Raw genomic sequence first — 57,671 nt, forward strand, 5'->3', positions numbered from 1 at the left:
CATTGGTGTAGCAATATCACTCATTATTGCCGGTGCGCTCCTAGAGATACGGCACATTCGCAGACGTAACATATAACCTGTTAATGTAATTTTACAGCGTCGTCGCCAACTACGTTGGCCAAGGCTTCATGGAACCCTTCACTGTACTTAATTTTCTGAGAAAGACGTATAGGACGTTTTTTATCACCCACCACCAGAACGGTTTCTGTATTACCCAGGTGTTGTTCTAGAATCACTTTGATATCTCGCAGCACATCGTCTGTATGATGAGTTTGCAAACGAATGTAAAGACGTTTTGTCTTGGGGAGGGGTGTATCTATTGGTGGACGTGACTGGGTTTTTTTAGGTTTACCAAGCGACGTTTTTACACCAGTCGGCTGATATGCTTTAGCCTCGTCCAAACTAAGTAACATAAATGTATCTGCAATTAATTTTGGCTCAGCCATAGCATTGCCTGCTTTGTCTTTACTGTTCACTCGCCCTTTAACAAGTACAACTTTATCTTTCACTATACTTGCACTATTTGCTTCTAGTACTCGCGGAAACACAACAACTTCTATTTGATCGCCAACAATATCTTCTACTTGTACAAAAGCCATCGCTTGTCCATTTTTGGTAGTTATTTGACGAAGATCACTAATACTGCCTCCAATAGTTGCCGTCTTACCATCATCATCTATCCGTATCGTGGCGAGTGGCACCGCTTTTTCGGTCAATATTACGTCGTATGATTCAAGCGGGTGACTAGATAAATATAGCCCAAGAAGTTCACGTTCCCATTGCAAATATTCATGGGTCTGATACAGCCCAGTTGATACAATTTCTACCTCTGGCTTTACTTTTGCTATCTCACCAGCGCCAAACAGATCAACCTGCCCATCAAGCGCTTCTTTACTCAATTTTGATGATACCGCTACAATTGAGTCTATACTTTCTAGCAGCGCACTTCGATCACCAAACCGATCTAGTGCACCACTTTTTATGAGACTTTCTAGCACTTTTTTATTAATTTGACGGGCATTAGTGTGTTCGAGAAAATCCGCTAATTCATTAAACTGACCGTGAGTTTCTCTTGCAACAATTATATTTTCTACTGCATTGTGCCCGACGTTTTTTATGGCATCCATGCCAAAGCGTATAGAAGGTGCTTCATCTTGCTTGTGAGGTACTACCGAAAACTCATGAAACGATTCGTTAACATCTGGAGGCAAGACGGTAATACCCATATGTTTACATTCGGTAATTTCAATTGCCAATCGATCTATATCATCGTAATCGCTGGTCATGAGTGCCGCCATGAAAGCTGCTGGGTAGTGTGCTTTTAAATAAGCCGTCCAGTATGCAATTAGTGCGTAGCATGCGGAGTGAGATTTATTGAAAGCATAATCAGCAAATCCCATTAAATCATCCCAGAACTTTTCCATTACATCTTTGGGTACGCCGCTATGTTCAACACCACCATCTATAAACTTTTGCTGCATCTTGAGCATAACTTCGCGTATTTTTTTGCCAATCGCTTTTCGTAACGTATCAGCTTCACCGCCACTAAAGCCACAGACTTCTTTACTAATCTGCATGACCTGCTCTTGATAAACAAGTGTGCCGTAGGTAGATGACAAAGCGTTTTCGAACTTTTTATGTGGCACGCTGACTGCTTCTTTACCGTTTTTTCGCCGGACAAACATATCTACGAGGCCTGCTTTTAAAGGTCCTGGGCGATACAAGGCGCACATGGCAATAATATCGTTAAATTCTGTGGGCTTCAGCTCTTTTAAGTATCGTTTCATACCAGCCGATTCTAGCTGGAACACGCCGGTGGTGTCTCCTTTGCCTAGTAACTCATATGTTTTTTTGTCGTCTAACGGTAAGGTATTTATATCTATTGTTACTCCGTAGACTTTTCTAATGATTCTTAGAGCATTTTTAATAGTCGTTAAATTAGAAAGCCCCAAAAAATCCATTTTTAGTAGGCCAAGCTCTTCAATAATACCCATTGGATATTGTGTAGATACAACCCCTTTCTGAGCCATTTCTAGTGGTACATAGGACACAATATCGTTTGGTGCAATCACTACACCGGCAGCGTGCACGCCGTGGCTTCTAATGGTGCCTTCTAGGCGCACCGCCATGTCGTACACTTCTTTTGCCTGTGGGTTAGAAGTGTATTCTTTTTTTAAGTCGTTGTTTTCTTTGATTGAAGTAGCCAGTGGCAAGTGACGGCCTTGTTGTGGTGGAGGCACTAGTTTTGCCATACGGTCGGCGTCGGCATAGGGTACTTGTAAAACACGTGCTACGTCGCGGACAGCTGCCCTCGCTGCCATGCGTCCATATGTCACGATATTTGCTACTCTGTCATCACCATATTTAGCAACGCAATATTCAATTACTTCTCCGCGGCGATTATCTTGAATGTCAATATCTATATCTGGCATACTAATGCGATCAGGGTTTAAGAATCGCTCAAATAGCAAATCGTTTTTAATAGGATCCAGATCTGTGATATGCAAGGCGTATGCAATAATTGAGCCAGCTGCCGAACCTCTGCCAGGTCCAAACATAATGCCTTGTTTTTTGCCCCAGGCGACAAAATCCCAAATTATTAAGAAATAGCCATTAAATCCCATGGAATCAATAACATCTAGCTCATATTCGGCTCGCGAAATTACCTCTTTCGGCAGTTGATTTTTAGCTTCTTTATGGGAAGGCTTTTTGGGTGCGTATCTCTCGGCGAGACCTTTATAAACAAGCTCATGTAAATATGATTTTTCAGTGTACTTTTTTGGCACTGGGAACTGAGGAATAAGAATATTACCTAGTTCAATTTCTATATCGCAGCGTTCAGCGACTGCTTTTGTATTGGTAATAACCTCTGGATAGTCTTTCCCCCACCTCTGAATTATTTCTGATGGTTTTTCTACGTGTAAAGGAAAATCTTTAAGTGACATCCTTTTCTCTTCGCTCACGTATGAACCTGTACCAACGCAGAGCAGTACTTCGTGTGCATCTTGATCTTCGTGTTTTAGGTAATGCGCGTCACAAGTTACAACGACTGGTATGTCTAGCTCTTTGGCAAGATCAAGAATTTTTGTATTAATATCCTCTTGTTCTTTGTTGGTGAGGGGATTATCAGGGTGGCCGTGGTCTTGAATTTCTAAATAATATCTATCACCAAAAGTTTTTTTATACCACAATGCTACTTCTTTTGCCTGCTTACGTTGCCCATTTTTTAGGGCATTGGCTACTTCACCACTCATACACGCACTCAAGGCGATTACACCTTCATTATACTTTTCTAACAAATCATGATCTATCCGAGGATGATAGTAAAAGCCTTCTAAGTTCGCAATAGTAGAAAGCCGCATTATATTTTTATACCCAGTGTTGTTCATGGCGAGCAGCACCAAATGATATCGCTGTTTATCTTTTGCTGGGTCTTTGTCAGTGTGTTTGCGCATAGCAACGTATGTCTCTATGCCTATGATTGGTTTTATACCCTTTGCTTTGGCTTCCTTGTAAAATTCTACCGATCCACTTAAAGTGCCATGATCTGTTTTAGCTATCGCTTCCATACCCTGTTCTTTTGCAAAATCAAGCAATGGTCCTAATTGTGTAAGACCATCTAATAAACTAAATTGCGTATGATTGTGCAAATGCACATAGTCACTAGGACGAAGCGTAGCGATAACAGCACCCCTCACCGTTATGTAATGATTTATCTCTAATTATTATAAAAGGGCCCGTGCAATATGTCACGGACCCTAGTAAATTACACTACAGTCTTATCTAAGATTTTTTTAAATAATCTATGAGATGTTGCTTTGCTTCGCTCGCTTCGGTGAGAGCCTTGTGCAAATCTTTATCTTGCGCTTCGCCTTGTTTAACAGCCTGCAAGACATCTTTAGCTTTCGTCTGTGCGACTTTTGCTTTCCCTACTAGTTCATGAACTTCTTTTTTACCCTTGTCAGAATAATATTTTGCTTTTTGGGTAGCTTCTTCTATTACTACATTAAGTTCATCACGGGCTGCTTGTAATCGCTTGCCAGCTTCTGCCGCGTACTTATCGGCTTTATCTTTAATATCCTTGCGTGTTTCTTTACCACTTTTAGGAGCGGTGAGTATACCCGTTACGTACCCTGCAACTGCTCCAACTACGACAGCAGTAACTACGTTTTTGCCACTTGCTTTTGCCATGACTTAGTCCCCTTTCGATTGCTTATATTGTGAAACGACTTTCGTAACCATAGACATGACAGCAGTAGGCAGTGCAAACTGTCTTATCTTATCAGAAAAGCTGTCTATGTTGGTTACTATAGATTCGGCATGTTCGGTAATGACATCTATGCGTTTTAATACACGCACCATCAATACCCCTACGACAATAGCTATAATCAAAAATATTGCGAGTGTGATTGAAAGTATAATGACTAAAATTTCAAATGCATCCATATACTATATTTTACACACATTACTTGTTAAGTCGAGCGACCAAATAATCTCTAAACTCTTTTCCAAGCGTTTTATCTGCGAGGGCGTGATCTACAATTGCCCTTAAGTAGCTGGCTTTGTCACCTGCGTCGTGATAAATACCTTCTATGAATTTACCATATACCTTACCCTGTTGGGCAAGCTCATTAATACTATCGGCAAGTACTATTTCTCCGCTGTGTCCAACGTTTTCTTGTGCTACCACTGGCAGAATATCAGGAGTTAGTAAATAGCCACTCACTGCCGCAAATCTTGATGGTGCTGCATGTGGGCCAGGCTTTTCTACGAGCCTTTTTACTTGGGCATAGCCCTTTGATTGCTCGCCAACTATATCTGCGATACCGTATTTACTGGTATCTGCATCATTGACAGTAATAAGCGAGATGACAGACGCTCCTGTGGCTTCATATACCTTTAGCAGCTGAGTAGCTTGTGGTATTTTGCTTCTAAAAAAATCGTCGGCAAAAAACATAAAAAATGGTTCATCGTCATCAAGTAAATGGGATGCATTTAAAAGCGGCCGAGCGTTCCCTTTTGGCGTTCCCTTTTGGCGCACATAAATAAAATTTGCTAACTCTGCAATTTTTTTAATTTCGTCAGCCTGTTTAATTTTACCTTTATGGCGGAGCTCGTTTTCAAGCTCATCGCTTCTATCAAAATGGTCTTCGATCGCTCGTTTTGTACTACCTGTCACAATAATTATATCTGTTACACCAGATGCTACCAGCTGTTCTACGATTATTTGTATGACTGGCTTGTCTATGATGGGAAGCATTTCTTTTGGCATTGCTTTGGTTTGCGGTAAGAAACGTGTCCCCAAGCCTGCAGCCGCAATAATAGCTTTGGTTGGCTTTTTCATGTTACTTTACTCCGAGTTGCTTTTTAATCAGCTGCTGCACAATTGCTGGGTTGGCTTTGCCAGCACTCGCTTTCATTACTTGGCCCACCAAAAAGCCTATTGCCTTAAGTTCGCCATTTCGTACATCTAGTGCAGCTTTTTGGTTCTCTGCGAGCACTCGTTCAACAACTAATACGAGCTCTCCTTCGTCAGACACTTGCAACAAATCATGTTTTTTAGCAACTTCCATAGGTTCTGTATTGGTTGTAATCATCTCTGTTAGTATGCCCTTAGCGGCACTGCTGCTCACTTTGTTGTCATTTTGCATAGAAGCCAATGCAACAAGCAGGGGTACAGCCGATTGCACTTGTAGCCATGTCATTTTATTGTCTGCCACGAGCTTGGTTATTTCGCCGACACACCAGTGGGCAATAGTTTTCGCTGTGAGTGTATCGTGCTGCTCAATTGTCACTCGAACAATATTGGCAATGATTGGTAATTCTATAATGGTTGAAATTTGTGTCGTATCTAAACCAAGTTCACCAAATTGTTCGCGGAGTGCAGCAGGTAGTAACGGCATAGTTTGAGCTTCATAGCTAATTGCCTCTTGGCTGACTGTAATGGGTGGAATATCAGGATCAGGAAAATACCTATAGTCATGTGCATCTTCTTTGCTCCGCTGAGATACCGTTTGTTGTGTATCATCATCCCATCCACGTGTTTCTTGTACAATAGACTGGCCTTTTTCTAGTAAGCGTATTTGCCGTTTTATTTCGTACTCAACTGCTTTTTCTACACTCTTAAAACTATTTAAGTTTTTCGTTTCACTTCTGGTGCCTAATTTTTTTGGATCAGTGCTAACACTTACGTTCACATCAAAACGCATGTTGCCATGATATAGGTCTACATCGGAAACATCAGCGTATTTCATCAGAAGATACAATTCATGCACATACGCACGAGCTTCCTCAGCAGAATGCATATCAGGTGCCGATACAATTTCTAGTAGTGGGGTACCTGCGCGATTAAGATCTACCAGACTGTAGGTTTCGCCAGTTGGATGGCTGCTTTTACCTGCATCTTCTTCTAAGTGTGCCCGCTCGATACCTACCGTGACATACGAGCCATCTAGCATTGGCGCTTCTACCGTGCCGTCTACTACTATAGGTCGTTCATATTGTGTAATTTGATAACCTTTTGGCAAATCTGGGTAAAAATAATGTTTTCTGTCAAAGTGACTGGTTGGCGAAATAGTAGCGCGTAGAGCTAAGCCTGCCCTAATAGACAACGGTATCACTGCTGCATTTAGTACCGGTAATGTACCCGGCATACCAATACACAAAGGGCTAATGAGTGTATTAGGCGAAGCCTCACGGGCATCGTTGTCTACACCAGCAAATAGCTTCGTCTTTGTTTTTAATTGCACATGACACTCTATCCCTATCGTAGGATAGTAGCGATTTTGTACGAGGTATTTCTTGTCCATGTTACCAAACCCCTAAGTCTTTAAATGTCTTGTGGTATGCACTTAATGCAGACTTCACTTGCTTTTCACTCGGCTCAAATGCGGTTTCGTGTACAATTTTGTTTCGTAACTTATGTGCTGTCCATATATCATCACGGTGCCGTAGTGCATTTTTGCCAGCTATCAGCCTTTCTGCCATTGTTTCACCTTTGTAACCCAGGCCTTTTAAAGCTTCATCTAGGAGCTTGTCGGCATGCACAATACTTAATGGCCGAGATTTAGCATCTTTACTTAAAGCAACAATATCATTCCATTCATTAATAAAATGCGCTTTATCTATCCCCTTTGTGCTGGGTTTTGCCACCAGGTTTAAAAGCACGAGTATCACTACAGCGACGACAATAATGCCAATAATTACACCAATGCTCATAGTAATTTCTCCGTTGCCTGGGCAATTCCGAGCAGTTGCCGATCGTGCAGTTGTGGTGCCATAAACTGAATACCAATTGGTAATTTATTCACCTCTCCAGCCGGGATACTAATCGCCGGAATACCAACAAGGTTGGCTGCCACAGTCATAATGTCTGCTAAATACATCTGCAATGGGTCACCTACATTTTGGCCAAGCTTAAAAGCGGTAAAAGGTGCTGTTGGGCCAACCAAAAAATCTACAGATGTAAATACTTCTGCAAATTCATTAATGAGTTTGGTGCGAACAGTTTGAGCACGTTTGTAATATGCATCGTAGTAGCCACTTGAAAGCACGTAGGTACCAATCATTATTCGCCGCTTATTTTCTGCTTCAAAACCACGCTCTCTGGCAATTTCATATGATTCTTCTAAATCCTGTGCGTCTGATGCAGCTAAACCATAGCGCTGGCCATCATAACGGCTCAAATTACTACTCACTTCTGCCGGAACAATAATGTAATAACACGCTAGAGCAAGATCAATAGAAGGTAGTGATACCTGTTTGATCTCTGCACCAGCAGATTCTAGTTTTTTTATAGTAGCGAGTGTCGCATTTTTAATATCCGAATCTATACCGTCAGCATAAAATTCTTTAATTACACCGATCTTTTTACCCTTGAGTGAACTGTCTAGCTTAGTGTAACTTGTGGTGTCTCGCTGTATTGTTGTACCATCAAGCGGGTCACGTCCGCTCATGACGTCGAGTACCAGTGCTGCATCCTCGCTTGTTCTTGTAAGAGGACCAATGACGTCAGTAGAACTTGCCATTGCTACCACACCAAATCTAGACACCAACCCATAGGTAGGTTTTAAACCAACAATTCCACAAAAACTAGCTGGCAGACGTATAGAGCCACCTGTATCTGTACCTAGTGCAAAGGGGGCAATGTTGAGCGCAACCGCAGCACCAGAACCACCGCTAGACCCACCGGGCACCCGGCTCGTGTCTATAGGGTTTTTGGTTGGACCAAACGCGCTGTTTTCTGTGCTAGAACCATGCGCAAATGCATCAAGGTTAGCTTTGGCAATAACTATTGCGCCTGCGGCTTCTAGCTTTTGTATCGCTGTAGCCTGAAACGGTGCTTCAAACGGTTCTAGTATGTGGCTCGCTGCAGTCGTTGGTGTACCAAGCGTTAAAAAATTATCTTTTGCCACAAACGGTATACCCGCAAGATCGCCAACAGATTTACCTGCTTTTATGTCTGCATCTATTTGGCTGGCACGCTTCAACGCCCGTTCTTCTGGTATAGATAAAATAGCATTGTAGTCTTTAGTAGCCTTGGCTCTTTTAATAGCCTCTGTAACAAGGCTAACAGCAGACGTTTTGCCAGACTGTACAGAAGCAACCAATTCACGTATCGGCAACCACTGATCAAACATCATCCCACCATCCTTTTTACCTTAAACCGATGGTCTTTTACCGCTGGTGCATTGGCCAGTAAAGCGTCGCTACTTACACCATAGTCTATTTCTACGTCTTTTCGCACAACATTGGTAAGACCAGTCACCTGACTGGTTGGTTCTAGCCCTGTAATATCAACATCTTGCAGGCGTTCAACATAGCCTACTATAGCCGTCAACTCTTCTTTAAATTGTGCTACCTCTTTTTTGGTTAGCTGCAGCTTACTTAGTTTTGCCAGCTTAATAATGTCTTCGTCACTAAATGTACTCATTGTATTAAGTATACGCACCAACAGCTGAATGCCTCAAGGTGATTTTTGCTACATTTTCTTTTCTATGGCGGTAATGAGGTCACGTAAGTCGGCTGCTTTTTCAAATTCTAGGTTTTTAGCGGCGAGCTCCATCTGATTTGTAAGATCTTTTATAATCAATGGGTATTCTTCTGCTGGGATTTTTGAGATATCTTTTTTAAGTGTTTTGGCTTCTTTTGTTTCAGATGAAAGTTCAGTGCGCATTGTTTCGGCAATGGCCTTTTGAATACCACGGGGTGTTATACCATGCTTCGTATTGTATGCTTCTTGAATACTACGGCGACGATTGGTCTCATCTATGGCACGCTTCATACTACCTGTAATGGTATCTGCATACATAATGACCGTGCCCTCGATATGCCGCGCAGCACGCCCAATGGTTTGTATTAGGGCAGGCTCACTGCGCAAAAAACCTTCTTTATCGGCGTCTAGTATGGCAACAAGGCTTACTTCAGGTAAGTCTAAGCCTTCGCGGAGCAAATTAATACCAACAAGCACGTCATATATGCCTAAACGAAGATCACGCAAAATGTCTATACGGTCTAGCGTATCTACATCGCTATGTAGGTACTGCACTTTTACCCCTAACTCTTCTAAATATTCACTTAGGTCTTCTGCCATACGTTTTGTGAGCGTAGTTACTAGCACACGCTGATGTTTCGCAACGCGTTCTCTTACTTCTGCTAATAAATCGTCTACTTGGCCCGTTACGGGGCGTACAATAATTGTTGGGTCAAGCAAGCCTGTCGGCCGAATAACCTGCTGTACGGGCTCCGGTGAACGTGACAGTTCATATTCTGCCGGAGTAGCAGATACATATACAACTTGCGATATATGCTGCTCAAACTCACTGAATGTCAATGGGCGATTATCTAGCGCGCTTGGTAAACGAAAGCCATAGTCTACTAACACCTCTTTGCGGGCTCGATCGCCGTTGTACATACCTCGCACCTGTGGTAGGGTCATGTGGCTTTCGTCAATCATCAATAAAAAATCGTCTGGATAGTAATCAAGAAGCGTCGCTGGTTGTTCACCAGGTTCACGGTTCGTTAAGTAGCGACTATAGTTTTCTATTCCTTTTACAAAACCAGTTTCTTCTAGCATTTCAAGGTCAAATTTGGTGCGTTGAGCTAAGCGCTGGGCTTCTAAAAGTTGATTGTTCGCATTAAAGTACTGTAATCGTTGCTGTAATTCTGTTTGAATATTAGCGATTGCACCTTTTAACTTTTGCTGGGGTGTTACGTAGTGTGACCCAGGATAAATAGTATATGATTCTAGCGATGCCTCTATTTCGCCTGTTAATGGGTTTATCTTGGTAATCCGGTCTACCTCGTCACCAAAAAAATCTATGCGATACGCCGATTCTTCACCTGCAGGGAACACATCAACAACATCACCACGTACTCGGAACGTACTTCTGGTAAAGGCAATATCGTTTCGGTGATATTGGATGTCTGTTAGTTGGCGCAAAAATTTATCGCGCAAGCGGCGTTCCCCAACAGCAACGCGAATAGCCATTGTGCCGTAATCGTCTACAGACCCAATACCATAAATACAACTGACACTCGCAACAATTAAGACGTCACGGCGTGATAAAAGTGCACTGGTAGCAGCGTGACGTAACCTATCTATTTCTTCATTAATTTGGCTATCTTTTTCTATATATGTATCACTCCGAGCAATATATGCTTCTGGTTGATAGTAGTCAAAGTAACTCACAAAATAATGAACAGCATTATTAGGGAAAAAAACTTTGAATTCATTATACAACTGTGCAGCCAACGTCTTGTTATGAGCCAGCACTAACGTGGGTTTTTGGGTATTTTGCACGACGTTTGCCATTGTAAAGGTCTTACCAGAACCAGTAACACCGAGCAATGTCTGATGTTGCAGACCCTGTTGGATCCCTTTGGTTAGTGCAGCAATTGCCTTTGGCTGATCACCAGTCGGCTCGTATGAGGTTTGTAAATCAAAAGATGCCATGTAAATACTAGTATACTACTCTTAGGATATAAAGTTTTACGGGTTGGGGTTTGTATATGTTACGAGCCCATCACGACACTGAGAGCTTAGCCCACGTGGAATATCAAACGCATTTACAGCATCACACGGCGGGAGGTCATTACCCGCATATATTACCGTCCATACGCCACTAATTTTAGATAGTAGCAACGTGTCTGCTCCATTGCAGTTTTTTTCTATCCGTGCAAATGAATCGTAGACAACATTGACAACCGTATACTGTAGCGTGCCAGCGAATTGCCCATTAATAATACAGCCTGTTTTGAGCTTTTTATAATCTTGTACCAAAAAATTCTGCAAATCTTGCGGAGCACTCTGATAATTAATAATTTCGTTTGGGTAGTTAGTGCCATCGCCAATGAGACGCATTTTTTCTACCATTTCTTTACTATACAATGCGTCTGACGCTGATTCGTTAGCAGAACGCAGCGCATTGTATGCTTGGTACGCACGTACAAAAACAACACCACTCGCTAGTGTCGTAACGAATACTATGATAACAATCGTAGCTACCCGGGGCAGCGACATAGATAGCAGCTGCTTGTGTTTATGGTGCCGACGTTTTATTTTTGGGCGGGGTTTTATTACTTGTTTTTTTGGTTTTACTTTATAGATACGCTCCGGCGTCTTGGTGCGCCGTTGCTGTGCTATGGTAGCGTTAGGGCTTTTTTAGTTGTAGACTTGGGCATAGTTACCCAGCTCGTTTCGTTACCTCTTCATCACCATGCAAAAACCACTCGTTCGCAATAGCGGAAGTATCAATCTCTCAATTTCAACATCTAACTTTTCTATCATCCTTCTAACTAATGATTCTGGATCGCTATCAAAATTATGCTACTTTTGTGTGGTACTTCGAGCTTTTCTATTAAATCTGGCAATACATCTGCGGTGCCACCTGTGCCAGTAAGAACACCGCACGGTGTACCATTTTCTATAGCGGTAGCAAACTCGTGCAAACTGCCAAATCTACCACCTATTGTGATAACTGCATCTGATGATTGCACCATATATGTATCTCTACCTACATAGTTAAGCCCAGTAAAATTAATGAAGTCAAACATGCCTATAGGTAGTCGATATTTCATCACATGTTCCCTTAATGATGTGGCTGGTGAAAAACCTATACTAGCACCATGGGCCCTATGGGCTGCTCGTGCTGCGTAAAAAGGTAAGCCTACCGTAGCGCCTGTAGTGATTATGTGGCCACTTTTTGCTATGGCCCGACCTACTTTTTCTGCGGCATATTTTGATTGCTCAACGGTTTTACCTGCAGCAGCACCAGAAACACAAATAGAATACTTCACTAAAAACCCCTCCCTTTCACAGATGCATGAATGGTTTCTGGGGCAATTAAACTATTGTTTAGTTGACCCAGTACTTGCTGTTCGAGGGTTTTTTCGCCCATATAGCGCATAAATAATTCATTCCAAAGGGCTTCTCTAAAGTGAAATACTGCCCTTTTTGCGTATGGTGTGTTATTGCTATAGCTTAGGGCAATATCCATCAGGTTAAACGTGACTGGTCTACCAGCGTGCATAACACCAACATAATCTAAATCTCGCCACCAGCCTAGTTCTGGGTCTATTTGGTATAATATGTTTTCGGCTTTTCGCCAGTGTAAATCTTCTGGTTGAACGTGTGGTTCAAAAATTTCTGGATGATATTCGTTTTCAAGTTTACCAAAATATCGTTGAATGACTCGCCAGTGAACAGCTTGACCCGCCATGACGGCAGCGTCACCCGGGTCGGCGATAAGCGTATTTATGACGATTTCAGCAAAGTTTGGCTTTACTTGCTGGAGTTTAAAAAATGAACTATACAAACGTATTTCGTTAATATAATGAAATAGTAGTGGCATCACGGTCATGGTAATACCAGGCATTTCAGTAGTTTTAATAGGTAGCATTAGTATAATACCAAGCTCTTTTACATGGGTAATGTTGTGTCGTTTTTTGTGAACAAAAGGTTCAGCAATATCTGCCCAGCGATCAGCAGGCATTGGAACAATTTCTATATCACGCTCTTCAAAATCAGATGGTTTAATATCTGTATATTGTGCATCAAATGCATTAAGCCAGTCTGCACTTTCTGCAAACCTAAGCGCACCATAAATTTCAAAAATATTTTCGTTTTTGAGCATACTATCAATGCTTCTGTAGCCAAGCTTTTTCATAATGTTAGGTGGTGGAGTTTTACGAAGAAATTCCTTGGCAACACTCTTTTTTAGTACCCAACATTTTTTTGCTATTTTAACTTCTTCGGCTGCAGCCTTCATTTTAGGGAGTAAATCTTGAACATCTGTTGCGTTATGGCCACCAATTTGTTTTGCTAAATGTTCATCGTCACGCTTAAACCTATGTAATAACGCAGCATAGAGCTCTTTACCTGTTGTGTCTTTGGGGTCAAGCCGCAAATCGGCTGTTTTTTGATGTATTTGCCCAATAATCTCGGCAGTTAATCGTACATCAACACCAGGTTTACCACTGGCTTGTTCGAGTTGTTGTACTGCAATAGTAAACATAGGCTCTGTAGCACCAAGTAATTGTGATATAAATCTAGACATTACCCACCCCCATGTTTACATTTCTTTTACTTTTAGTGGCATCTCATGTACAACATCGTCAATATGTATTATACCTGCTTTAGCACCAATTTTACTTACAACCCGGGTAGAGTTTGCACTGGCGTAAGTCACAGCCCATTCCAATGGTTCGCCTGCGGCTATCATCGCAGTAAATCCAGAGCTAAATGCATCACCGGCACCTGTTCTATCTACAACGGGGACGTTTTCATACATGCCCGCTTTGACAATGTGCCATCTATCGGCAGCCATAGCACCTTTGGGCCCATCTGTTACTACAACATAATGCACATCTTTATTCGCTGCTCTAACTAATTCTTCTAGCGTTTCCCCTTTATATAAGCTTTGCATTTCTTGCTTATTCATAGACAAAATAGTGAGCTTAGGAATTAGTTTTTTAAGCTCTGCTTTTTGAGCGAGTTCTTTTTTGCCAGGGTTAAAAGCAATTTTTATATTATGTTGTTGTGCATATGCAAATACGGTATGTAGTACTTCAAAGTTACCATCTAAGCTTGTTAAATAGATCCATTCTGGTTTAGTGTCATGAAAATCTGCTGTTTTTATACTGTAGTGAGCGCTGGCACCCCTATAGGCTAAAATAGTCCGCTCGCCACTTGGGGCTAATAATATACAACTAAAACCACTGCCATAGCCGTTGTTAGACAGCCCAACGAGGCTCGTGTCTACACCATCTTTGTGTAAATCATCCAGTATCGCTCGCCCTGCAACATCATCACCTACCTTACCCAAATACATCGCGTGCAAGCCTTGGCGGGCAAATGTTACAGAGGCATTGGTTGCACCTCCGCCCGTACTAAATATTACGCCGTCAATATCGTTTTTAGAACCGAGTTCGAACTCTTCTATCATATCGCCATCGCAGTCTTTGTGCGGTTTAAAGATTTTACCTTGCAAAAATACATCTTGCACAGCTGCTCCGACAGATAAGATTCGGGTATGTTTTCTATGTTCGTGTTTGCTCATAATATACAGGGTCCAGTATACCATTTATGCTTATCGCCGCCTAGCCTGGTTGGTATATGAAACGTTTTTAATATAGGCTATAGACTGCTACAAACAAAACGAAACACTAGCTATTGTTTTGCTCTTCGAACTCAGCTGCCATCGTAGGGTTACCACGCGTGAGCTTCTTTACTGTTAACTCTTCTGCTTTATTGTTAGCAATGCGTAAATTATCTTCTGAGCGCAATAAGTTATCTTTGGTTTTTTGCAATTGAGCAATAGATTTATCGATACTATCGATGGCTGTTTTAAATTTCTCGGACGCGAGCCTATAGTTTCTGCCAAACGATTCACGAAAATCATTAAGCTGACCTTCAAAATTAGTGACATCAATGTTTTGGGCCTTAACAAGTGCTAATTCTGATTTATATGCAAGTGAATGTCGTGCAGCGTTACGCAATAAGGTAATGATGGGTATAAAAAATTGCGGCCGAATAACATACATTTTTTGGTATTTGTAAGAAACATCCACAATGCCGCTATTATACAACTCGCTTTCGCTTTCTAGCAGCGTCACAAGCACAGCATACTCACATTTCTTTTCAGTGCGATCTTTGTCGAGTTCGCGCAGAAAATCCTCGTTTTTGTGTTTCGTGGCAGTCTCGTCACCTTCGTTCTTCATTTCGAACATTATCGAAATGATTTCAGTGCCATTTTCGTCAGAATCACGGTAGATGTAATCACCCTTGCTACCACTTGAAACATCGTTATCTTTTTCAAAATAAGCGTTCTGGAACGCCGTTGCGCGGAGTTTATTAAATTCTGTTTCGCAGTGTTGTTCCAGCGTTTCTCCCACCATCTTAGTAGATAGTTTCGCTTTCATATCTTTATAGTAGGCAATCATTTCATCTTTGCTCTTAAGTTCGGATTCGTATTTATCTTTAAGCGAGGCTTTTAACAGCTGGGCTTCATGGTCTTTGCTTTTTAGTTGGTTTACAAGATCATCGCGCTGTTTTTCTATGGCGTGAACTGCGTCTGTTAGGGCAAGCTTTTTTTCTGTTTCAGTGTTTTCTAACTTTGCTTGCATACGGGTAATTTTCGCTTCTGCATCGGCTTTAAGTTTTGCTAGTTCGGCATCTTTTTTGGCAGATTCTGCTATGAGAGCATTTTGTGCTTTTTGTTCTGCCAGCTTAACTGCATTTTCTTTTTCTTTTTCTAGCAGTGCTAAGCGTTCGTGTAGTTCTTTATTAAATTCATGATTTCGGACTTGCTGCACAATATCAGCAAAACCTGCTTCATCTATGGTGAAGGCTTTTTTACAATGGGGGCAAATAATCTCATTCACTATATACTCCATTTCGTGTTACTCAATGTTTGCTACACAATGTCGTGGTACACAAACATTCTTCTATGTAGTATGGCATAGTTTGGGCGTGAATGTTTTATCAATGGTATCGTGTGCAACCTTTAACTTTTCTAGATAAACTGTGGCAGTGGGTACGAGTCGCATCGTCTAATCTTGCACGCTATATGTAGCGTACCGACGCTACCTGTAGCGTGGATGTACTTAATAGTGGGCTTTGCCTATAGAATTGTAGCTCGCCAGTTTGGTTTCTACGACGGTCTGAACAGCACCATAAACTTCTGGCATGAGTTTTACAACGGCGTATTCATCTGGATTTTCACGCAAGACCTTTTCTAAGGTGTCACGGAAGGCGCGGCGCATATCGCTGTTAACATTAATCTTCGTAACTCCTGCCCGAACAGCTTCTTCGTAAAAATGAGCCGGCGTGCCACTGCCGCCATGTAAGCTAATGTTAGTGTTTCTTGGTAAGGCTTTTCTGATACGTTCTAGCAGAGCGATATCTAACGTTTTTGGTACCGGGTAACTGCCGTGTAAATTACCAATAGCAGCCGCATATGTGTCTATGCCAGTATCTTTTACAAACTTTTCGGCACCACGTGGTGTACTAAATGTTTTTTTAATATCAGCGTAATCAAAAGCCTCTTTGTGCACGTTACTGCTGCCACCAAAGTAATGGGGTTCGCTTTCTACAATTGCACCAGTGAAGGTTGCATAACGAACAACTTCCCTAGTAGCAATTATTATTTCATTATCTGTTGCGTTGTGATTAGCTTGGCTAACATCTATATGAATAAATTCAAATCCGGCATCTATACCCGCTTTGGCAGTTTCTACAGATGGGCTATGATCTAGGTTAATATACATTTCTATGCCAAATTCTTGCTTGTAATTATCTACCATATCGCGCACGTTCATGAGCCCCATTGCTTCTACTTCGCCATGGCTGACCTCTACCATAAGTGGCGCTTGTAGTTTTTGAGCAGCTTTTGCAACCGCAATAAGCGTTTCTTGGTTATCTATATTAAACGCACCTACAGCAAATTTCTGGACTCGTGCATTGGCCATTGTTTCGCGTGCTTTAGTACAGTTTTGTCTTATTTGTTGTATTGTATGTCCCATGTTTGCAACCTTTAGCGTTATGCTTGTTATTATACCCTATTACTATGCAAATATTGCTAGTAATCCACATACAGCGAGCGCCACAGCAGCGATTCGTTTGCCTAAATATGTACGTTCTTTTAAAAGCCAAAAAGCCAGCACAGACGTAAGAGTAATCTTTGCAGTAGAAGCGAGCACCACTGAACTCAGCATGCTTGTACTAAGCGCATAAATAAACAGTGACCCCGTAAGTGTAGTCAGTAAACCAGCTACAAGGGCGTAGCGCCAGAATCTAGCGGTGCGCTGCAGCCCGAGTTCCTGCCGGCCAAAAATACTAAATAGAATCACTGCGCCAGCTCCTTGTGCAGCCCACCCAAACATAGCATAATCCCACACACCAATGCTGTTGATTGCCAATTTTTCAAATAGTAAGCCAATAGATAAAAGCAACGCGCTCATACATAATAAATAGAGTTTTTTGGTTAGAGTAACATTATTTTTTTTAACGTGCCGGCCATTCACACTAAGGGCTAAATATACACCAGAAAGCAATAGCAAAGCCCCAACAAATAATCCTACCGTCAGTGGCTCGTCAAGCAATAAGATACCTAAAGTGGCGGTTGTCAAAAAAATAAAAGACTGGGCAACCGCCATAGAAGAAGCGCCGATAATAGATAATAATCGGTACGAAAAGTACCACGACATTGGTATAAACAAACCTTCGCCAATCAGGTACCAAACGACAGTGCCTGTTGGTAGCACTGGCAAAGTGCCACCAAAACGCACAACACTAATTATAGAGCCGGCAACGGCAACAGTTAGGTATATTGTAAGAAATAAAGTAAAGGTGTGTTTACTATAGACAAGTGACACTTTTCTATACCATAATGTCATGCTTGAACTAGCAATTATTTGTAGCACCATTACCTGTTGCCAGGTCATAGAACTATTGCTTTCCGGTTGCAGACAACAACTCGTGAGCTGTGAGCATAATATGCTTTGCTGTTAGGCCAAAGTGCTTTAAAAGTTCGTCTGGTGACCCACTTTCTCCGTACTTGTCCTTTACACCCAAACGGCGCATTGGCGTAGGGTGGTGTTCAGACAATACCTCTGCCACCGCACCGCCAAGTCCACCAGCAATTTGGGCTTCTTCTATAGTAATCACGGCACCTGTTTTTTTGGCACTTTGCAAAATAGTAACGGCGTCTAGTGGCTTAATCGTAGGTACGTGTACAACTTCGGCTGATATGCCATCTTTAAATAATGATTCTGCAGCCATCAAAGCTTGATATGTCATTGTGCCAGTACTGATAATCGTTATATCGTCGCCCGGCTCATACACATACGCTTTGCCAATTTCAAAAGGAGTCTTAGTAGTGCTTATTACTGGTGTAGCCTCACGGGCAAGTCTTAGATAAGCTGGGCGTTTATCTTTAGCAATTGCTAAGGTAGCTTTTTCTGCTTCGATGGCGTCTGCAGGAACAATCACAACCATGTTCGGCATCACACGCATAAGGGCAATATCTTCGAGCATTTGGTGTGTAGCACCGTCTGCTCCAGTGTACAAACCAGCATGTGAACCAACGATTTTTACAGGTACATCGTTCAGTGCTACCGTGGTTTTAATTTGTTCCCAGTTGCGCCCTGGGCTAAAGGCTGCATAGCTACTAATAAACGGAATTTTGCCAGCAATTGCTAAGCCTGCGCCTACTGTTGCGAGGTTTTGTTCGGCGATGCCTACTTCAAAAAACCTATCGCTAAAAGCATCGCGAAACAAATGCATTTGAGTGCTTTCTGTTAAATCTGCACAAAGTGCCACTACGTTTTCATCAATTTCTGCCGCTTTAACAAGACCCGTACCAAACCCTTTACGAATCGGGGATTTTTCTATGTCTTTTTTGGTATAGTCATTTAAATATAAAATCATTTTTTTACTTTCATAATTGCAAATATACTTAAATAGCCTACCGCAGACCATATAATAATATCTGTAAGAAGCATTATTGGTTGCAAGCCTTGATTTTTTGAATGATTAGGCTCTATTAAATACGTAAATGGCAAACCATGATTATACATGGTAAGATTGCAATCAATAGTATAGTCTATATCTGTACCTGTACAATACTCTCCTTGGGTGGTGGGTGCGTACCAATATGTTAATGCAGTAATAGTTACGCCAACAATAAAAGATAGACTGATTTTTTTAGCAACATTACTACTCATGTTCGCTCCTGATGCGGCCCTGTAGGGTACGGAGTTCTTGCAGCGCAAGCTTGGCTTGTGCGTGATTAGGGGGCATACCATGCCAACGGAAATCGTATTCCATAAAATCTACCCCTTTACCCGGTATAGTATGGGCAATTATCATGACAGGTTTTTCTACCACTGCGCGAGCCATTGCACAGGCGTCTATAACAGCCTCTACATCGTTACCATCTATTTCAATCACATGCCAGCCAAAGGCTTCCCATTTAGCACGTAAATCTTCTAACGGCATGACTGTTTCTGTTGGGCCATCAATCTGTATATTGTTGCGATCTATAATACCAATGATATTGTGTAGTTTATGGCGCGGCGCCATCATAGCTGCTTCCCATATATTGCCTTCGTTTAGCTCACCGTCACCCATAACTACATACACCCAGCGATGATGCTGCTTATTAAGTCGTAACGCTAAGCCTATTCCGATTGCCTGGCTAAGTCCACAGCCTAGAGGACCACTTGTAGATTCTACACCTGGTAGCTTCGTGCGTTCGGGGTGCCCCTGTAAGCGACTTCCATATTGCCGCAGTGTATGTAGCTCTTTTTTGTTAAAGTAGCCTGCTTCTGCCAAAGTAGCGTACAGCACCGGTGCACAGTGCCCATTACTTAATAGTAGATAATCTCTTTCGTCCCATTCTGGTTTTTTTGAATCATGTTTTAATATATCAAAATAAAGTGCTGTAAAAATATCAGCTAAGCCTAGCGGGCCAGCTGAATGGCCACTGCCTGCTGTTTCGAGCATCGTAATAATATCTTTTCTAATGGAATTTGCTTTTTTTTCTAAATCAGCAACCGATAGTTTTTTTGTACTCATAAATATGTACCTATAATACCATAAGCGTTGCTACCACGAGAATAATACTACGAAACAATATCTACAAGTTCTTTATAGCGCGATGCTGGATTATCGGCACTTTGAATGCCGCTACCAACATTAATAACGTCTATACCAGCATTTTTAATTGCTAGAACGTTCTGTGTGTTTGCACCGCCATCCCAGCCATATGTTAGGTGTCTACTATATTTTTTAGCTTCATGAACTTTTTGTAGCTGCTCCAAATCTGCATTGCCACCATGGAACCCTAGTTTACCGCCAAATATTAACAGATGCTGAACGTGTGGCAACCACTGAGCAATACTATCAAGCGAAGTTTCGGGGAGGAGCGCTAGACCAGTTTGTATACCGTGTTCGCGCATTGCTGTAGCAAAGAGTGGAATATCGGTGTCAGATTCGGCATGAATAATAACCAGTTTAGGTTTTAGCGCCACTAATTCGCGTACGATTTCTTGTGGACGGCGATACATTACATGGATATCTAGTGCTTTATCTGATGGGAAATGCATGTCACGTAGTGTTGGCGAGCTTTTTGGTGTGAAATCACCATCCATAATGTCTATATGTAAACGTTCAGCAAAAGCGCTTACCGCGCGCAACTGGCGATTAAAACTATGTGTATCGTAGGCTGTCACAGTTGGGCAGATAGTAATCATATAGGTATGGTAGCACAGACCACTGTATATATGGGGCGTTTTGCCAAAAAGACGCTACAGTGAATCTAGTTCTTTGTTGCGCCTAATAAAGCGCGGTGCATTCGCAAACGGTGTCGTCAGAAATTCGTCTATTATTGCGTATACTTCTTGGGGATTGGTATCGTATAGTTCCGCAGGTATCGCGAGTACGTTCGCGTCTTCATCGTTACGAACGCCACGGGCTGCCGCGCGGCTCCAACCTAACCCTGCACGTATACCTTTAATACGATTTGCAGCCATAATCATTCCTTGACCACTACCACATAGTAAAATTGCTCGCGAATCGGTATTAGTCAGCACGCTACTTGTAGCCTTCGCTGCAAATACAGGAAAATCATCTGTAGGATCATATCTGTCATCACCACTATCGGTAGTGTCATAACCGCGTTTTTTTAGATATGTAATAATCGATTCCTTAGCGGTGAAGCCACGATGATCAGCTGCTACAAATAGCTTCATTGTATTTAGCCTTCTAAGTGTGTTTCTTCGGGGCCTACGTAGCTCGCGGCTGGCTCGTTGCTACTTTTACGTGCAACACTGCTACCGACGTCTGCTGTTAGCTCTACGAGACGGTTAGAGTACCCCCACTCGTTGTCATACCATGCTACAACTTTAAGCAGATTTCCACCAACAACGCTGGTAAGTGACAGATCTACCGTTGAGCTGTGGCTATTACCAATAAAATCAGATGATACTAATGGCTCATTGGTTATCGCTAAAATGCCTTGGTAGTATGGTTCGCTAGCGGCTTTTTTAAAAGCATCGTTTACTGCTTCTACAGTTACCGTTTGCTTGGTGACAATAACAAAGTCAGACAAGCTGACGACAGGTGTCGGTACGCGCACACTTAACCCACCAAATACTCCAGCTATTTCTGGTAATGCTTGGCCAGCTGCAATTGATGCTCCAGTTGTAGTAGGTACAATGTTTTCGGCAGCATTGCGGGCTTCACGCAAATCTTTGGCCGGTGCATCTTGCAAACGTTGGCTTGCAGTATAACTATGTACTGTTGTCATCATTGCTTTATCTATACCAAAGTTTTGGCTTATTACGTCCATTACTGGTGTAATGCAATTTGTCGTACAGCTTGCATTACTTATGATGTCACTTGCACCTTCAAGCTTATCTTCGTTTACCCCTAAGACAATAGTGGTTGCGCCTTCACCTTTTGCCGGTGCACTAATCACTACTCGCTTTGCCCCAGCCTGATCTATGTGTGCGCGGGCTTTCGCAGGGTCAACAAAAAAGCCTGTACTTTCTATCACGACATCTACCTCGAGATCACCCCAAGGTAAAAGAGCGGGGTCAGTTTGCTTGTACACACGGACCGGTTTGCCATCAACAATGATATGTTCTTCATCGGACGCTACTTCGTGATGGTATGTACCATAGTTACTATCATGTTTAAGTAGATGGGCAAGCGTTTTTGTATCTGTTAAATCATTAATTGCTACGATTTCAATATCTTTTCTTTCAAATGCTACCTTAAATGCATTGCGCCCTATACGCCCAAAGCCATTAATTGCTACCTTTGTTACCATGTGTCCCTCCCTGATTGTTGTACGTTTATGTTTATTGTATATGCTTATGGCATTCGCCTCAAGCATTAGTTACTATATCGCTCTATACACTCTGAAATTATTGTTTTGGCTTCTGCCACGTCGCCCCAGCCAAGCACTTTGGTACTGCCAGGTTTTTTTAAATCTTTATAGTGGGTAAAGTGGTGTTCAATTTGTTGTTGCCACCGGGTGCCTAAATCTTCTAGGCTGTTAATGCTATCCCCTGTCTGACGATCATCTGCAGGGACGCATACGATTTTGTAGTCCATTTCACCATCGTCTTCAAAATTTAATATGCCAATCACTTTTGCTTCTAGCCATATGCCCGTGGGCAGTGGTTCGTTCGTAACAACGAGGGTATCTAATTCATCGCCGTCTTCATCGAGCGTACCAGGAATAAAGCCATAGTTTACTGGTTTGGCAAAAATTGCTGGCTCTACACGGTCTAACATAAACGCGGCATGTTCACGATCCCACTCAATTTTGTGGGAACTCCCTTTCGGTATTTCAATTACAGTGTTTACGAGCGCTTTTTGCCAATCGCCTGGACTTAGTACTTTATTAAAATCAGCCATGTATTCTCCTAAATTATCTACCTATGTAGTATACAATAATTATTATGCAAATTATTTCTCATCGTTGCGAAACACTCAGCGCTATCCATGCTGCTGCTACGTACGATGTAGCGTATATAGAGTTTGATATCCGGTACACGAAAAATAATAAAATAGTTGTGTATCATAACGATAAAACACCATCTGGCAAAACTATTGCACATATAACCTTAAAAGCATTGCAGCGTGAAGTTGAAGATACCTGCGAGCTTGCTCCGGCCTTGGTTGCCTGCGGTAACAGGCCCGCTTTGGTAGAATCAAAGTCTAAAGGGACGATTGCTCGTTCTCTGCCCGAGCTTAAAAAAAACCATCGGGCAGCAGTAGCCAGCTTTCATGCAGATGAAATTTTAGCTGCGCGTATCAACTTGCCGTCACATAAAACATTTTTGCTGCAACGATACCATCCTTTTGGAATTATTCGCAAAGCATTGAATGTAGATGCGCACGGTATAGGGCTGAACAAAAACTGGATCTTGCTGTTCCCTTACTATTACAACCAAGCGCAAAAAAACGAACTAGCTATCTATACCTACACTGTTAATAACCTATGGCTAGGGCGTCGTCTCCAGGCGTTATTCAAAAAATTGTTTATTTGTACTGACTATCCTCATAAGTTTACAAAAACCACCCCTGCGAGCAGCACTAAATCATGACTAAACGTTGGCGCATTATTGTTGTAATTACTATATTAGGGCTTATTATTGGCAGTACCACCGCTTACTTATTAATGAAAAAATCAGAATCTCGCCAAGATATACCGTTGCCTTCGTTGCAAAAAGAAATCACCTTGGCAGATATGCAAAACCATGCAAACGAAACAAGTTGCTGGACGTATATCGGAGGTCAAGTATTTGACGCTACAACTGTTATACGGGATTTTCCAGACTATAAAACAATTCTTTTACGCACTTGCGGTACAGATGGTTCAGATGTGTTTGTCGTAAAAAAATACGAAACACAACAACTAACTAAAGAAACACTCACACAACTACGTCAGACACTGAACAATCACCAAATTGGTTTACTAATCCCTTAATACCTACGGTTTTATTGCTTAGTTATTGTGGCAATAAGACCGCTGTTAAAATATGAATGGTACCATTAGACGCCGCGACATCTGCCGTTTTTATAAGGGCCTTGTTACCTTTCGCATCTACAAAGCTCGTTTTGCCATCACTTATTTCTATGATGATTTCTTGACCATTGACGGTTGGAAGCTTTTGACCGTTTTGCAAACTCTCTGCCGATAAATTACCTTTGACGATATGGTATTGCATTAATTTACGTAGATTGTCTTTATTTTCTGGTTTCTTAAGTGTATCTAGTAAACCCTCTGGCAGAGCTTTAAAGGCATCGTCGGTTGGCGCAAGTACTGTATACGGACCCTGCCCCTGTAACGTAGTTACCACATCGGCTTCTACGAGTAGTTCATTAAATATTTTAATCTGTTTTTGCTTTTTTAATATGCTGTCTAGGCTATCTTTTTGCTCTTGCGTGGTTGCATCGCTTTGCTGTGAATTGGTTGTAGCTGTATCATTTGCTGTTGTTTCATCTTTACCACCATATACAATGAACCATATACTTACACCAGCTATGGCGATCCCTAGTATAATAAAAAATAATTTTTTCTTCATGTAGACCTGCTCCTTGTATATACATTATGCCGTAAGCGGTTTACGCCTGCAACTATGCTTAAGATGGCATTTCTTTGTTAGACAGTGCAGTAATAACGCTATAATAACCTTGTATGGCAGCCTTATCGGTACCTGCTAGCCATGGAGCAGTCGCTTTTTTTAGTTCACCTTCAATAACGCACGCTTTTTCTAGACCATCACTCGTCATGAGTACTCGTCGTGCGCGCTTATCTTTTGGATCGTCTATGCGAATGAGCCAACCTGTATGTTCGGCTTTGTGTACTAAATTAGTAATAACAGGCATTTCTACACCGAGCGTTTTTGCAAGCTCTGAAATTCTAATACCATCTTTACCTGCATCTATCGCCGTACCTATAATAAGCCACTCTGTAATGGTAATGGTGTACTTTTTGAGTGTACATTCCATAAAGGCACGTACTTTGCGATACGCCCGAGCTTGAGCAATAACTGTTTGGTAAGTAGTGATTTGTCTATAAGGCACTACTATATTATTTAACATTATTAAGTAAATATTGCAACTAGTTACTGGGCTGAACGATTATTTCTTAAGCGTTTCTAGGTATTCGCGAATACGCAGCGCCGCTGTTGCGCCTTCTCCGACGGCAGTAGCTATCTGCATGGTAGCCCCACTCCGTACGTCCCCTGCCGCAAATACACCAGGAAGTGACGTTTCTAAACGGTCATTTGTCTTAACAAAACCAATCTCATCAAGCTCGATGTCTTTGCCTAAAAATTGAGTATTCGGCTTTAAGCCTACAAATACAAATACACCATCTGTCTGAAATGTCACTTGTTTATTTGCTTTTTTATCGGTGCCTTTAACGGCTGTTACTTTGCTGCCATCACCAATAATTTCATCTGTAGTTGTGTTCATGTGAACGGTAATCTGCTTATTTTTCTCTAGTTCGTGCAGCAGCACATCTGATGCCCTAAAGACATCGCTGCGTACCAATAGATCTATATGGCTCGCAAATTTAGTCAAAAACAGTGCTTCTTGTACGGCAGAATTACCACCGCCAACAACAATAATCTTTTTGTCGCGATAAAAAGCGCCATCACATGTTGCACAATAATGAACACCCCGCGACAAGTACTCAGCCTCACCAGGTATACCAAGTTTTTTGTACTCGGTCCCAGTGGCTATCAAGACTGCCTTGGCGCGCCGCTCACCACTAAACGTATCGAGTACCACTACATCACCTTCTTTGCGTATGTTGCTGACCTCGTCTAGCTCTATTTTTGCACCAAAACGCTCGGCTTGTTTACGTAAATTTTCGGCTAAATCTAACCCACTTATGCCTTCTGGAAACCCCGGATAGTTGTCTATCCAGTCTGTCGTTGCGGCGAGCCCACCTATAACCGCTTTTTCTAATAATACTGTGTCAATATCTTCGCGGGTCGTGTATACAGCTGCAGTTAAAGCAGCTGGGCCGGCCCCAATCATGAGTATGTCTTGCATGTGTTACCTCTACGCAACAGCTGGGGCTAGTTTGGCAATATTATAACCAACCACAACTTCTTGCGTGTCATCCTGTTTAGTTATTACGGTCACTGGTACCGCCATCTGACCACTTATTGTAAACGCCTCTTGAGCTCTGTCTGGCTGTTCGTCGATATTTACTTCTGTATATGCAAGGTTTTTGCTTGCTAACCACTTTTTGACCATAACGCAATAGGCGCAGGTAGTGGTTGTATAAATTGTAATTTCTTTTGGCATAGGATCCTTTTTAAAATGCTAATTACTTTACTTTGTATAGTTAGTACTATAGCGCAGGCAAGGGGCGTTGTCAACGCTATATATAGCGTTTATTGGCCAACTTTTATAAGCGTAACGTCAAATACTAAGTCTGAATTTGCAGGGATGAGTGGGGATGGACTTTGTTCTCCGTATGCTTTTGCTGCCGGTATGTATAATCGGCGCTTGCCTCCCTCTTTCATGCCAGGAATTCCCTCTTGCCAGCCAACAATCACTTGTCCGAGGCCAAATGTAGCTGGTTGACCACGATCTATGGAATTATCAAATCCAGCACCAGTTGCAGCTAGTACTCCTACATAGTCTACGGTGACGGTATCACCTGGCTTAGCTTCTGCCCCTGTGCCAACAACAAGATCTTCTGTTTTTAGCTCTGGTACGCTCGCGACTGGTGAAAAGCCTTCAATTTGCCTTTGTTCTTGCACTTGTTGTTCCTCCTTAGATTGTTGAGTTAATTTATCTAGCTCTTCTTGGCTAATAGTCTGTGCATCGTCTTGACTAGAATTAGCATAGATTGCATAGGCTGTTACACCAACAGTAGTCCCTACAAATAGTAGCGTAATGAGCAATATGCCGACCCTTTGGGCTGTTTCTGACATAGTTTTAATGTGTCCTTCCCTCTTGTATTATCTTTTCTTATGTTTAGTATACCAATTACGCAATAGTATTTATATGGTAGTAATCACAATACTTAGCCAAACAGTAGCCCAGCTGCAACCATACAAGCTACAAGAACACCCACGATAAGCAAACCTTTTTTCCGGCTAATTCTGGTACGGGTAAATTCAGCGCCAAGATAATAATAAGGGAACACTGTAATAACCAGGAACGTGCTTGATAACAAGCCAAAAATAATCAACACTGCAAGTCCTTGCCAAAATGGGCTAAGAATAGCAAGTGGTGTGATTGCAACGACCGCCGTAAGACTTGTCGCAATTAGTGGGCGAAAACGTTCTTGCAGGGCTTCGCTAATGGCATCTACCGCACCCTTGCCTGCCTTGCGAGCTTGGTTTGCATAGTCTGTTAGCAAAATAGTGTTTTTAATACTAAGCCCAATAAGCGCAAAGAAACCGAGCATCGCAAAGAAGCTGAATGGGTTATCTGTAAGATACAGGCTCAAGCTTATACCAAAGAAGCTGAATGGGAGTGCAAAAAAGATAAGCAGTGGCTGTAGTAGTGAGCGGAATTGCACCGCTAGTAAAATATAAATTGCAAGTAAAACAAACGGGAAGGCAATGCCTAGCGCCGCAAAACTATCTTGATTTTCTGCTTCTTGACCGAGGTCGTACTGCAACGCTTCATTGTTTAAACCATACGATGCTACTTTTTCAGGTGGGAATGCTTCATTTACAGCAGCCTCTGTAAGATTAAATAGTCGCGTTGTGTCGCTGCCGTCAAATTCGGCGCTAACAGGTACACGTAATGTACTATCTGCTCGGGTAAACGAACTAGGGTTGGGTGGCGAGACATTTGTTACACTTGCAGTCGTTCCATCTGGGCGCGTAACAGTGAGTGTTTCAAAAAAGGTAGCTACGTCTTGCGCCAGGGCAAGTGAAGCTTCACGGTTATCGTCCACGATAACAACTGTAAACGCCTGAGCTGGTGGGCCAGCATCTACTTGTGCAGCCTTAGACTGGACCGTGGGTAATTGCTCGTCGAGGGCTGATTGCACTTGGCTCACGAGCTCTGGTGAACGGACATCTCTCTTAGAATATGAGATCAGTTTTATAGAAAGCGTAGCGCTACGTTCATCGCCACTATTGTAAAGTGAGCCATATTCTAGGTTTTCGTCTAGGGTTGTATTAATGATTTGCGTTGCTTTATTGGTGTAGTCTTCTGCAGCCGTAAGGTCGGTGCCTGGTGCAAACGATAGAGTCACCTGCATATCATTAGCGTCTTTTGAAGCAGGAAAGATATTAAACGCTACTTTTGTTGCAAAATAGCCCCCTGCTGCAATAAAGCCAAACCCAATAACAACCGCAGTGAGTCCAACTAACGTTAACCGTTTGAGTGAGTTTTTTGCCCACTGCATTGGTCTAGCTATAAACTCAGCCAGTTTATGCTCGAACCCTGCTGCAACCTCTTTAATGCCGTCTTCACCCATTGACTTTTTGTTTAAGAGCACGAATTTCGCTAGATACGGTATAAATATTAAAGATACTAACAGGCTAATAAGCAGTGCCGCAATAACTGTCGCCGGTATTGCCCGTATAAATGTCCCTAGTATTCCACCAACGAATAACAGTGGCATAAAGCTTAACACTGCTACAAAAGTTGCGCTTAACATTGCACGGCTAATTTTACGCGTAGCCTCAGCGACTGCTTTTCTGGCACTCTTTTGCCGCCTACGCTGAGCGTCGATGGCTTCAATCATGATAATAGTGTCGTCAACAATGAGCGCTAAACTTAAGATAAGTGCAAATAGTGTTATGACATTGAGGGTGTAGCCAAGCACGTATAACAGTCCTATCACTCCAAAGATAATCACAATGAGGGCAATAACCGTTATAAAGGATGCCCGTAATGCAATCACAAGTGCTCCCACAACCAACACGGCTACAAGTGCAATCAGTAGTTCACGCTGAAGTTCAGAAATATTATCTCTGATATCGGGTGCAAAACTGGCACTCACAACAGCACTTGTTGACGTGTCAGATTGATTGGCAACTATCTCACCTACAGCCGCATTTACTTCGTCATCAAATTGAAGCAAATCGGCTGAATCTGTTTTAGTGACACCTACGAGTACCGATGGATACAGTGTACTTTGGTTTGCTTCTCTTTGGCTATATGCATCAAACGTCCTTTGAATGATTTGCGATTGCCCTGTAAACGGATTGGTTGCTTGCTGGAAAGGATCTATGACGTAAGCTTTCTTAACTGTTGATAAGTTTTTTTGATTAAGTTCATCTGCAAATAGTTGGGCAGATGCAACCAACTGCTCTGTTGTTTGGTTAGCCTTACCATACACAGAAATACCAATATCCACAGGCTCTAGTTGTCTGCCGGCAGGGCTAATATACGGTGCACTTACCGTTACTTGCGCTTGCTCAGGAATTATATTCTCTGTCTTTAGTGTAGACTCTAGCTGTGCTGCGGCTTCTTGAGCATTCACTGACTCTTCATACCGTACAAATACGTTAAAGAAGTTATCAAAGGCTTGTGATTGGACGGTTGCCACGCCTTGCTGTTTCATAGCAGCGTCAGAAATCGGTTTTGCAACAGAAGTGTCTACTTTTTCGGCATCACCAATGTAAGTACCATTAATGCTGGCGACCGGAAAATCAATACTTGGAAAGCCTTCACGTTTTAGAAGGGTAGTGTAACTTAGTACGCCAAAGGCGAAAATAAACAACAACAATGCCGCAGTAAATCGTGGCCTATCAAAAAAGAATAGGCTAAATTTTGGCAATAATTTAGCATCATTTTTAGTAAAGGTCGTTTGCTTGACCTTTTTTGTCGTAGTTTTTTTTGCCATACTCCCCCTTAATTACTTAACAATATTAACAAATTACATGGATAATTCAAAAGATTTTAATCGCTTTTTAGCGTTTTCGTCTTGGCGGTGGCTAATGGTTAATAGTTGTGCGTAAATACCATTCGTTTTACTAAGTTCTTGCGGTGTACCAATTTCGTCTACCTGCCCGTTCTTTAGCGTGATTATTAAATCAACATGGGCAATAGTCGTGAGCCGGTGAGCAATAATAATCGTCGTTCTACCTTTCATAAGTTTATCCATAGCTTGCTGTACGGCTACTTCACTCTTGCTATCTAGGCTGCTGGTTGCTTCGTCAAGTATCAGTATTGGGGCATTTTTTAAGAGTGCTCTTGCAATGGCTATGCGCTGCTTTTGACCACCGCTTAATTTTAAGCCACGTTCACCGATTTCTGTTTGGTACCCCTTTTCAAATTTACTAATAAATTCGTGGGCATTGGCATTTTTAGCGGCTTTAATAATGTCTTCTTCTGTAGCATTTTGGTGAGCATACGCAATATTTTCTTTAATAGTGCCACTAAATAAGGCAGGCTCCTGAAAAACTACACCAATATTTTTACGTAATGATTTTTGAGTAACACTACTTATGTCTTGGCCTGCTACTGTAATACACCCGCTCGATGGCTCGTAAAAGCGTAGTAGCAAATTTGTCAGTGTGGTCTTACCTTCGCCACTTTCGCCAACAAGGGCAACTTTTTGACCGTTTTGTATATGAAAAGAAATGTCTTTAAGCACCTGCTTATCGCCATAGCCAAAGCTCACGGAATCAAAAACAATGGTGGGTTTTTTACTGGTAAACACTTTTGCATCAGGTGCATCTGTTATGTCTGATTGTATCGCCATAACTTCAAAGTAATCTTTACTGTCTGCAATAGCCCGTTGTGTGTTGTCTACCAAAAAACTAATTGTAAATATGGGGATCCTTATTTGCATCGCATACAATATAAGAGCGACCGCTTGGCCTGGAGTAAAAACCCCTTTAGCTCCTTGCACAAAAATAAATAAATACACCAAAAAGAAAATAATATTAAGTATCAGCCGCCGCTGGACGTCTTTGGTGTGCCAATATTTAGATTGAGGTACGTTAATTGCTACAGCTTTATCTATATACTTACTAAAAATACTAAGTTCGTACTTTTCTTGGATAAAGCTTTTAACAACTTTGATCTGCCCAACACTTTCGGCAAACCGACCGCTGGCAATATCGGCATTTAAATTTTTGTCTTTTTGGTAGTTTTGCCAGGTGTTACTGGTGCGCATTGTTAAGAATATATATATTGGGTATAACACACCTAAGAGTAATGCAACTTGCCAACTATAATACGCTACAATGGCAAGGGCAAAAATTGTACTAAAAATAAACTGCAAAAAGTTATTACTAAGCATCTGCATAAAACTAGTAATTTGGTTTATCGAGCGATTAAGTCGATTGATGATTTTACCAGAAAGCTCCGTATCAAAGTACGTCTGTGGCAAATCTAGCAAATGCTGGTAATACCGAAAACTCAATATTTTATATAATTTCATCGATAGCTGGTCGCCCCAGTAACCGCTGATATTATTGCCAATGGTTGCAACTACTTCGATAGCTAAAATACCCAATGCTAACATGACCATATACTGCACATCGGCAGACGTGCCTTTTTGCATTTCGTCTATGGCCCAGCCAGAAAGCATTGGCATGGCGAGCCCAACTATACTCAGCACTACAGTGAAAATACTAATCGCTACGTAGTAGCGCCATAGTTCTTTACTAAGGGTTATTATTCGCCAAATTGACTGCATATCTCATCATAGTATACGGCATCAATTTGCCGGCTTAAACGCTAATCCATAAAATCTTGTGCTTGTATTGTGTACAGTTCGGCGTAATGACCATTTTGCGCCATTAATTCCTTGTGTGTTCCCTGCTCTATTATGTGTCCATCATCTACAACGTATATGTAGTCAGCTTTACGAACCGTCGCAAAACGATGCGACACAATGAGTACAGTGGCGCTGGCGCTTTTTTCAAAGATACTATTAAATATACTGCGCTCGGCTTTGGCATCTATTGCAGAGGTTGGTTCATCTAATATCAATAAATCAAACGGTTTTAACAATGTTCTAGCAATAGATAAGCGTTGGCGTTGGCCACCAGATAAGTCTGCTCCGTCTTTGTATGATTTATCGAGCCGTGTATCGAGCTGATGTGGCAGGCTTAGAATCTTTTGTTTAAGATGCACAACATCAAGAGCTGCTAAAATATCATCTTTAGTGAGCGTCCTACCGGCCACTACTTCAAGATTTTGCTTTATGGTTAGATCATCAAACAAATAATAATCTTGGCTAAGAACAGATGTGTGTTTATACAGGCTTTCGCGGCTCAGTTGCTTGGTTGCTATGCCATTGATTATTAGTGTTCCCTCAGTGGGTTCGTATTGTTTGGCAATAATCCGCAGTAGCGACGTCTTACCGGCACCGTTTTCACCCACAATAGCCACCTTTTGGCCTGCAGAAATGCTTAGTGTTACGTTTTTTAGAGCCTGTGTACCATTTTGATACTTCAGAGATATATCGCGTAGCTCTATTGCTATGCCACCGCCACCTATTTGAATCTTTTCGGTGCCATCTGGTGCATCGGGGATATCCATAACATCTTTAAGGGCAGCCGTAGCAAGATATGTTTCTTGAGCCCGTGATATGTTATAGCCCAATATAAAGGTTTGCGAACTAGCTTGTTGTATGAGTCCAATCACAAATAAAAACTGGTCAAAGGCCAGTTTACCACCAGCCACAAGTAGTATTGCCCAGATTCTGGTGCCAACTTCTATAAGTGGAGAAGATATATCTTCAAATAAAGAAAAGAAGGCGTTTTTGCGGACAGCTTGCATCTCTATATCCATTTCTTTACGTAAGTGTTTTTCGCGTAGCTTTAATATGCTGTCGCGGGCCCCCATAATACGTATCTCAAACAGTCGCAGCGGATCAGTAATATAATTAAATAATCCCCAAGATATACGCCAATGTATGGTACTTTCTTCCCACGATTTACGGCTACGTTTTGTTTGGTAATAATTACTAACCGCTAGTATTGGTATAAGGACAAAAAGTAGCACAGCTATACCCCATGCATACTGCCACACCACTACTACGGCGAGTATATACGCCGCAATGCTTGAAGCAATGTTTTGCAACGTATCGGCAGCTCCCTGCACGGTGTATAATTCCCTACTCGCCATGCTCAAAGAAGTTTGCAAATTCGGATTATCTAGTTGTTCTTGGGTAAACGAAGATACTTTACTGCTATACAGCGTGCTGACATAAATATTTACTTGCTCGGAAAACTTTCTGTCGTAGTAATAGGTAATACGCCGTATTACATCAAATAGTATTGTTACCGCTCCAAATAATAGTGCCCACACAACTGGCGTACGCACCGTAACAGAACCGGTAGCAAGCAATGCAACCGATGCCGTTACCTGGGCCAGTAAGTAAGTTGTAATAATGCCACTAACACTGTTGGTAAGAAATGTACTAAGACTCGTAAAGGCAAAGATACGCTTGTTGGTACGCCAACTCAGGCCAACGGCCCACAAAAACGGTGATAGCACTTTCGTTATATTTTTCATTGCAGTGTTTCTTATATTGTTTACACTGCAATAATAGCACAGTGTAGCTAAGTGTAGCGTTGCCGCAGAGCACAAACAATTTAGTTTATGATCTATGGGAACGCAGGTGTTGTTGCATCCTGTCTTGACACATCGGGCATATACTTCATGCCTCTGAAGGTCAGTTCCCCCGGTTTTCTTTCCGGCTAGTGCTCGAGCGGGCAGATGTCGGGATCATGCCCGGTCGTTCCGCATCTTAAGCAGTTCAGCTTAATGCCTCCCATGCCCCGCTTCTTGCCCCCATTGCAATTGGGACAACAGCCTTTGCAGCTCGCCATGTTACTTCACCTCCTCCAAGGTATAGTAGGTACGATAAGTAAGGGCTCGGTCGGGGGGTACGGGGGATGTGACCCCCGACCGAGCCTCTCTTGATAGCCTTTTCGGGCAGTCAAGAGGGAGGTGGTACGGAGGATCCTCGCTTGTGCGGGGCTTTTGCACGCGCTTTAGGCGTCCACTCCGTCCCCACTTGGTACAATAAACGTCGGGGTGGCAGGAATTGAACCTACGCTCCCGGCGCCCAACGCCAGAGCTCTACCAAACTGAGCTACACCCCGTGTGATAGTGCCTACGTTGGTGTGGTAGGCTATCTTTTTTACCGACTACGACAACAGCGCAATCAGCACAAAAGATAGTCTACCAAAAACCAGACCGATTCATACTTATTTTAGTTGCAACAACACCTGTTAATGTACTTGCCTATCATGGGCTAAATTTACAGCCTCACGGGCACAGCTATACCATATTACAACGTTTCTACAATTTGGTCAAGCCTTATTACGCTTGCTATATACGTTTCGCGTTATACGCCTTGGCGACTTCTGACGTCGCTTTTTCTACTAAGCTAGTAAGTTCTTGGGTAGTCATAGTGCGCTCATGATTGCTCATACTAAGCCGGAACGTGTAGTTAATGTGACTATCTGTTTTATAACTATCTATGGCAATAAGTGAATAAATTGATTTTTCTGGAATATGCTGGGCAATTGCTTTCTGAAGCGAAGTAGAAATCGTGGCAAAGAGCATACTACTATCTACCTGTAGGGTAATATCTTGGTTTATAGAGGGGTATTTTGGTAGCTGCACATACCGTTTAGGAGTGCCTAGCGAGTGTTGTAAAAGAGGCACAATATTCAGTTCAAAACCTGCACAATAGCTTGGGAGTTTAAGCTTTTTCATTGTTTTGGCTTGTAATTCACCTACTACACCCAATGTTTCGCCGTCATCAGTCGCAATGACTGCACTACGCGTTGCTAGGAAAGGTTGCGACATATCATTAGCTGGCTGGTTTGGCACGTCTGTAAAAGGAGTAAATGTAGCTTTAATGCCGAGTTTTTGTAACACACCATTAAGATACTCTTTTGCATAGTAATATGGTTCGCCTTCGTAGTTTTTACGTTTCTTTTCGTCAGCCGCAAATACAAAAGCGAGGTTTTCATGTTCTATTGGTAAACCATCTTCTGCCACATACTGCTTAGAATGGGCTTTACCTATTTCAAATAAAGCAAATTCACCATAACCAGCTTTTATGTTTAGGTGAACCTTTTCTAGCACACTTGGTAAAACGCTCAGGCGATAGTACTGCAAGCGGGGGCTTAGGGCATTACTTAGTTTGTACGCATTACTTATGTCTTGATTAGACGCTTCTATGAGATCGCTATGCACAAACGTATAGGTAAGAAGTTCATTTGCACCCATGGCTGCCAAGGTGTGCCGTAGAGTTTCTTTAAAGTGTATTGAAGTATTCTTTTTGGCAGGTTTAGCAATGCGGGTTGGCAAGGCAATAGGTAACTTTTCATAACCATAGAGCCTGCCGACTTCTTCTACAATGTCTTCTTGTAAACGAATATCCCGGCGCCAAAATGGTACATGTATGGTAATTGCATCGCTATGAACATCTACCTTACATTCTACGTTCTCTAATAATTGTGCGATTTGCTGGGCGCTTAGTTGTGAGCCTAAGCGAGTGTTTATAAACTCTGCAGTAGTGCTGACGGGAGCCAATGGCACTACGGTGTCATCTTTATAGTCAACTACCGAACTAGCCAGTTGACCCCCTGCAATGCTTTGGACCATTTCTGTTGCTTTGTGTAATACTCGCAGATTTTGCAAAGGGCTTTGCCCTTTGTTAAAGCGTGTTACGGCGTCTGTGAATAAACCATATTTCATGGCTGTACGCCGTATGTTGTACATATCAAAATTAGCACATTCAAGAACGATGTTTTTGGTCGTTTTGTCTACTTCTGTTTCGCTCCCACCCATAACACCACCTATACCAATTGGTGTATCATCAGCGCAGATAATTACCGTAGCATCATCTTGCATCATCACATCTTTACCGTTTAATAGTGCAATTGATTCTCCCTTTTTAGATAGGCGCGCTCTAATGACGGCTTTTTTGGTGCCACTCTTTGCAATCAGTTTATCGTAATCGTATGCGTGTAAGGGCTGCCCCGTTAAGTGCATCAACCAATTAGTAATGTCTACAATATTATTAATTGGTCGCAAGCCCACCCTACTTAGATCGGACTGCATCTGCAAGGGGCTAGCAGCCACCTGCACGTTTTTTAAGACTATCGCACTAAAGCGTGGCACCAGTGGTGTGTCTACTGCAACTTGTAGTGGTAGATCTGTAATATTATTGAAAGTAGGATCCTGGCTATACCACTGTGGGCTTATAAAAGCTTTCTGCTGAATACCGGCAAGTTCACGCGCAACACCAAGCACACCAAAACAATCAGGTCGGTGTGTAAACATTTTATTTTCGCAATCTACAACATCATCATCTAAGTTATATAAGCTTACAAAAGGGGTACCAGCTGGGACGTCTTCTGTAATTACTAATATACCGTCATGATCGTCACTTAGCGCAAGCTCAGCAGGACTGGCGATCATACCATTGCTACGTAGACCACGTAGTTCACGTGCACCAAGTACAAATGGTTCTTTGTCGTCGGCGGTGCTCGGTACAATTACCCCTGGGGGTAGCCACACGACGGTTTGGCCAGTGGCTATGTTTGGGGCTCCACACACGACCTGTATACGTCCGTCTTGGTCACGCTCGATATCTTTTATGCTATTGCCGTCATCCACCAAGCAAACACTTAGCTTATCGGCGTTGGGGTGTTTAACGCAGCTCACCACCTTAACAACTACTACACCTTGGTATTTTTTACCCCACTCTATAACGTCTTCTACTGCACCAAGTTGTGCACCTATTTTTTTAACGACTTCATCTGTTCCAATGCTGGTGATGTCTACGTTGCTGACTGATTGCGCCCATTTTAAACTAACATTCATATTAAAACTGCCTCAAAAAATCTAATTTACCGCTTAAAAAATGCCTGATATCTTCAACTTCATATTTCATCATAACCAAACGTTCTACGCCCCCGCCCCATGCAAAACCCGTATATTCATTAGAGTCTATGCCCGCCATTTTAAGCACATTAGGATGTATCATACCGCAACCAAGTAATTCCAACCACATGTCTGCCTCTGTATTTCCTTTCCTTAATGTTTTTGGCCTCTCTATAGCAAACTCAAAACTAGGTTCGGTAAACGGAAAGTAAAAAGGTTGGATTTTTGCTTTTAAGTCTTGGCCATAATACTCACTCATAAATGCCCGCAATATAGCGATTAGGTTACCTACATTTATGCCTTTATCTACATAGATGCCTTCTAGCTGATAGAATGCATGTTCATGTGTGGCGTCTAAGTCTTCGTTTCTAAATACTCTATCTGGGATTACAACAGCGATTGGTTCGCCGTTCATTAAATTATTTTTGTATTGTATAAGCGCCCTATTTTGCATGGTGCTCGTATGTGCTGGCGCAATAAGACCTTCTGTGGTCATAAAGGTGTCGTAATCGTCGCGGGCTGGGTGGCCTTCTGGAAAATTAAGACTTTCAAACATATGGTAGTCATCATCAACTTGGCGCGATTCCATAGCAGTAAAACCCATCCGGTAAAAAATATCTAAGATATATGTAATTTCTGACATCAAAGGATGCTCACTCCCTACACTAGAAGTAAACGTCTGTGGTCTTTTTGTGGTATTGGGTGCAAACGGCGCAGTGACGTCAATTGGTTGACGGTTGTCTTGTACTGCTTCTGTAGAAAACCACGATGTAACTTCCTTTTTTAGTGCATTTACTTCTGCGCCAAATAAAGGTTTTTGCTGACTATTTTTGTTTGGCAATTCTGCATAGAGCTGCTTAAACACAGGGCTGCGCACTATAGCTGTTTTATCACTGAGCTGGTTAAATTCTTGCTGCAATTTAGCTTTTGCAGACTGTACTTCTTGGAATGTATACGACATATGGCTTTCATTATACTACGTGTACAGATAGACATGCTATTGACATTTTTAGCGAGACATATATATTCAAATTACCATGTCCAACCAAAAGCCACGTATTGGCGATCGGGTGTCTGCCAGCCATGCAGCTGGTAACGAGTTCTGCGCAAATGCCACATGTCGCACGTACGAAGGGTTCATAACAGATATTGTGCAAGATATCATAACAATATATGATGGACAGCACCATGTGCGGATAAAAAATACCGGTGCGTGGGTCTTAGAAATATACGATGAAGTAACATAAAACGAAAGAAATGTACTATGGCACTATTTAGTTTTGACCTTGAAAGTGAATACGATAAATCAGAAATGAACAATGTCGTAGACCAAGCCCAGCGCGAGATTGCAAATAGGTATGATTTTAAAAATACCACTGCGCAGTTAAGCTGGAAAAACGATGATAAACAGGCACTACTTATTAATGGTGATACCCAATTTCAGCTCGATGCAATTATAGAAATTATCCGTAAAAAACTTGCCCTTCGAGGTCAAAGCCAAAAATGTTTAGATGTAAGTGCTGAACCAACCACCAATAATTTGCGAATGAGTCTAACGGTGCCCTTGGTACGTGGTCTAGACCAAGCCAAAGCTAAAGCTATCACTTCACTCGTGAGAGAGCATTATCCAAAAGTAAAAACCCAGATACAGGGCGAAACAGTTCGTATTATGAGTGCAAAAAAAGATGAACTCCAAAACGTGATAACGCTATTAAAAACCCACGAATTTGATTTTCCGATTATATTTACCAATTATCGATAATAGAACTATACTAATAGTATATGAATACGTTGGCTGTCACATGCGAAGACGTTCTTAGAGCCAATGATAGGGGTACACATTCGGTGCCATCACCTGGCCTTTACCCTCATCAGTGGTTGTGGGATAGTTGTTTTGCGGCGATAGGCTGGTCATATATTGACCCTCAACGGGCAAAACAAGAATTACTGAGTCTTATTCATGGCCAATGGCATAACGGTATGATGCCACATATGATATTTAGTGCCGATAAACGCTATGCCCGCGATCGGAATATGTGGCGTAGCTGGGTGTCGCCAGAATCACCAAATGATGTAGCAACATCAGGCATCACTCAACCGCCAGTACTTGCAGAAGCAACCTGGCGTGTTGGCAATGCCCTACCCAACAACGAGCGAAAGCAGTTTTATACTAAAATGTACCCCGTACTCCTTGCGTATCATAGCTGGCTATACGAAGAACGAGATCCACACAAGGAAGGCTTGACTATTCAGATCCATCCTTATGAAACAGGTCTCGATAATACCCCACCATGGGAACAACAACTACGTGAACACAGTCGGCCGATGTGGATTGCAGCAATAGAAAATAGTCGTCTAGAAAAATTCATTAATTTTGTGCGGCGTGATACGCGAAGCGTGCCTAAAGAACAACGTATGCGGAATATTGATGCACTCATGGCATGGGATGCTATATTACGCTTACGCCGTAAACATTATGATATAGACCTTATTCTGCACAGATCGTTATTTGCTATAGAAGATGTAGGCTTTAATGCCATTTTCATTCGCAATAACCAAATACTAAGAGATATTGCTAAGACTATATATAGAAAACTGCCTAAAGAACTAGATGCTAACATGCAACAAAGCGAAATTGCCATAGAATCTCTGTGGGACGAAACTTACAGTATTTATTTTAGTCGTGATTTTATAACCAAAAAACTGCTTCGGCAGCCAACAATATCTAGTCTGTTGCCACTGTATAGTGGTGCTATAAGCAAAAAAAGAGCGGAAACACTTGTAAAAATATTAACCACTTCTTCTGCCTTTTGGACGCAATTTCCGGTACCGTCTGTGCCTAAAAATAGTCGAATATTTGACGAGTGGCGGTACTGGCAAGGACCAAGTTGGCTCAATACAAACTGGCTCATCATAGATGGCCTAGAGCGTTATGGTTTCACACAAGAATCTCAAGCGCTTGTCAGCCATACATTACAAATGGTGCGTAGCAGTGGCGTCTGGGAATACTATAATCCAAACAACGGAGAGGGCTTAGGCAGTGCTGACTTTACCTGGACAGCAGCGCTTACGCTAGATTTATTACATAGATAAACGCTACTAAATAGGCTAAGCTAGTCTTCTTTGGGCTTTTCAATAACAAGTGGTTCAACACTTGCGTCCGTGTGAGCTATTTTTATAACGTCTTTATCCATCTTTTTAAGTTCTTTATGCGCAGTGTTAAAATGATTTACGGTTGTCCCTAAACTTGTGCCAAGCTTCTGCATGTATGTTTCGTGCGTCGCAATATGTTTACCAAGCTCGCCTACCCTTTTTTGAATTTCTTTGGCTTGCTCCTCTATCTGCAAGCTCCGCAAGCCCTGCAATACTGTTTGCAAGTATGCGAGTAATGTCGTCGGGCTGACAATAATAACTTTTTTATCGATAAATGCATATTCTAGTAAATCTCTCGCAGACGTATTGGTCATACCTACCTGATTAATAAGTAGATCATAATAAATGGCTTCGCTCGGTATAAACATAAATGCGTAATCTAGCGTGTTTTCTGCTGGCCGTATGTACTTAGCTGTTTCGTCTATCCTATTTTTTAAATCCGCTTTAAATAATTTTGCGAGTGCAACACGTTTAGTTTTATCGGTTTCTTCTACTAATCGGTTATAGTTTTCAAGGCTAAATTTACTATCAATTGCCAGAAGTCTGCCTTTATCTAGTTTAATCACTGCATCGACTATTTCTCCGTCAGCAAATTTGTACTGTAATTGATATAGCTTACTTGGTAAAACATTTCCAAGAACCACGTCTAAATAATACTCACCTATACCACCACGTTGTTTAGGGTTTTGGAGCACATTTTGCAGCATTTTAAGTTCATCTGCAACATCAACCACACGCTTATTCGTTTCGTCTAATTTTGTAAGTCTATTGGTGACGTCAGCAATTAGCTTTGCACTTTGGCTAAACTGCTGTTGCATAGTATCACTCATAAGCTTAGTGTTTTTGTCTAAGCGGTCGTTAACAGTGATATTAAGACTGTCTTTAATTGCATCGAGGCGATTATTTAAGTTTTGTATCTCATTGTTGGTTATGGCAGGGGCAGCGCTACGTCTGAGCGCATACACTAAATACATAATGGTTGCCAACAAAACTATTGTCAGAACTATCAGAACAATGGTAATTACATCCATGTAAAACCTGCGTATAAAGTGCTGTTATCTATTATCAATCTGTGCGCGCTTATGGTCATACCTTCTATGGTACATGCAATGCACCCATTAAAAAAGCCGGGATGTTTCACCCGGCTTTGGCGGAAGTTTAACTTCCACTTTTAGTGTAGCGCTACAGCACGTTTATAGCAACTATACTCTATTTATTTTTTACCTTTTTCTAGATGATCTTTAGCAGTAAAGCCAAGTCCAATTTGCATTGCGCCACTTACGAGGGCAAAGAAACCAATTACCCATACCCATGCCAATGTCGCTGCACTCGGATACCAAGCAACTACTAAACCAGCAAGTACCGATAATGACCCAACAACGACATTAAGCCAGCGCGTAGCCCGATAGTCAGGATCTGCAAATGCTACGACGATTGCAACAACACCACGCACAATAAAACTTAGCGCAATGAGTAGTACGAGTGTCATGACAGCTAAGCCAGAACCAATGTTACTTAGTAGGTAGACAGATACGCCCAAGAACAAAAGCCCAACCAATAGTGTAAGCGCGGCAGCAAAGAAGCCCGTGCTAAACTTTTTAATGCCACTGACAATATCAGCTATACCTGTAATTCCTATATACACTGCAAGTAGCAATGCTAGAACACCAATGGTAATACCCGGCCATATAATAGCCACAAAACCAAAGATGACTGATAATAGCCCTGTTAGGACTAACACCCACCACATGTTTTTCGTATGTTCATCGAACATATACACCTCTGACTGCTTAGCCATAGAGATCCTCCTTAAAGTTAGTACCTTTATACTAGCATACTTTTCATTATTATGGCTTGGTTTTGTTTTTTAACACACTATCAGTTGTTGTTTCGGTAAGCTTAGATTCAATGACCTCATTCCTATTTAAGTATACAATGGCTATCTCTTGGAGCATTGCGGCAATTGGTAGCGCAACAAACGCACCAATAATTCCGCCGATGCTTGCGCCGGCTATCACCGCACCAAATGCAACAGCCGGGTGAAGTTCCATTGTATGTGCTGCTATCTTAGGTCCCAATATGTAGTTTTCTAGCTGTTGATACGCCACAATAAAGACCATCAACACAAGAGCATCTGTTGGGCTCTGTAATACCGCCACCAATAACGGTAGTGCTGCTGCAATATACGTACCTATAATTGGTAAAAACTGGGATACAACCCCAACCCATATTGCCAGTGGTAAAGCAAATGGCACACCAATTATAGTAAGTGCAATATAGTGTGCTACGGTTGATATTCCACCAAGAATAATCCGTGACACCATAAAGCCACCAGTTTTTTCTATGGCAATTTCCCAGGTAGTAAGCACGATTTTTTGTTGTCTTGGTGACAAGAAAGAACAAATCACCCTACGTAAATATGGTCCATCAGACACGAAATAAAACGTAAATAATAATATCGCTAGCACTTGTAACAATACATACAACAGTTGTCTTCCAAAGCCTAGCACATTGTTAGCTATGTTAGTTACATAATTCGTTACCGCCTGATCACTTAAAGATAATTTATCTATTATGTCTGTTGATGAAATGTTCGTTCCTGCGACTGAATTAACAGTAGAAAGTAGAGAGGTAAGCCAGTCTGGTGATTGCTTTACTACCTCAGTCACTTGTTGAACGAATAGTGGTATCATCGCAGCAACTAGCACCACTGCCATACCTCCAAATGCCAGCAACACAACCGATGTTGCGATATTTCTTGACCAGCCACGGTGAACCAGTTGGTTGACAATCGGCTCGAGTGCAAATGACAAAAATAGCGAAACAAGCAACCACGATAGTAAGTTAGATATTTGTAGCAACACATAACCAGCAGCGATTGTAGCAACAATTGATGCGATGACAATACCAACGAGGCGCGGCGCCCAATTCGGAAGTGTGTGGCGTGATCTTCCTATCATAGTTCTATAGTAACACTACTGGGCTGATGGTCGATTCATTACACGAACACATACATGTACTATGTATAGCACAATGCTCGCAAAGGTAGCCCATGCGAATCCTGTAATGACTTGATTGTAATCAGGTGGAATCCGTACCCCTACAATAACAAACAATGCGATAAATAACGTCCAGCTTATTACACTGATGTACGCAGAAAAATCTATTAACCAACGAGGCAGCGATACGGTCGGTAACAGCTTGGTGGCCAAGTGCACAATTGTTGTATCGACATACTGCCGGACGCGTTTAATCCAGGCAATTGGCGCACTTACAATAGCAACAATAGTTATCGCAAATAACAGTGTACCGTAACTAATCGTCCTATTCTTGAGTGGTTCTGTAATTGTCGTATACACAGCTTGGGCGAGCCCTTTGTTTTCTGGATTCACACTATTGCCTAAATGCCAATTGCCCAGCGAAAGCGCAGCTATCGTTGCAAACATCATCACTAATGAGAGTACTAAAAATACGATAACTAAGCGTCGCTTTTTTACAGATAAAAGTACTGCACCGAGCAGGGTTACTAAACTAGTCGCTAAAAATACAGGGGGGGCAACACTCAGCATATTAATGTAACTACGTGCTTGTGGAAGCCACTGAATTTCAGCGAGGGTGATTGTGCCTACCTTGGGGGGCAGTTGTCTATTAAACAGAAAACTTAATTTATCGTCAGACGATACGTTTGCAGATATTTTCGTGTATACATCATTTACATCCACTACTCCGTCATTATTATCATTTTGAATATAGCCAACCACAGCAGTCTGCGCTTTACCCAACGCTTCACCCCAAAGTGTATATACTTGTGGGCTACTAATAACTTTTTGAATGCGTCCTTCAGTTACTGATACCACTTGATTAGCGAGCGGACCACTTAAAAAAGCCACTTGGTCTGGTAAGACATTTTCTAATTGTTCTTCTACATTTACGTTTTCAAACAATCTTGTTGATATTTCTTGCGTAATATTTTCTTGAACAGCCGGCTGACTAATAAGTGGCTGCATTGTTGCAACAAATGTATCAGTGTCTAGAATTGTGTTTTTTACCCAACTAGATACATTAAACAACATAAAACTAACAACAGACACAGTGAGTAATAACACTGTTAAAGCATTTTTATACCACTTGCGTGATTTTTTTGGCTTTTTAGATGTAATGGCAACCAACTGCTCTTTTAGAGCATCATTTTCTTGTTGTAATCTCTTTGACTCTGCCCTAAGAGATGCGATTTCTTGTGATTGTGGTGGTTTACGATTACTTTTCTTGGTTGGCATATGGCACTACTTCTTGTAACTTAGCTATATTTAAAACAAATTATACTACTTTTTTAATATTATTTCAAGTTTCTTTGCCAAAAATGCTTATTTCTGTGTGGTATAGTTGTGCATATGAGTTCTAAAGTACAATCCTCACCCATAAATCAAAAAGTAATCATCACTGCCGTTATTATTAGCGTGATATGCTTAATGCTATTTTTGCAAAACTATTTTATATTAATTACGCTTGCTGCAATTTTAGCCTTTTTATTTAACCCTATATATAGGTGGTTTTTAGTTAAGTTTAAGGACAGAAAAGGTAGCGCGGTGAGTATGACTGTAGTCGTAATGTTTATTACAGTTGCTATACCCGTTTCACTGCTCATCACGGTAACGGTAGCACAGGCAATAGAGTTGGTAAATAATATACAATCTACTACTTCTACTGGTTCATTTTCTGATGCTGTAGACAATGCAGTCAATAGTTTAAACGATCAGGCTGCAAGATTACCATTTGTATCTACTAACCCTCTTAGCTCCGATAAGGTTATAAGTTGGCTGCAAGATAATGCATCGACAATTATTAATACTTCGGTAGACTTAATTAAAGGTTTCGCTGGAGGGATAGCAAACTTCTTTACCATGCTCATTATCTTTCTGTTTGTGTTTTCTTCTTTATTAAAAAACCAAAAGGAATTAATGAAGATGCTCAATGAAATTAACCCTCTAGGTGAAACACTCAATAAATTATACCTAAAAAGAATGGGAGACATGACCTCTGCAATGGTGAAAGGTCAGTTTGCCATAGCTGTAGCACAAGGTTTGTCTGGAACACTTTCTCTTTGGATAATTGGGTTTGACTACCTGGCATTTTGGTTCTTTTTATTAACGTTCCTTTCTATCATTCCTTTAGGCGGGGGCATTATATTAATACCTTTAGGTATTGTTTTAATACTAACCGGTAATGTTTGGCAAGGGGTATTTCTCTTAGCATGGCACTTTATCATTACGACAAATATCGATAATATAATGAGACCTAAATTTGTCCCTAAAAGTGCACGAATGGACCCGGCTCTTACAATATTATCTGTTTTTGCAGGAATAGGTATATTTGGGTTTCTTGGTATTGTTATAGGTCCAGTTATTATGATTGTAATCTTATCAACAATTCAAATATACCTAGAATATAAGCGCAAGTATATGAAAGCTTAAGTTATATTATTTTGCTCAGTTAACTTTTTTATGCTGAATATAAATACTAATACCCGAAACTATTGTTAATGCTGTAAATGCCAAAAACGATAAAAATGGTATTGTAATAAAGCCAAATATTTCAATTTCTGGCTTAGAGCAAGAAACGCCTGTGGCGGTGCAATCTAGTATATTCTTTTCTATAACACCCCATTGTAGTAATGAATGATAAAGACTAACAATAAAACCCAGGACACCAAAAGGTAGTACGTAATACATAAAGTTTTTATAATCTTTTCTAATAATTGCCACTGTTGATATTATTGCCAGAGGGTAAATTAACAACCGTTGCCACCAACATAGATCACACGGAACAAACCCCTTAATTTCACTAAAATACAAACTGCCAAATACACTAACCCAAGAAACGCCCCACACAAAATATGTTGCTAGTTCATTATAATTGTTTACTATTTTTTTGATCATATAGCTCTTATTATATACGAAAAGACCATAATCACTATACGACTAAGATTATGCTAGTAATCTATTGTAAATTGCTTAAATCGTTGTCCAGAGATGAGCCATCTAAGTCATTGTCTATATTGGTAGCATCTACCTGGCTCTCTAAGTCTGCCACATCTTTCGCGCTATTTACTGAAGTATCTACGGGTGGTTGTTGGGTGGTGCTGGTAGTTACGTCATTGGTTTTTTGTGTATTGTAGACTCGCCAACCAGCAAAACCTATTACGCCTATAAGAACTACGGCAATCATTACTATAATATGTAAAGATCCTTGTTGTTTCATAATTAGTTAGCCCCTTCTGTTGCTTGTGTGTCTGTACTAGTTTCTTCGGCTAAGGCGCTTGCTTTAACGGCCACAAGATAGTTTTTTGTAGCAGTTCTATATGCTTTCAGTGCATCTTTAGCTGTATCTAAAGCTTCTTTGTAAGCTATGACGTTCTGGGTGACATCATCTATAGCGTTACAATCTATAGGCTCAGTAGAGAAAGTAGCTAATGCGTCTACGGCTTGCTGTGAGGCTGCACCGGCTTCTACAACAGTCATTTTAAGTGATGCACCATTCGTTAATTCTAAACTTCTCATTGACACAAAATTGTCAATTTTTTTGTTAAAATCGTTAAAAGTATTTTGATGTCTTTGGGCTGCAGTAATAGTAGATTTAAATTTATTCTGTAGTTCATTAGCTCTAGACTCACAATTTTTAACTCTTACTTCTACAGTTTTTGCTTCTTGCTTCTCTTTGGCTGCTTCTACTTGTTGTTTTGCCCGTTCTCTAGCCTCTTCTATCTGTTTTTGATATTTTTCCTTTAATTCTTCGGCTTTTTTATTTCTCAATTCACTAATTGATTCCGCAGCGTTCTGCTCGGATTCTGCCTTGACGACAATAGGCATCGCTATTACTGATAGCGTAAGCAATAAAGCCATAAGTATTGATGTTACTGATACTTTTTTTGTCATATTCACACGTTCCTTATTTAAGGTTATGCTTTTAGTGTACCAAATTAGTTAGTTTTTCCCATGGTAAGTTTTGCTTACCAAAGTGTCCATAGGTACTGGTTGCTTTATATATAGGTCTTCTTAAGTCCAGTTTTTCAATCACATTCTTAACAGAGCAATCTAAAAGATTATGCATCGCGTTACGTAAAGATTCTTCAGAAACGTGAGCAGTACCAAACGTATCAATTGTCTGAATAATTGGGGACTTCGCGCCAATATAATATGCTAAACACACTTCAGCCCTGTCGGCTAAGCCATTCGCAACTATGTTTTTGGCAATATATCTCGCTGCATACGCACCCGACCTATCGACTTTACTAGGATCTTTACCACTAAACGCTCCTCCGCCTACTTTTGCAGCACCACCATACGTATCTACGACTATTTTGCGCCCTGTTAAACCTACGTCACTGGCAGGCCCTGGGTTGTGCCATACACCAGTGCCATTCACAATAATGTCGTTTGGAGTATGTAATGTATATTCGTGCAATATTGGAGTAATTATTAATTTTAATAGGTCATCTTTAACTGTATCAAGCGTAACAGCCTCATCATGAGGCACTGCTATGGTAATGTGCTTAACAGCAATCGGTTTATAGCCATCATATTCTACGACTACTTGTGCTTTACCATCAGGCCTTAGATAAGGTATTGTTTTGTTCACCCTATACTCGTCTAATAATCTGCATATTGTGTGCGATAACACCAAAGGTAATGGCAAGTACTGATCTGTTTCGTTTGTTGCATACCCATACATCAATCCCTGATCTCCAGCCCCGTCATCATCTACTCCAATAGAAATCTCTTTAGACTGTTGATGTAATTTATTTATAATTACCGAACGATCGCTAAAGCCCCAACCGGGGTGCGTATAGCCATTGTCTTTAATTACATTGCGGGCAATAGAATCAAAATCTAAGTTTGCGGTCGTACTTAGTTCACCAGCAAGTATAATGGTGTCTTTGGCCACAAGAGTCTCGGCAGCAACCCTGGCAAATGCATCCTGAGTTAATGCGGCGTCTAATATAGCATCACTAATCTGATCTGCTAATTTATCTGGATGCCCAGCACACACAGACTCACTCACCTTTACATGTTTTGACATAAAAAAATCCTTTCTTTTAGCGAAGCAGCACCACGTATTGTATGCATGCTCCTAAGAAAGGATTCTATACATATCTTTCCGTACCAAAGCGGACTAGATGGGGCACCGTTCGCGACGTGCGATGGTTGCCGGTGGGTTACTGAGCTAGTTCTCTACCCACACTCGTGATATTTTGTGCTTCTAACTATTAATGAACGCTTATGATTGTACCAAATACATTGTATTCAAGGCAACTTTAAAAGTGCTCGCGCAAGTGGGCCATACTAAACTGCCAATCAGAATCAGTCTTTTTGTGTGGATTAAAGATATTTTCTGGGTCAAATATATTTTTAACTGTTTGAAAATAAGCAAATACTGCAGGGCCATACATATCTTTTAGCCAGGGCCCGCGTATCATACCATCGTTATGCTCACCGCTTAGGCTGCCACCGTATTTTAGTACTAATTCATTAATTTCATGCATGGCTGGCTCTAATTTAGCTTTTTCTTTTTCATCCTCTATCTTCATAAGCGGAATGATATGAAAGTTACCATCGCCCATGTGCCCTGCAATTGTTGCCAGTAATTTGTACTTATTAATAATTGCCCTTACTTCAGGCAAAAAGTGAGGTAAGGTTTGTGGTGGCACAATAAGGTCATCCATAAATGGGGCGGTGTGCTTGTTTTTTACTTTTTTGCGCAATAAGTTAAAACTCTCGCGGCGCATAATCCAAAATTTTTTAGCTTGGTCTTGCCCACCGTCTTCTTCAAATAGCGCTTCATGCCCAAACGGCTTTAAGTCTTCGCGCATGTGGTGTACTTTTTGTCTGACTTCATCTTGAGTGTCACCATTGAACTCGACGAGCAATACCATCTTTGGAATCCCGCGGAATAACATCAGTGCGTCTGGTATTAGCTGAAAAGCTAGTTTCGTGAGCCCTGCCCAGCCTAGAGTTTTGTGAAAATAGAAGAATAATTTAAAACTGAGCATAAGTGTATAGTTATCAAACCCTTCAAATGTGGCTGGTTTATGTTCAAGAACTTTATTAATTAAATCTCCTAGATCATCGATTTTTCGTAAGAATACGACTAAAGTTCCTGAGTGTGTCGGTGCAGGTACAAGCCGAAACGTAACATCTGTAACAATACCCAACGTACCTTGCGATCCCACCATGACTTGGGTAATATCAAAAATACCCGTTTCCCTATCCCACACATCCCAAATATGGTACCCCGTAGAATCCTTACTTATGTGTGGTTTGGCGTTTTTGATTTCATCATAATTGTTATCTACGAGTTCAAATAATTGTTTATAGATATTTCCTTCGTAATCATTCTGAGCTATTTTTGCATCAAGTTCACTTTTATTTAGTGCTTTTACGATGTATTCATTGCCATCACCTAAAATAACTTTTAGTTGGTCTATATATTTTTCTGTCTTACCGTATTGAAGAGACTTTTCACCACCGGCATTATTCGCAACCATACCCCCAACAGTGCATAAATCTCTTGATGCAGGATAGCTGGGCATAATTGCCTTTACTTTTAGTGTTTCTTTTTCAAAATCGCGGTACCACATACCAGGCTGGGCACTAGCTTTTGTGGGTGAAACGTCACCAATGGCGTTCATATGTTTTTGGACATCAAGCACGATAGAGTCATTGACTGCACCACCAGACATGCATGTCCCACCACTGCGTACAGTCACAGATAATTCTGGCTGGTTTTTCTTATTTTCGGCCACAAACGATACAATTTTTTTTATATCCGCGGCGTTTTTAGGATAGGCTACGATTTGTGGAGCAAGTTCAAACATACTTGCGTCATGGCTATAAAATTCTTTCACTTCTGGCGAGTCATCAACTTCACCTTCAATAATGTTTGAGATTTGTTGTTTTAAATCATTCATCGCTTTTTACTGTATCACTTGCTTAAACATAAGCGCAACTACATGATTTGTTGTACAATACTTTATATATGCTAAAAAAACATGTCGTCATTGTTGGCGGCGGGTGGGCAGGCATCCGGCTTGCAAGAAAACTTAAAAAACTCGCCAAGAATAACCACATAGCTGTCACGCTCGTATCTAATGAATCTAACTTTAGATATAGCGCTGCTCTATATAGGGTAGCAACAGGGCACAAAGAAAAAGAAGCACTGCTGCCTATACATGAGCTTCTCGCGGATTTACCAGATACAAAATTTACAAAAGCTACAATGACAAATATAGATCCTCACAAGCGCACTATTACGCTTAGTAAAGGCAAAATCGTTCATTATGATTACGCAGTCTTGGCTCTAGGATCGGTCACAACATATTTTGGTATTCCTGGTATTGCTGAACATGCCCACAGTATAAAAACCCAAAAAGAGCTACGGCGCTTTAGAACACATATTCACCAAGAACTCCTAAACGAACATGCACCAGATAAACACTACGTCGTCGTAGGCGCAGGCCCTACTGGTGTCGAGCTTGCAGCTGCGATGTCGTCGTATATGCGTTCAGTCGTAAAAAGGCATGGTCTCCGAAAACGACGTATCCACATTGAACTCGTAGAGGCTTCTTCTAGAGTACTGCCTATGTCACACCCTAAAGCTTCAAAAATTACCTTGCAACGCCTACGGTTACTTGGCATTACTGTACACCTAAATAGCAAGGTTGAATACGAATCAGACACAGGCTTAGTTGTGAACGGTCGTACTATCCCGACAAAAACAGTCATTTGGACAGCTGGCGTGGCCAATAACCCATTCTTTGCCAAACACAGTCACGTTTTTACGCTTAACAATAGATCTAAAGTACTTGTCGATGATCACCTCATGGTAGATAAGCGTGTCTATGTCATTGGTGACAATGCGGTGACTCCTTTTAGTGGGCTTGGGCTAACAGCAGTGCATCATGCCAACTATGTTGCAAAAGATTTAGAGAAAAAAGTGTATGGTCATAAAAAAAGCAAAGCCTATAAACCACTTGTGCCAGCAACAGTTGTACCAGTAGGCAAACGGTGGGCTGTTTTTCAGTATAAGTCTTTTGTTTTTGGTGGCTTTTTAGGGAGTATCATGCGTTCGTTGGCAGATTTTGTATCTTATAGCGACATCGCGGGTACGCAAAAAGCTATCGGCCTATGGGCACACACGAGCGACCTAGAAGAACAGTGTGTGCTTTGTAAAACTGCGTTATCTGATAAACAAGGTTTGCTCGCTGGGCTCACCGAATCTTATTAGTGCGCACACTGCGTGCAGTCACCAGTGATGGTAAGTCTTGACTTAAGTACCAACGAATCAACTTGTTTTTGTAATTCATTGCGGCTCTGCTGGCTAATAGTTATATCCTTAATGCCATAGCAGGCTTCACACACAAAATGATCATGTGGTGATGTGTTGGCATCGATTATTTTTGATCCATTTATTTCAGGCCCATAGGCTAATATACCTGCACTAATGAGGCGCGATGTAATCCTATGAACTGTCGTTGCAGATAGATCTGGCAAATCAGCTCTTACTTCGTTCAATATCTCAGAATTGGTTGCATGATGCAGCTTGCGTGCAGTAAACAACACTTGTCTTGTCTGATAGGTCATTCTTAGTTGCATAATTAACTTGCAGTATAGCAGTTTTGTGTGTATTATACAATTGTAAACAATTTACAATAAGAAAGGGCATACATGGCTAAGTCAATTACAGTATACACAACTGCAACATGTGGTTTTTGTCACATGTTAAAAAAATTTTTAGACGATAATAAATTTCCTTATACGGAAAAGCGCGTAGACCAAGACTACACAGCAGCGCAAGAAATGATTAAAAAAAGTGGTCAAATGGGCGTTCCCTTTACGGTTATCTCTGACGGTAAAGACAGCGAACAAGGAATCCTTGGGTTTGATGTACAGCAACTTCAAAAAGCATTAATAAGCTAAATGAATATGAAAAAAGTACTCGTTATTATATCTGTGGTTATTGTTGCAGCTGTTGGGTTGTGGATACTTCTACCCGATAGTTCAAACGCTAATGCTACTAACCAAACATCAGAAGCACAATCTCAACTCAACCCTGCCCAGACAGCAGTCGCTGGTGTAAAAAGTGGTACTGCGTATATATACGACGTTCGTACACCAGAAGAATTTGCTACGAAACACGTAGAAGGTGCTATAAATTTCAATGTAGAAACTATGCAATCGGGTGAATTACCTTCCGTCGCTAAAGACTCCACAATTTACGTCTATTGCAGAAGCGGCAATCGTTCAAACCAAGCAGCAGCCATACTAAAAACCAACGGTTTTACCAACGTCACCGATTTAGGTGGGCTTGACGACTTGTCTAAAGCTGGCGTCTTGTAGCAATAATCTAGACCAAAAATGAGCGAACGTGCGATTGCATGATTCGCTCTTTTTGTATTGGTACAACGAGCACAGGTTTTGAGCGAGTTCTTGGCTGCAAAGCAGTTATTTTTTTATTGCTTATTTCTTCTAGGTTGAGCTTGGGGGTAATAACAAGTCCTAGATATTCTAATCCATCAACAATTCGTTTTCGGATGAGTGCAGATTGCATAGCTGTAGGGCCTGCGAAAACAAGCCCATCGATACCTTGCAGTGAAGCAACCATCTGTGCGATAGCTTGCCGTGCGCTGTATACATACATGCTTACAGCAAGCTCTGCCCTATGATCACCAGCCGATTCTTTTTCAATTAACGCAAGTATGTCACTGCTACTGCCGCTAATGCCATATAATCCTGCATTGTTTGCAAGCTCATGACCAAGCTGATTGGGCGATACGTTTTTCTTTTTAGCAAGTGCGAGGCCTGTAGTATAAGAAAGTGAACCCGCTTGTGTCGCCATCATCATACCTTCGCTATTTGAAAAACCCATCGTGGTATCTATACTCTTTCTGTTAAACAACGCCGTGGCGCTACTTTGGTTGCCTAAGTAGCAAACCACCACTTTATTGAGTGTTGCATACTGAGAACCTTTTAGTTGCATACGCACCGATTCTAGTGCAATACCGTTATAACCAAACCGTTTAATATCGTATGTGTCTGCGTCTTCGAGCGATATCGCGTAATTCCATGCATAGTCAGGTTTTGTAACGTGAAACGCACTATCAGACACGCCAATAATCTTTGCCCTAGGTAATAGCTGCTTGATGCTGTATATTTCTTTTAGTTGCTCTTCCAGCTGCGTCGGAGAGGCTATTTTTAGCTGTTCTAATATAGTAATCTCATAGTCGTTTATGGGTCTGTCCTGTAAGAAATAGCCGCCTGGTGCGCTTATTTGTATTCCAACACCAGCAATATCTTGGGCTGAATCAATAACGCCCTGTTCAATCAGTGTAGCGAACACCTGGCTAAGGCACTCATGCCTATCACCACCTGCAAACTGTGTGTCAAATACCGTCTCTTTATGGCGAATATGAAACCTAGACTCACCACTAGTATGCACAATATCTACATTTGCTAATTCGTTTCCTCTTCTAAATACGCTATATGTTTTTATAGAGCTATCGCTGCTACAAACAAGTATTATTGGTTCTGTTGCCATTGGTTACTTTCTATTACAGCTAGGTGTGTCGCATTCGTAGATACAACAAAAGTTTCACTAGTTTGCAATGTATTTTCCACCTATATCTATATTAGTTTTCACTACCAGTATACACTGCTTATGCTTGGTTGCTAAGGCTAAATAATGATGATTCTGCCACAAAGCAACCAGTTACTACATTGTTAGGCATTCATTATTGTAGTGTTAGTCTTGGCAAGTCCCACGCCGTCACCATGCCGGCTATTGGTTCTGATGATTTGCCAGATTTAGTCACAAAAATTGCACCCAATCGCCTACCCTCTTGTAAAGCTTGCTCAAAACGTTTTTTCACATCTAGTACGACCATCGTGTGGGGCACAAATTCATAATCATTGAATTTATTTCCAGACTGGTCAAGCCAAGTAGTCAGCTCGCTTATAGTGTGCTCAGTTGTCAATGTTCGATTCTTCACGACTCGCTGTGCTATCCATCGTAGTATTGCACTTTCACTCAGCACTCCGACAAATGTATCACCATCGTATACGGGTACATGAGTGTATACATTCTGGAACATTTTTTGGGCTGTTTCGTAAACATAGTCTTCCAATTTTGCTATATAAACAGGTGTTGTCATGACGTCAGCTATTTTGATTGGATGTTCAATCATATTTCGTATATGTGCCATGCGCTCAACCACAAAGCTATGCGGTTCGGCAATAATAGCGTTATCTTCTGGGGTACGATTATGGATAATGGCATTTCTGAGTTCACCATATTCACGCAAATCTGCAGCGTAATAGCGTATCACCGATTGTTGTCTTTCTGCTTTAGTGACTAATTGCAAAAAAGTTTCGTATTGTCCCTGCGAACCATATGCGCGACGTAAATATCGTTCGATGGCAATATAGTGGCCTAAAAACTGTTCTGCATTTGTCATTATTATATTAACTATAGCAAATACCACCCTTACTTGGGTGGTATTGTGTTATAAGCTAGCTGGTTTGTACTTATTTAGATTTCTTAATTGCAATCTTTTTAGGCTCTGGCAATGCCTTAAATGGTACCACCACCTTAAGCACACCTTTATCAAAATGTGCTTCTATCTTATCTTCGTTCGCTACTTGTGGTAAATGTATTCGCCTGTAAAAACTGCTGCTACTTTCTCTCACGACATATTTCTTTTTCTTATCTTCTTCTTTTTCATGCTTTTCAGCTTGTATTTCCAAAACACCGTTATCTGCCCGTACTTCTACATCTTTTTCGTCAAAATTTGGCAGATGTGCTTCTACCGTAAGTTGTTTGTCGCCTTCTGTATAAATATCTGTGGTAGGCATTTGTAAACCCTTAAAAGGTGTAAACCAATCATCACCAAAAAATTGTTTTTGTAAAGATTGCATTTCTGCAAACGGATCAAATTTTACTATACTGCTCATAATAACCTCCTTAATACTTATTAGTTAGTTATTTTTTAGAAGAGTCTGCCCGTTTTATTTCAAGCAGGCTTTCTATTGTTAGTATACAAAAATTAGCACTCTGCTGTCAAGAGTGCTAATTTGCTGTATACTAACAGTATGACATCAGCAATATCTTTAGAATCAGCATTTAAGCGTGCGCCACGCGCTGATTTTTTGCCAAGTAACGTAAAAGATGACGCCAATATAGATGCTCCATTGCCTATTGGGTTCGGACAAACAAATAGCCAGCCAAGCACTGTTTACAATATGCTCAACTGGCTACAGGTAGAACCTGGTAATAATGTTTTAGATGTAGGCGCAGGTTCGGGCTGGACAACAGCTTTACTGGCATACTTAGTCGGTAAAGAAGGACATGTTACTGCAACAGAAATTGTGCCAGAATTAGCTACTTTTGGTAGGCACAATTGTCAAAGCGTGCCACTGCAAAATATCACATTCTTAACTGCAAAAGAGCAACTAGGGTATAAAAACAATGCACCATACGACAGAATATTGGTGAGCGCAGCTGCCAAAACAATACCAGAAGAGTTAGTAAGCCAGCTGTCTAGTGACGGTATCATGGTAATACCACTGCAGAGCAGCATTATGGTAATAACAAAAACTAACAGTACACTAACGATTGACGAACATCCAGGGTACGCTTTTGTACCCCTTATAAATTAGGTTTTGCGTTTACGCTGGTTGTGGTTGAGTTCTTTTTTGCGCAATCGCAGGTTTTTTGGAGTAACTTCAAGCAGTTCATCATTTTCTATAAAATCAATACACTGTTCTAGGCTCATCGTAACTGGTGGGGTAAGCTGTACAACGCCATCGGACGAAGAACTACGCATATTGGTAAGATGTTTTTCTTTGGCAACATTAATCTCTAAATCACCACTGCGCGTATTAAGGCCAATAATTTGCCCGGCGTAAACATTCGCGCCCGGGCCTATAAAGCAGGTACCTCTTTCTTGTGCAGTTTGCAGGGCATACGGTGTTGCCGTGCCCTGTTCCCAGGCTATCAATACACCATTACGTAGTTGGCGCAAATCTGCACCCAGAGGTTCATAACCAGCACTAATACTATTCATAATTACGGTGCCTTTTGTGCTCGTTAAAAGCACGTTGCGCATTCCAAGCATGGCGCGTGTAGGCATTACGTAGGTTAGTCGCATGGCGCCACTACTTGTAGTGTGTTGTGATTGTAGCTCAGCGCGCCGCGTGCCTAGTTCCATCTGTACGGCTCCAACATGTTCGCTTGGCACTTCAATTGTAACGTGTTCGATGGGTTCTTTAACGACACCATCTTCGTTCATGGTAACTACCTGTGGACGACCAACCTCGAACTCGTAGCCTTCACGACGCATTGCTTCTATTAAAACGCTCAAGTGGAGTTCACCACGGCCAGATACCTTAAACCCAAGACCCTCTTGTTCTACCCGAAGACCGACATTAGTCTCGAGCTCTTTTTGCAACCGATCACTAATTTGTCGTGTTGTCGTAAAATCACCTTCTTTGCCTTTAAATGGACTCGTATTGGGCCCTAGGTATATCTGTAATGTTGGAGGTTCTATGGCAATGACTGGCAACGCTTCTGGGTGGTTAATATCTGCTATGGTTTCACCAATTTGGGCATCAGCTACGCCCGTTACACTTACAATATCTCCAGAAATAGCTTCTGGAATGACAAGTTTAGTGAGCCCTTGGCTTTCGTATATTTTTTCTATTTTACCTTTTACAATACTACCGTTTTTTTTACAGAGAGCTACGGGCATTCCGGGCACAGCACTTCCTCTGCTGACTCTTCCTACAGCGTATTTCCCCTGAAAATTATCCCATGATAGAGCAGTTACTAAAAGTTGAAATGGTTTATCTGGCGCAACATCTGGGGCAGGAATATCGGCAATAATTGCATCAAAAATTGGGTTTAAGTTGGCATCAACACTAGTATCTTCTGGCATCTCATCCCACGCTTTACCTTCACGACCAATTGAATAATATATTGGGTAATGTAGCTGGTCTTCATTGACGGCTAGCTCTAAGAATAAGTTATCTAGCTCGTCTTTTACTTCAAAGATTCGGCTACCAGGTTTATCTATTTTGTTGATTATTACAATTGGCTTTAAGCCCATCTGAAGCGCTTTAGATAATACAAATTTTGTTTGTGGCATTGGGCCTTCTTGTGCGTCAACAATAAGCAAACAGCCATCTGCCATGTTAAGGGTACGTTCTACTTCACCGCTAAAATCGGCGTGCCCAGGTGTATCAATAATATTTATGCGGTAATCGTTCCAATGCACAGCAGTTATTTTGGCGGTGATGGTTATGCCACGTTCTCGCTCCTGGTCACCACTATCCATTAGTAGTGTTTGTTGCATCTCTGCTTGGTTGTCTCTAAAGGTGTGCGATTGTTTTAAAAAACCATCAACAATTGTTGTTTTGCCGTGATCTACATGTGCAATAACTGCAATATTTCTAATTTTATCAGGTGTATGCATGGTGCCTTTACAATAAAAATGACCAGTACGATTACCGGTCGCTTATGAATATAACAATTATACCATATTTCGTCACAATATCTTATTTGTTCACATATAGTATTCGTTTTATAGTAATGATAT

At 41.4% G+C, this 57,671-nt stretch carries 59 protein-coding genes and 1 tRNA gene (2 of these 60 only partly in view); 12 read left to right on the forward strand and 48 right to left on the reverse strand.

The genetic code is table 11. The features are described from left to right. Positions 1-76: the 3' portion of a hypothetical protein gene (locus H6795_01860; protein MCB9817266.1), read on the forward strand. The gene continues 611 nt to the left of window position 1, outside the view; 76 of the gene's 687 nt are visible here — the last part of the coding sequence; its start codon lies beyond the left edge, outside the window; the stop codon is at positions 74-76. A gap of 4 nt (positions 77-80) precedes the next feature. Here H6795_01860 and H6795_01865 read toward each other — a convergent pair whose 3' ends face one another. The 23 genes from H6795_01865 to H6795_01975 all read right to left on the reverse strand — a co-directional run bounded on the left by H6795_01865 (position 81) and on the right by H6795_01975 (position 22,927). Then, on the reverse strand, positions 81-3,698 hold the full coding sequence (locus tag H6795_01865; protein ID MCB9817267.1) for a DNA polymerase III subunit alpha: 3,618 nt from the start codon (positions 3,696-3,698) through the stop codon (positions 81-83). A gap of 85 nt (positions 3,699-3,783) precedes the next feature. After that, positions 3,784-4,191 (reverse strand): YtxH domain-containing protein, encoded by a 408-nt coding sequence (locus tag H6795_01870; GenBank protein MCB9817268.1) that lies wholly within the window; start codon positions 4,189-4,191, stop codon positions 3,784-3,786. A 3-nt stretch (positions 4,192-4,194) separates the two neighbouring features. Next, positions 4,195-4,446, reverse strand: coding sequence for a hypothetical protein (locus H6795_01875; protein ID MCB9817269.1), 252 nt, complete (start codon positions 4,444-4,446; stop codon positions 4,195-4,197). A gap of 19 nt (positions 4,447-4,465) precedes the next feature. Beyond that, positions 4,466-5,344 (reverse strand): NTP transferase domain-containing protein, encoded by an 879-nt coding sequence (locus H6795_01880; protein MCB9817270.1) that lies wholly within the window; start codon positions 5,342-5,344, stop codon positions 4,466-4,468. A 1-nt stretch (position 5,345) separates the two neighbouring features. Next, complete coding sequence (gene gatB / locus H6795_01885) at positions 5,346-6,809, reverse strand: Asp-tRNA(Asn)/Glu-tRNA(Gln) amidotransferase subunit GatB (protein ID MCB9817271.1); 1,464 nt, start codon at positions 6,807-6,809, stop codon at positions 5,346-5,348. A 1-nt stretch (position 6,810) separates the two neighbouring features. Further along, positions 6,811-7,218, reverse strand: a complete 408-nt coding sequence (locus H6795_01890) for a hypothetical protein (protein MCB9817272.1) — start codon at positions 7,216-7,218, stop codon at positions 6,811-6,813. Continuing rightward, positions 7,215-8,639, reverse strand: coding sequence for an Asp-tRNA(Asn)/Glu-tRNA(Gln) amidotransferase subunit GatA (gatA, locus tag H6795_01895; GenBank protein ID MCB9817273.1), 1,425 nt, complete (start codon positions 8,637-8,639; stop codon positions 7,215-7,217). The genes H6795_01890 and gatA overlap by 4 nt, the downstream gene beginning before the upstream one ends. Next, positions 8,639-8,932: an Asp-tRNA(Asn)/Glu-tRNA(Gln) amidotransferase subunit GatC gene (gene gatC / locus H6795_01900; GenBank protein MCB9817274.1), complete on the reverse strand. Its 294-nt coding sequence runs from the start codon at positions 8,930-8,932 to the stop codon at positions 8,639-8,641. Before gatC ends, gatA begins: the two co-directional genes overlap by 1 nt. A gap of 48 nt (positions 8,933-8,980) precedes the next feature. Beyond that, complete coding sequence (gene uvrB / locus H6795_01905) at positions 8,981-10,954, reverse strand: excinuclease ABC subunit UvrB (GenBank protein MCB9817275.1); 1,974 nt, start codon at positions 10,952-10,954, stop codon at positions 8,981-8,983. Positions 10,955-10,990: 36 nt separating this feature from the next. Next, on the reverse strand, positions 10,991-11,521 hold the full coding sequence (locus tag H6795_01910; GenBank protein MCB9817276.1) for a hypothetical protein: 531 nt from the start codon (positions 11,519-11,521) through the stop codon (positions 10,991-10,993). Positions 11,522-11,796: 275 nt separating this feature from the next. Further along, a complete protein-coding gene (locus H6795_01915; protein MCB9817277.1) occupies positions 11,797-12,297 on the reverse strand; it encodes an LOG family protein in 501 nt (166 codons plus the stop codon). Next, entirely contained in the window at positions 12,297-13,556 is a 1,260-nt protein-coding gene (locus tag H6795_01920; GenBank protein ID MCB9817278.1) for a hypothetical protein, read from the reverse strand. Before H6795_01920 ends, H6795_01915 begins: the two co-directional genes overlap by 1 nt. 15 nt (positions 13,557-13,571) lie before the next feature. Beyond that, positions 13,572-14,558 (reverse strand): carbohydrate kinase family protein, encoded by a 987-nt coding sequence (locus H6795_01925; GenBank protein MCB9817279.1) that lies wholly within the window; start codon positions 14,556-14,558, stop codon positions 13,572-13,574. Between the two features lie 106 nt (positions 14,559-14,664). Next, a complete protein-coding gene (locus H6795_01930; GenBank protein MCB9817280.1) occupies positions 14,665-15,882 on the reverse strand; it encodes a DUF2130 domain-containing protein in 1,218 nt (405 codons plus the stop codon). A gap of 222 nt (positions 15,883-16,104) precedes the next feature. Continuing rightward, positions 16,105-17,022 carry a class II fructose-bisphosphate aldolase gene (locus tag H6795_01935; protein MCB9817281.1) on the reverse strand — a complete coding sequence of 306 codons (918 nt, stop codon included), beginning with the start codon at positions 17,020-17,022 and terminating at the stop codon, positions 16,105-16,107. A gap of 42 nt (positions 17,023-17,064) precedes the next feature. Beyond that, positions 17,065-17,943: a hypothetical protein gene (locus H6795_01940; protein ID MCB9817282.1), complete on the reverse strand. Its 879-nt coding sequence runs from the start codon at positions 17,941-17,943 to the stop codon at positions 17,065-17,067. A 4-nt stretch (positions 17,944-17,947) separates the two neighbouring features. Next, complete coding sequence (locus tag H6795_01945; protein ID MCB9817283.1) at positions 17,948-18,928, reverse strand: transketolase family protein; 981 nt, start codon at positions 18,926-18,928, stop codon at positions 17,948-17,950. Continuing rightward, positions 18,925-19,224 carry a hypothetical protein gene (locus tag H6795_01950; protein MCB9817284.1) on the reverse strand — a complete coding sequence of 100 codons (300 nt, stop codon included), beginning with the start codon at positions 19,222-19,224 and terminating at the stop codon, positions 18,925-18,927. The genes H6795_01945 and H6795_01950 overlap by 4 nt, the downstream gene beginning before the upstream one ends. Further along, complete coding sequence (locus H6795_01955; protein MCB9817285.1) at positions 19,217-20,077, reverse strand: transketolase; 861 nt, start codon at positions 20,075-20,077, stop codon at positions 19,217-19,219. The genes H6795_01950 and H6795_01955 overlap by 8 nt, the downstream gene beginning before the upstream one ends. Positions 20,078-20,124: 47 nt before the next feature. Next, positions 20,125-20,754 carry a hypothetical protein gene (locus tag H6795_01960; GenBank protein ID MCB9817286.1) on the reverse strand — a complete coding sequence of 210 codons (630 nt, stop codon included), beginning with the start codon at positions 20,752-20,754 and terminating at the stop codon, positions 20,125-20,127. Positions 20,755-20,808: 54 nt separating this feature from the next. Next, complete coding sequence (locus H6795_01965; protein ID MCB9817287.1) at positions 20,809-21,252, reverse strand: RpiB/LacA/LacB family sugar-phosphate isomerase; 444 nt, start codon at positions 21,250-21,252, stop codon at positions 20,809-20,811. Positions 21,253-21,257: 5 nt separating this feature from the next. Beyond that, the gene (gene gap, locus H6795_01970; protein MCB9817288.1) at positions 21,258-22,334 is read right to left on the reverse strand and encodes a type I glyceraldehyde-3-phosphate dehydrogenase; all 1,077 of its coding nucleotides are present in this window, start codon (positions 22,332-22,334) and stop codon (positions 21,258-21,260) included. A 65-nt stretch (positions 22,335-22,399) separates the two neighbouring features. Further along, positions 22,400-22,927, reverse strand: coding sequence for an inorganic diphosphatase (locus H6795_01975; protein ID MCB9817289.1), 528 nt, complete (start codon positions 22,925-22,927; stop codon positions 22,400-22,402). Positions 22,928-22,971: 44 nt separating this feature from the next. Here H6795_01975 and H6795_01980 point away from each other — a divergent pair, with 44 nt between their 5' ends. Both H6795_01980 and H6795_01985 read left to right on the forward strand, forming a co-directional pair. Next, entirely contained in the window at positions 22,972-23,619 is a 648-nt protein-coding gene (locus H6795_01980; GenBank protein MCB9817290.1) for a glycerophosphodiester phosphodiesterase, read from the forward strand. Beyond that, positions 23,616-24,002, forward strand: a complete 387-nt coding sequence (locus H6795_01985; GenBank protein ID MCB9817291.1) for a hypothetical protein — start codon at positions 23,616-23,618, stop codon at positions 24,000-24,002. The genes H6795_01980 and H6795_01985 overlap by 4 nt, the downstream gene beginning before the upstream one ends. A gap of 22 nt (positions 24,003-24,024) precedes the next feature. Here the strand turns inward: H6795_01985 and H6795_01990 are convergent, their stop codons facing one another. The 11 genes from H6795_01990 to pheS all read right to left on the reverse strand — a co-directional run bounded on the left by H6795_01990 (position 24,025) and on the right by pheS (position 37,835). Beyond that, on the reverse strand, positions 24,025-24,600 hold the full coding sequence (locus H6795_01990) for a fasciclin domain-containing protein (protein ID MCB9817292.1): 576 nt from the start codon (positions 24,598-24,600) through the stop codon (positions 24,025-24,027). A gap of 58 nt (positions 24,601-24,658) precedes the next feature. Continuing rightward, positions 24,659-25,102: a MarR family transcriptional regulator gene (locus tag H6795_01995; protein ID MCB9817293.1), complete on the reverse strand. Its 444-nt coding sequence runs from the start codon at positions 25,100-25,102 to the stop codon at positions 24,659-24,661. 57 nt (positions 25,103-25,159) lie between these two features. Then, entirely contained in the window at positions 25,160-26,080 is a 921-nt protein-coding gene (gene trxB, locus H6795_02000; protein ID MCB9817294.1) for a thioredoxin-disulfide reductase, read from the reverse strand. A gap of 9 nt (positions 26,081-26,089) precedes the next feature. Further along, the gene (locus H6795_02005; GenBank protein ID MCB9817295.1) at positions 26,090-26,338 is read right to left on the reverse strand and encodes a glutaredoxin family protein; all 249 of its coding nucleotides are present in this window, start codon (positions 26,336-26,338) and stop codon (positions 26,090-26,092) included. A gap of 89 nt (positions 26,339-26,427) precedes the next feature. Continuing rightward, positions 26,428-26,973 (reverse strand): FKBP-type peptidyl-prolyl cis-trans isomerase, encoded by a 546-nt coding sequence (locus H6795_02010; GenBank protein ID MCB9817296.1) that lies wholly within the window; start codon positions 26,971-26,973, stop codon positions 26,428-26,430. A 92-nt stretch (positions 26,974-27,065) separates the two neighbouring features. Beyond that, complete coding sequence (locus tag H6795_02015) at positions 27,066-29,852, reverse strand: efflux RND transporter permease subunit (protein MCB9817297.1); 2,787 nt, start codon at positions 29,850-29,852, stop codon at positions 27,066-27,068. Positions 29,853-29,885: 33 nt separating this feature from the next. Next, positions 29,886-31,655, reverse strand: coding sequence for an ABC transporter ATP-binding protein (locus H6795_02020; GenBank protein MCB9817298.1), 1,770 nt, complete (start codon positions 31,653-31,655; stop codon positions 29,886-29,888). 41 nt (positions 31,656-31,696) lie between these two features. Continuing rightward, the gene (locus tag H6795_02025) at positions 31,697-33,481 is read right to left on the reverse strand and encodes an ABC transporter ATP-binding protein (protein MCB9817299.1); all 1,785 of its coding nucleotides are present in this window, start codon (positions 33,479-33,481) and stop codon (positions 31,697-31,699) included. 520 nt (positions 33,482-34,001) lie between these two features. Further along, a tRNA-Pro gene (locus H6795_02030) sits at positions 34,002-34,074 on the reverse strand. A gap of 229 nt (positions 34,075-34,303) precedes the next feature. Further along, on the reverse strand, positions 34,304-36,814 hold the full coding sequence (pheT, locus tag H6795_02035; GenBank protein MCB9817300.1) for a phenylalanine--tRNA ligase subunit beta: 2,511 nt from the start codon (positions 36,812-36,814) through the stop codon (positions 34,304-34,306). A 1-nt stretch (position 36,815) separates the two neighbouring features. Then, positions 36,816-37,835, reverse strand: coding sequence for a phenylalanine--tRNA ligase subunit alpha (pheS, locus tag H6795_02040; protein MCB9817301.1), 1,020 nt, complete (start codon positions 37,833-37,835; stop codon positions 36,816-36,818). A 76-nt stretch (positions 37,836-37,911) separates the two neighbouring features. Here pheS and H6795_02045 point away from each other — a divergent pair, with 76 nt between their 5' ends. The 3 genes from H6795_02045 to H6795_02055 are packed head-to-tail and all read left to right on the forward strand — an operon-like array spanning position 37,912 to position 39,967. Then, complete coding sequence (locus H6795_02045) at positions 37,912-38,121, forward strand: hypothetical protein (protein ID MCB9817302.1); 210 nt, start codon at positions 37,912-37,914, stop codon at positions 38,119-38,121. 17 nt (positions 38,122-38,138) lie between these two features. After that, the gene (locus tag H6795_02050; protein MCB9817303.1) at positions 38,139-38,636 is read left to right on the forward strand and encodes a YajQ family cyclic di-GMP-binding protein; all 498 of its coding nucleotides are present in this window, start codon (positions 38,139-38,141) and stop codon (positions 38,634-38,636) included. A 20-nt stretch (positions 38,637-38,656) separates the two neighbouring features. Beyond that, on the forward strand, positions 38,657-39,967 hold the full coding sequence (locus tag H6795_02055; protein MCB9817304.1) for a glycoside hydrolase: 1,311 nt from the start codon (positions 38,657-38,659) through the stop codon (positions 39,965-39,967). Positions 39,968-39,987: 20 nt separating this feature from the next. Here the strand turns inward: H6795_02055 and H6795_02060 are convergent, their stop codons facing one another. The 4 genes from H6795_02060 to H6795_02075 form a co-directional block, all read right to left on the reverse strand. After that, positions 39,988-41,058: a DNA recombination protein RmuC gene (locus H6795_02060; GenBank protein ID MCB9817305.1), complete on the reverse strand. Its 1,071-nt coding sequence runs from the start codon at positions 41,056-41,058 to the stop codon at positions 39,988-39,990. A gap of 182 nt (positions 41,059-41,240) precedes the next feature. Continuing rightward, positions 41,241-41,825 carry a DUF308 domain-containing protein gene (locus H6795_02065; GenBank protein ID MCB9817306.1) on the reverse strand — a complete coding sequence of 195 codons (585 nt, stop codon included), beginning with the start codon at positions 41,823-41,825 and terminating at the stop codon, positions 41,241-41,243. 49 nt (positions 41,826-41,874) lie between these two features. Then, on the reverse strand, positions 41,875-42,987 hold the full coding sequence (locus tag H6795_02070) for an AI-2E family transporter (protein MCB9817307.1): 1,113 nt from the start codon (positions 42,985-42,987) through the stop codon (positions 41,875-41,877). A 15-nt stretch (positions 42,988-43,002) separates the two neighbouring features. After that, positions 43,003-44,304: a hypothetical protein gene (locus H6795_02075; protein ID MCB9817308.1), complete on the reverse strand. Its 1,302-nt coding sequence runs from the start codon at positions 44,302-44,304 to the stop codon at positions 43,003-43,005. A 114-nt stretch (positions 44,305-44,418) separates the two neighbouring features. On the opposite strand from H6795_02075, the gene H6795_02080 reads away from it, so the two are divergent. Then, the gene (locus H6795_02080; GenBank protein ID MCB9817309.1) at positions 44,419-45,498 is read left to right on the forward strand and encodes an AI-2E family transporter; all 1,080 of its coding nucleotides are present in this window, start codon (positions 44,419-44,421) and stop codon (positions 45,496-45,498) included. A gap of 15 nt (positions 45,499-45,513) precedes the next feature. Here H6795_02080 and H6795_02085 read toward each other — a convergent pair whose 3' ends face one another. The 5 genes from H6795_02085 to H6795_02105 all read right to left on the reverse strand — a co-directional run bounded on the left by H6795_02085 (position 45,514) and on the right by H6795_02105 (position 49,991). Continuing rightward, positions 45,514-45,963 (reverse strand): disulfide bond formation protein B, encoded by a 450-nt coding sequence (locus H6795_02085; protein MCB9817310.1) that lies wholly within the window; start codon positions 45,961-45,963, stop codon positions 45,514-45,516. A gap of 61 nt (positions 45,964-46,024) precedes the next feature. Next, positions 46,025-46,285, reverse strand: coding sequence for a hypothetical protein (locus H6795_02090; GenBank protein MCB9817311.1), 261 nt, complete (start codon positions 46,283-46,285; stop codon positions 46,025-46,027). A gap of 2 nt (positions 46,286-46,287) precedes the next feature. After that, the gene (locus H6795_02095; protein ID MCB9817312.1) at positions 46,288-46,959 is read right to left on the reverse strand and encodes a hypothetical protein; all 672 of its coding nucleotides are present in this window, start codon (positions 46,957-46,959) and stop codon (positions 46,288-46,290) included. Positions 46,960-46,990: 31 nt separating this feature from the next. After that, positions 46,991-48,103, reverse strand: a complete 1,113-nt coding sequence (locus H6795_02100) for a methionine adenosyltransferase (protein MCB9817313.1) — start codon at positions 48,101-48,103, stop codon at positions 46,991-46,993. Positions 48,104-48,338: 235 nt separating this feature from the next. After that, positions 48,339-49,991 (reverse strand): FAD-binding oxidoreductase, encoded by a 1,653-nt coding sequence (locus H6795_02105; protein ID MCB9817314.1) that lies wholly within the window; start codon positions 49,989-49,991, stop codon positions 48,339-48,341. 68 nt (positions 49,992-50,059) lie between these two features. Between H6795_02105 and H6795_02110 the strand changes: the two genes are divergently transcribed. Beyond that, positions 50,060-51,307 carry an FAD-dependent oxidoreductase gene (locus tag H6795_02110; GenBank protein ID MCB9817315.1) on the forward strand — a complete coding sequence of 416 codons (1,248 nt, stop codon included), beginning with the start codon at positions 50,060-50,062 and terminating at the stop codon, positions 51,305-51,307. Here the strand turns inward: H6795_02110 and H6795_02115 are convergent. After that, a complete protein-coding gene (locus H6795_02115; protein ID MCB9817316.1) occupies positions 51,304-51,675 on the reverse strand; it encodes a transcriptional repressor in 372 nt (123 codons plus the stop codon). The two genes, H6795_02110 and H6795_02115, sit on opposite strands and share 4 nt — an antisense overlap. Positions 51,676-51,747: 72 nt before the next feature. On the opposite strand from H6795_02115, the gene H6795_02120 reads away from it, so the two are divergent. Both H6795_02120 and H6795_02125 read left to right on the forward strand, forming a co-directional pair. Next, on the forward strand, positions 51,748-51,999 hold the full coding sequence (locus H6795_02120) for a glutaredoxin family protein (GenBank protein MCB9817317.1): 252 nt from the start codon (positions 51,748-51,750) through the stop codon (positions 51,997-51,999). 6 nt (positions 52,000-52,005) lie between these two features. Beyond that, the gene (locus H6795_02125; protein ID MCB9817318.1) at positions 52,006-52,419 is read left to right on the forward strand and encodes a rhodanese-like domain-containing protein; all 414 of its coding nucleotides are present in this window, start codon (positions 52,006-52,008) and stop codon (positions 52,417-52,419) included. Positions 52,420-52,426: 7 nt separating this feature from the next. Here H6795_02125 and H6795_02130 read toward each other — a convergent pair whose 3' ends face one another. From H6795_02130 to H6795_02140, 3 genes are all read right to left on the reverse strand, one after another. Further along, positions 52,427-53,617, reverse strand: coding sequence for a hypothetical protein (locus tag H6795_02130; GenBank protein ID MCB9817319.1), 1,191 nt, complete (start codon positions 53,615-53,617; stop codon positions 52,427-52,429). Between the two features lie 193 nt (positions 53,618-53,810). Continuing rightward, positions 53,811-54,533: a CBS domain-containing protein gene (locus H6795_02135; GenBank protein ID MCB9817320.1), complete on the reverse strand. Its 723-nt coding sequence runs from the start codon at positions 54,531-54,533 to the stop codon at positions 53,811-53,813. Between the two features lie 70 nt (positions 54,534-54,603). After that, entirely contained in the window at positions 54,604-55,029 is a 426-nt protein-coding gene (locus H6795_02140; protein MCB9817321.1) for an Hsp20/alpha crystallin family protein, read from the reverse strand. A gap of 138 nt (positions 55,030-55,167) precedes the next feature. Between H6795_02140 and H6795_02145 the strand changes: the two genes are divergently transcribed. Beyond that, positions 55,168-55,734: a protein-L-isoaspartate O-methyltransferase gene (locus H6795_02145; protein ID MCB9817322.1), complete on the forward strand. Its 567-nt coding sequence runs from the start codon at positions 55,168-55,170 to the stop codon at positions 55,732-55,734. Here H6795_02145 and typA read toward each other — a convergent pair. After that, positions 55,731-57,548 (reverse strand): translational GTPase TypA, encoded by a 1,818-nt coding sequence (gene typA, locus H6795_02150; protein ID MCB9817323.1) that lies wholly within the window; start codon positions 57,546-57,548, stop codon positions 55,731-55,733. The genes H6795_02145 and typA overlap by 4 nt on opposite strands. 121 nt (positions 57,549-57,669) lie before the next feature. Here typA and H6795_02155 point away from each other — a divergent pair, with 121 nt between their 5' ends. Continuing rightward, a protein-coding gene (locus H6795_02155) for a DUF21 domain-containing protein (GenBank protein MCB9817324.1) crosses the window boundary here: on the forward strand, positions 57,670-57,671 show a 2-nt sliver of it. The gene runs 202 nt beyond the window's last position; a 2-nt sliver of its 204-nt coding sequence is all that appears in the window; the start codon is cut by the window's right edge — 2 of its three bases fall inside, at positions 57,670-57,671; the stop codon falls past the right edge of the window.

It is taken from the genome of Candidatus Nomurabacteria bacterium, from assembly GCA_020631975.1.
Classification (GTDB): domain Bacteria; phylum Patescibacteriota; class Saccharimonadia; order Saccharimonadales; family CAIOMD01; genus JACKGO01.

Bases quoted from the DNA above. Each gene is read 5' to 3' on its own strand.
- H6795_01870 (MCB9817268.1), bottom strand. From the start codon at position 4,191: ATGGCAAAAGCAAGTGGCAAAAACGTAGTTACTGCTGTCGTAGTTGGA.
- H6795_01875 (MCB9817269.1), bottom strand. From the start codon at position 4,446: ATGGATGCATTTGAAATTTTAGTCATTATACTTTCAATCACACTCGCA.
- H6795_01880 (MCB9817270.1), bottom strand. From the start codon at position 5,344: ATGAAAAAGCCAACCAAAGCTATTATTGCGGCTGCAGGCTTGGGGACA.
- gatB (MCB9817271.1), bottom strand. From the start codon at position 6,809: ATGGACAAGAAATACCTCGTACAAAATCGCTACTATCCTACGATAGGG.
- H6795_01890 (MCB9817272.1), bottom strand. From the start codon at position 7,218: ATGAGCATTGGTGTAATTATTGGCATTATTGTCGTCGCTGTAGTGATA.
- gatA (MCB9817273.1), bottom strand. From the start codon at position 8,639: ATGTTTGATCAGTGGTTGCCGATACGTGAATTGGTTGCTTCTGTACAG.
- gatC (MCB9817274.1), bottom strand. From the start codon at position 8,932: ATGAGTACATTTAGTGACGAAGACATTATTAAGCTGGCAAAACTAAGT.
- uvrB (MCB9817275.1), bottom strand. From the start codon at position 10,954: ATGGCATCTTTTGATTTACAAACCTCATACGAGCCGACTGGTGATCAG.
- H6795_01910 (MCB9817276.1), bottom strand. From the start codon at position 11,521: ATGTCGCTGCCCCGGGTAGCTACGATTGTTATCATAGTATTCGTTACG.
- H6795_01920 (MCB9817278.1), bottom strand. From the start codon at position 13,556: ATGTCTAGATTTATATCACAATTACTTGGTGCTACAGAGCCTATGTTT.
- H6795_01925 (MCB9817279.1), bottom strand. From the start codon at position 14,558: ATGAGCAAACACGAACATAGAAAACATACCCGAATCTTATCTGTCGGA.
- H6795_01935 (MCB9817281.1), bottom strand. From the start codon at position 17,022: ATGGGACATACAATACAACAAATAAGACAAAACTGTACTAAAGCACGC.
- H6795_01940 (MCB9817282.1), bottom strand. From the start codon at position 17,943: ATGACCTGGCAACAGGTAATGGTGCTACAAATAATTGCTAGTTCAAGC.
- H6795_01945 (MCB9817283.1), bottom strand. From the start codon at position 18,928: ATGATTTTATATTTAAATGACTATACCAAAAAAGACATAGAAAAATCC.
- H6795_01950 (MCB9817284.1), bottom strand. From the start codon at position 19,224: ATGAGTAGTAATGTTGCTAAAAAAATCAGTCTATCTTTTATTGTTGGC.
- H6795_01955 (MCB9817285.1), bottom strand. From the start codon at position 20,077: ATGAGTACAAAAAAACTATCGGTTGCTGATTTAGAAAAAAAAGCAAAT.
- H6795_01960 (MCB9817286.1), bottom strand. From the start codon at position 20,754: ATGATTACTATCTGCCCAACTGTGACAGCCTACGATACACATAGTTTT.
- H6795_01965 (MCB9817287.1), bottom strand. From the start codon at position 21,252: ATGAAGCTATTTGTAGCAGCTGATCATCGTGGCTTCACCGCTAAGGAA.
- gap (MCB9817288.1), bottom strand. From the start codon at position 22,334: ATGGTAACAAAGGTAGCAATTAATGGCTTTGGGCGTATAGGGCGCAAT.
- H6795_01975 (MCB9817289.1), bottom strand. From the start codon at position 22,927: ATGGCTGATTTTAATAAAGTACTAAGTCCAGGCGATTGGCAAAAAGCG.
- H6795_01980 (MCB9817290.1), top strand. From the start codon at position 22,972: ATGCAAATTATTTCTCATCGTTGCGAAACACTCAGCGCTATCCATGCT.
- H6795_01985 (MCB9817291.1), top strand. From the start codon at position 23,616: ATGACTAAACGTTGGCGCATTATTGTTGTAATTACTATATTAGGGCTT.
- H6795_01990 (MCB9817292.1), bottom strand. From the start codon at position 24,600: ATGAAGAAAAAATTATTTTTTATTATACTAGGGATCGCCATAGCTGGT.
- trxB (MCB9817294.1), bottom strand. From the start codon at position 26,080: ATGCAAGACATACTCATGATTGGGGCCGGCCCAGCTGCTTTAACTGCA.
- H6795_02005 (MCB9817295.1), bottom strand. From the start codon at position 26,338: ATGCCAAAAGAAATTACAATTTATACAACCACTACCTGCGCCTATTGC.
- H6795_02010 (MCB9817296.1), bottom strand. From the start codon at position 26,973: ATGTCAGAAACAGCCCAAAGGGTCGGCATATTGCTCATTACGCTACTA.
- H6795_02015 (MCB9817297.1), bottom strand. From the start codon at position 29,852: ATGGCAAAAAAAACTACGACAAAAAAGGTCAAGCAAACGACCTTTACT.
- H6795_02020 (MCB9817298.1), bottom strand. From the start codon at position 31,655: ATGCAGTCAATTTGGCGAATAATAACCCTTAGTAAAGAACTATGGCGC.
- H6795_02025 (MCB9817299.1), bottom strand. From the start codon at position 33,481: ATGAAAAATATAACGAAAGTGCTATCACCGTTTTTGTGGGCCGTTGGC.
- pheT (MCB9817300.1), bottom strand. From the start codon at position 36,814: ATGAATGTTAGTTTAAAATGGGCGCAATCAGTCAGCAACGTAGACATC.
- pheS (MCB9817301.1), bottom strand. From the start codon at position 37,835: ATGTCGTATACATTCCAAGAAGTACAGTCTGCAAAAGCTAAATTGCAG.
- H6795_02045 (MCB9817302.1), top strand. From the start codon at position 37,912: ATGTCCAACCAAAAGCCACGTATTGGCGATCGGGTGTCTGCCAGCCAT.
- H6795_02050 (MCB9817303.1), top strand. From the start codon at position 38,139: ATGGCACTATTTAGTTTTGACCTTGAAAGTGAATACGATAAATCAGAA.
- H6795_02055 (MCB9817304.1), top strand. From the start codon at position 38,657: ATGAATACGTTGGCTGTCACATGCGAAGACGTTCTTAGAGCCAATGAT.
- H6795_02060 (MCB9817305.1), bottom strand. From the start codon at position 41,058: ATGGATGTAATTACCATTGTTCTGATAGTTCTGACAATAGTTTTGTTG.
- H6795_02065 (MCB9817306.1), bottom strand. From the start codon at position 41,825: ATGGCTAAGCAGTCAGAGGTGTATATGTTCGATGAACATACGAAAAAC.
- H6795_02070 (MCB9817307.1), bottom strand. From the start codon at position 42,987: ATGATAGGAAGATCACGCCACACACTTCCGAATTGGGCGCCGCGCCTC.
- H6795_02075 (MCB9817308.1), bottom strand. From the start codon at position 44,304: ATGCCAACCAAGAAAAGTAATCGTAAACCACCACAATCACAAGAAATC.
- H6795_02080 (MCB9817309.1), top strand. From the start codon at position 44,419: ATGAGTTCTAAAGTACAATCCTCACCCATAAATCAAAAAGTAATCATC.
- H6795_02085 (MCB9817310.1), bottom strand. From the start codon at position 45,963: ATGATCAAAAAAATAGTAAACAATTATAATGAACTAGCAACATATTTT.
- H6795_02090 (MCB9817311.1), bottom strand. From the start codon at position 46,285: ATGAAACAACAAGGATCTTTACATATTATAGTAATGATTGCCGTAGTT.
- H6795_02095 (MCB9817312.1), bottom strand. From the start codon at position 46,959: ATGACAAAAAAAGTATCAGTAACATCAATACTTATGGCTTTATTGCTT.
- H6795_02100 (MCB9817313.1), bottom strand. From the start codon at position 48,103: ATGTCAAAACATGTAAAGGTGAGTGAGTCTGTGTGTGCTGGGCATCCA.
- H6795_02105 (MCB9817314.1), bottom strand. From the start codon at position 49,991: ATGAATGATTTAAAACAACAAATCTCAAACATTATTGAAGGTGAAGTT.
- H6795_02110 (MCB9817315.1), top strand. From the start codon at position 50,060: ATGCTAAAAAAACATGTCGTCATTGTTGGCGGCGGGTGGGCAGGCATC.
- H6795_02115 (MCB9817316.1), bottom strand. From the start codon at position 51,675: ATGCAACTAAGAATGACCTATCAGACAAGACAAGTGTTGTTTACTGCA.
- H6795_02120 (MCB9817317.1), top strand. From the start codon at position 51,748: ATGGCTAAGTCAATTACAGTATACACAACTGCAACATGTGGTTTTTGT.
- H6795_02125 (MCB9817318.1), top strand. From the start codon at position 52,006: ATGAAAAAAGTACTCGTTATTATATCTGTGGTTATTGTTGCAGCTGTT.
- H6795_02130 (MCB9817319.1), bottom strand. From the start codon at position 53,617: ATGGCAACAGAACCAATAATACTTGTTTGTAGCAGCGATAGCTCTATA.
- H6795_02135 (MCB9817320.1), bottom strand. From the start codon at position 54,533: ATGACAAATGCAGAACAGTTTTTAGGCCACTATATTGCCATCGAACGA.
- H6795_02140 (MCB9817321.1), bottom strand. From the start codon at position 55,029: ATGAGCAGTATAGTAAAATTTGATCCGTTTGCAGAAATGCAATCTTTA.
- H6795_02145 (MCB9817322.1), top strand. From the start codon at position 55,168: ATGACATCAGCAATATCTTTAGAATCAGCATTTAAGCGTGCGCCACGC.
- typA (MCB9817323.1), bottom strand. From the start codon at position 57,548: ATGCATACACCTGATAAAATTAGAAATATTGCAGTTATTGCACATGTA.